The 50,886-nt window shown below is 65.9% G+C and carries 44 protein-coding genes, 1 tRNA gene, 1 pseudogene and 1 riboswitch; of the genes and pseudogenes, 29 read left to right on the forward strand and 17 right to left on the reverse strand.

The annotated features are described in order from the left end of the window. Nucleotides 1-205 precede the first annotated feature (205 nt). A complete protein-coding gene (locus DY467_RS21160; protein ID WP_164638753.1) occupies nt 206-1,246 on the forward strand; it encodes an Hsp33 family molecular chaperone in 1,041 nt (346 codons plus the stop codon). 105 nt (nt 1,247-1,351) lie between these two features. Here DY467_RS21160 and apaG read toward each other — a convergent pair whose 3' ends face one another. Then, nucleotides 1,352-1,744, reverse strand: coding sequence for a Co2+/Mg2+ efflux facilitator ApaG/CorD (gene apaG / locus DY467_RS21165; RefSeq protein ID WP_011160302.1), 393 nt, complete (start codon nt 1,742-1,744; stop codon nt 1,352-1,354). 250 nt (nt 1,745-1,994) lie between these two features. Here apaG and DY467_RS21170 point away from each other — a divergent pair, with 250 nt between their 5' ends. Genes DY467_RS21170 through DY467_RS21180 form a run of 3 tightly spaced genes read left to right on the forward strand, consistent with a single transcriptional unit; the run spans nt 1,995 to nt 5,013 of the window. Continuing rightward, nucleotides 1,995-3,260 (forward strand): OpgC domain-containing protein, encoded by a 1,266-nt coding sequence (locus DY467_RS21170; RefSeq protein WP_164638755.1) that lies wholly within the window; start codon nt 1,995-1,997, stop codon nt 3,258-3,260. Continuing rightward, nucleotides 3,257-4,036, forward strand: a complete 780-nt coding sequence (locus DY467_RS21175) for an SGNH/GDSL hydrolase family protein (RefSeq protein ID WP_107346303.1) — start codon at nt 3,257-3,259, stop codon at nt 4,034-4,036. The genes DY467_RS21170 and DY467_RS21175 overlap by 4 nt, the downstream gene beginning before the upstream one ends. Then, nucleotides 4,036-5,013, forward strand: a complete 978-nt coding sequence (locus tag DY467_RS21180; RefSeq protein WP_164638757.1) for an SGNH/GDSL hydrolase family protein — start codon at nt 4,036-4,038, stop codon at nt 5,011-5,013. Before DY467_RS21175 ends, DY467_RS21180 begins: the two co-directional genes overlap by 1 nt. 145 nt (nt 5,014-5,158) lie before the next feature. Here DY467_RS21180 and DY467_RS21185 read toward each other — a convergent pair whose 3' ends face one another. Next, a complete protein-coding gene (locus DY467_RS21185) occupies nt 5,159-6,370 on the reverse strand; it encodes an O-succinylhomoserine sulfhydrylase (protein WP_164638758.1) in 1,212 nt (403 codons plus the stop codon). Nucleotides 6,371-6,444: 74 nt separating this feature from the next. Next, a riboswitch (SAM riboswitch) is annotated at nt 6,445-6,524 on the reverse strand. A 110-nt stretch (nt 6,525-6,634) separates the two neighbouring features. On the opposite strand from DY467_RS21185, the gene DY467_RS21190 reads away from it, so the two are divergent. Further along, the gene (locus tag DY467_RS21190; RefSeq protein WP_107346300.1) at nt 6,635-7,741 is read left to right on the forward strand and encodes a 2'-deoxycytidine 5'-triphosphate deaminase; all 1,107 of its coding nucleotides are present in this window, start codon (nt 6,635-6,637) and stop codon (nt 7,739-7,741) included. A 308-nt stretch (nt 7,742-8,049) separates the two neighbouring features. On the opposite strand, the gene DY467_RS21195 is transcribed toward DY467_RS21190, so the two are convergent. After that, nucleotides 8,050-9,393 (reverse strand): PQQ-dependent sugar dehydrogenase, encoded by a 1,344-nt coding sequence (locus tag DY467_RS21195; RefSeq protein ID WP_164638760.1) that lies wholly within the window; start codon nt 9,391-9,393, stop codon nt 8,050-8,052. Nucleotides 9,394-9,540: 147 nt separating this feature from the next. Between DY467_RS21195 and DY467_RS21200 the strand changes: the two genes are divergently transcribed. Together DY467_RS21200 and DY467_RS21205 are read left to right on the forward strand one after the other, a co-directional pair. After that, nucleotides 9,541-10,590 (forward strand): hypothetical protein, encoded by a 1,050-nt coding sequence (locus tag DY467_RS21200; protein WP_164638762.1) that lies wholly within the window; start codon nt 9,541-9,543, stop codon nt 10,588-10,590. A gap of 110 nt (nt 10,591-10,700) precedes the next feature. Then, nucleotides 10,701-12,137, forward strand: a complete 1,437-nt coding sequence (locus DY467_RS21205) for an MATE family efflux transporter (RefSeq protein WP_164638763.1) — start codon at nt 10,701-10,703, stop codon at nt 12,135-12,137. Here DY467_RS21205 and DY467_RS21210 read toward each other — a convergent pair. After that, on the reverse strand, nt 12,134-12,712 hold the full coding sequence (locus tag DY467_RS21210) for a methylated-DNA--[protein]-cysteine S-methyltransferase (protein WP_164638765.1): 579 nt from the start codon (nt 12,710-12,712) through the stop codon (nt 12,134-12,136). The two genes, DY467_RS21205 and DY467_RS21210, sit on opposite strands and share 4 nt — an antisense overlap. Before the next feature lie 195 nt (nt 12,713-12,907). On the opposite strand from DY467_RS21210, the gene DY467_RS21215 reads away from it, so the two are divergent. Further along, nucleotides 12,908-12,981, forward strand: a tRNA-Gly gene (locus DY467_RS21215). 256 nt (nt 12,982-13,237) lie between these two features. Beyond that, on the forward strand, nt 13,238-13,387 hold the full coding sequence (locus DY467_RS21220; protein ID WP_159059388.1) for a hypothetical protein: 150 nt from the start codon (nt 13,238-13,240) through the stop codon (nt 13,385-13,387). Between the two features lie 833 nt (nt 13,388-14,220). Here DY467_RS21220 and DY467_RS21225 read toward each other — a convergent pair. Beyond that, nucleotides 14,221-14,754 (reverse strand): hypothetical protein, encoded by a 534-nt coding sequence (locus tag DY467_RS21225; RefSeq protein ID WP_107346292.1) that lies wholly within the window; start codon nt 14,752-14,754, stop codon nt 14,221-14,223. A gap of 511 nt (nt 14,755-15,265) precedes the next feature. On the opposite strand from DY467_RS21225, the gene DY467_RS21230 reads away from it, so the two are divergent. After that, nucleotides 15,266-16,882 (forward strand): alpha-amylase family glycosyl hydrolase, encoded by a 1,617-nt coding sequence (locus tag DY467_RS21230; RefSeq protein WP_164638766.1) that lies wholly within the window; start codon nt 15,266-15,268, stop codon nt 16,880-16,882. A gap of 163 nt (nt 16,883-17,045) precedes the next feature. On the opposite strand, the pseudogene DY467_RS21235 reads toward DY467_RS21230, so the two are convergent. From DY467_RS21235 to DY467_RS21245, 3 genes and pseudogenes are all read right to left on the reverse strand, one after another. Beyond that, nucleotides 17,046-18,707, reverse strand: a pseudogene (locus DY467_RS21235) (alpha-amylase family protein); the annotation flags it as partial. 142 nt (nt 18,708-18,849) lie between these two features. Continuing rightward, nucleotides 18,850-19,203 carry a PRC-barrel domain-containing protein gene (locus tag DY467_RS21240; protein WP_107346289.1) on the reverse strand — a complete coding sequence of 118 codons (354 nt, stop codon included), beginning with the start codon at nt 19,201-19,203 and terminating at the stop codon, nt 18,850-18,852. 480 nt (nt 19,204-19,683) lie between these two features. Continuing rightward, the gene (locus DY467_RS21245) at nt 19,684-21,855 is read right to left on the reverse strand and encodes a TonB-dependent receptor (RefSeq protein WP_164638800.1); all 2,172 of its coding nucleotides are present in this window, start codon (nt 21,853-21,855) and stop codon (nt 19,684-19,686) included. A 186-nt stretch (nt 21,856-22,041) separates the two neighbouring features. Between DY467_RS21245 and nikR the strand changes: the two genes are divergently transcribed. Beyond that, complete coding sequence (gene nikR, locus DY467_RS21250; RefSeq protein WP_164638770.1) at nt 22,042-22,488, forward strand: nickel-responsive transcriptional regulator NikR; 447 nt, start codon at nt 22,042-22,044, stop codon at nt 22,486-22,488. A gap of 137 nt (nt 22,489-22,625) precedes the next feature. On the opposite strand, the gene DY467_RS21255 is transcribed toward nikR, so the two are convergent. Continuing rightward, nucleotides 22,626-23,396: a DNA-3-methyladenine glycosylase family protein gene (locus DY467_RS21255; RefSeq protein ID WP_164638772.1), complete on the reverse strand. Its 771-nt coding sequence runs from the start codon at nt 23,394-23,396 to the stop codon at nt 22,626-22,628. A 68-nt stretch (nt 23,397-23,464) separates the two neighbouring features. Here DY467_RS21255 and gluQRS point away from each other — a divergent pair, with 68 nt between their 5' ends. Both gluQRS and DY467_RS21265 read left to right on the forward strand, forming a co-directional pair. Beyond that, the gene (gluQRS, locus tag DY467_RS21260; RefSeq protein WP_164638774.1) at nt 23,465-24,346 is read left to right on the forward strand and encodes a tRNA glutamyl-Q(34) synthetase GluQRS; all 882 of its coding nucleotides are present in this window, start codon (nt 23,465-23,467) and stop codon (nt 24,344-24,346) included. 99 nt (nt 24,347-24,445) lie between these two features. After that, nucleotides 24,446-25,663, forward strand: a complete 1,218-nt coding sequence (locus DY467_RS21265) for an ATP-binding protein (RefSeq protein WP_164638776.1) — start codon at nt 24,446-24,448, stop codon at nt 25,661-25,663. On the opposite strand, the gene DY467_RS21270 is transcribed toward DY467_RS21265, so the two are convergent. After that, nucleotides 25,590-26,483 (reverse strand): YihY/virulence factor BrkB family protein, encoded by an 894-nt coding sequence (locus tag DY467_RS21270; protein ID WP_107346284.1) that lies wholly within the window; start codon nt 26,481-26,483, stop codon nt 25,590-25,592. The genes DY467_RS21265 and DY467_RS21270 overlap by 74 nt on opposite strands. Before the next feature lie 138 nt (nt 26,484-26,621). Here DY467_RS21270 and DY467_RS21275 point away from each other — a divergent pair, with 138 nt between their 5' ends. From DY467_RS21275 to DY467_RS21295, 5 genes are all read left to right on the forward strand, one after another. After that, on the forward strand, nt 26,622-26,816 hold the full coding sequence (locus DY467_RS21275; RefSeq protein ID WP_107357205.1) for a twin transmembrane helix small protein: 195 nt from the start codon (nt 26,622-26,624) through the stop codon (nt 26,814-26,816). 52 nt (nt 26,817-26,868) lie between these two features. Then, nucleotides 26,869-27,441, forward strand: coding sequence for a cob(I)yrinic acid a,c-diamide adenosyltransferase (locus DY467_RS21280; protein ID WP_107357204.1), 573 nt, complete (start codon nt 26,869-26,871; stop codon nt 27,439-27,441). Between the two features lie 105 nt (nt 27,442-27,546). After that, on the forward strand, nt 27,547-28,296 hold the full coding sequence (locus tag DY467_RS21285) for an electron transfer flavoprotein subunit beta/FixA family protein (RefSeq protein WP_107346281.1): 750 nt from the start codon (nt 27,547-27,549) through the stop codon (nt 28,294-28,296). After that, entirely contained in the window at nt 28,296-29,240 is a 945-nt protein-coding gene (locus tag DY467_RS21290; protein ID WP_107346280.1) for an electron transfer flavoprotein subunit alpha/FixB family protein, read from the forward strand. The genes DY467_RS21285 and DY467_RS21290 overlap by 1 nt, the downstream gene beginning before the upstream one ends. 163 nt (nt 29,241-29,403) lie before the next feature. Next, nucleotides 29,404-30,285 (forward strand): 3-hydroxybutyryl-CoA dehydrogenase, encoded by an 882-nt coding sequence (locus DY467_RS21295; RefSeq protein ID WP_164638778.1) that lies wholly within the window; start codon nt 29,404-29,406, stop codon nt 30,283-30,285. A gap of 139 nt (nt 30,286-30,424) precedes the next feature. Here the strand turns inward: DY467_RS21295 and DY467_RS21300 are convergent, their stop codons facing one another. Then, on the reverse strand, nt 30,425-31,339 hold the full coding sequence (locus DY467_RS21300; RefSeq protein ID WP_164638780.1) for a LysR family transcriptional regulator: 915 nt from the start codon (nt 31,337-31,339) through the stop codon (nt 30,425-30,427). Nucleotides 31,340-31,434: 95 nt separating this feature from the next. Between DY467_RS21300 and DY467_RS21305 the strand changes: the two genes are divergently transcribed. Both DY467_RS21305 and DY467_RS21310 read left to right on the forward strand, forming a co-directional pair. Then, nucleotides 31,435-32,235 (forward strand): NAD(P)H-dependent oxidoreductase, encoded by an 801-nt coding sequence (locus DY467_RS21305; RefSeq protein WP_164638782.1) that lies wholly within the window; start codon nt 31,435-31,437, stop codon nt 32,233-32,235. Nucleotides 32,236-32,343: 108 nt separating this feature from the next. Beyond that, complete coding sequence (locus tag DY467_RS21310) at nt 32,344-32,532, forward strand: hypothetical protein (protein WP_012497859.1); 189 nt, start codon at nt 32,344-32,346, stop codon at nt 32,530-32,532. 153 nt (nt 32,533-32,685) lie between these two features. Here the strand turns inward: DY467_RS21310 and tlpA are convergent, their stop codons facing one another. Beyond that, complete coding sequence (gene tlpA / locus DY467_RS21315; protein WP_107346276.1) at nt 32,686-33,372, reverse strand: thiol:disulfide interchange protein TlpA; 687 nt, start codon at nt 33,370-33,372, stop codon at nt 32,686-32,688. Nucleotides 33,373-33,467: 95 nt separating this feature from the next. Here tlpA and argH point away from each other — a divergent pair, with 95 nt between their 5' ends. The 3 genes from argH to lysA are packed head-to-tail and all read left to right on the forward strand — an operon-like array spanning nt 33,468 to nt 36,475. After that, nucleotides 33,468-34,865, forward strand: a complete 1,398-nt coding sequence (argH, locus tag DY467_RS21320; protein WP_164638784.1) for an argininosuccinate lyase — start codon at nt 33,468-33,470, stop codon at nt 34,863-34,865. A 54-nt stretch (nt 34,866-34,919) separates the two neighbouring features. Beyond that, entirely contained in the window at nt 34,920-35,201 is a 282-nt protein-coding gene (gene lptM, locus DY467_RS21325; protein ID WP_107357198.1) for an LPS translocon maturation chaperone LptM, read from the forward strand. Between the two features lie 8 nt (nt 35,202-35,209). Next, nucleotides 35,210-36,475 (forward strand): diaminopimelate decarboxylase, encoded by a 1,266-nt coding sequence (gene lysA / locus DY467_RS21330; protein WP_164638786.1) that lies wholly within the window; start codon nt 35,210-35,212, stop codon nt 36,473-36,475. Nucleotides 36,476-36,717: 242 nt separating this feature from the next. Here the strand turns inward: lysA and DY467_RS21335 are convergent, their stop codons facing one another. Continuing rightward, the gene (locus tag DY467_RS21335) at nt 36,718-37,098 is read right to left on the reverse strand and encodes a carboxymuconolactone decarboxylase family protein (RefSeq protein WP_107346272.1); all 381 of its coding nucleotides are present in this window, start codon (nt 37,096-37,098) and stop codon (nt 36,718-36,720) included. 159 nt (nt 37,099-37,257) lie between these two features. Between DY467_RS21335 and DY467_RS21340 the strand changes: the two genes are divergently transcribed. Then, the gene (locus DY467_RS21340) at nt 37,258-39,819 is read left to right on the forward strand and encodes a TIGR02302 family protein (RefSeq protein WP_164638788.1); all 2,562 of its coding nucleotides are present in this window, start codon (nt 37,258-37,260) and stop codon (nt 39,817-39,819) included. A gap of 407 nt (nt 39,820-40,226) precedes the next feature. Here DY467_RS21340 and DY467_RS21345 read toward each other — a convergent pair whose 3' ends face one another. Continuing rightward, nucleotides 40,227-40,604, reverse strand: coding sequence for a response regulator (locus DY467_RS21345; protein ID WP_164638790.1), 378 nt, complete (start codon nt 40,602-40,604; stop codon nt 40,227-40,229). A gap of 59 nt (nt 40,605-40,663) precedes the next feature. After that, entirely contained in the window at nt 40,664-41,557 is an 894-nt protein-coding gene (locus DY467_RS21350) for an MJ0042-type zinc finger domain-containing protein (RefSeq protein ID WP_164638792.1), read from the reverse strand. A gap of 143 nt (nt 41,558-41,700) precedes the next feature. Between DY467_RS21350 and ftsE the strand changes: the two genes are divergently transcribed. The 4 genes from ftsE (at nt 41,701) to DY467_RS21370 (ending at nt 45,051) form a co-directional block, all read left to right on the forward strand. Further along, complete coding sequence (gene ftsE, locus DY467_RS21355) at nt 41,701-42,360, forward strand: cell division ATP-binding protein FtsE (RefSeq protein ID WP_011160268.1); 660 nt, start codon at nt 41,701-41,703, stop codon at nt 42,358-42,360. Beyond that, complete coding sequence (locus DY467_RS21360) at nt 42,353-43,339, forward strand: cell division protein FtsX (RefSeq protein WP_164638793.1); 987 nt, start codon at nt 42,353-42,355, stop codon at nt 43,337-43,339. The genes ftsE and DY467_RS21360 overlap by 8 nt, the downstream gene beginning before the upstream one ends. Nucleotides 43,340-43,496: 157 nt before the next feature. After that, nucleotides 43,497-44,222, forward strand: a complete 726-nt coding sequence (locus DY467_RS21365) for a YdcF family protein (RefSeq protein WP_107346267.1) — start codon at nt 43,497-43,499, stop codon at nt 44,220-44,222. Nucleotides 44,223-44,235: 13 nt separating this feature from the next. Next, nucleotides 44,236-45,051 carry a lysophospholipid acyltransferase family protein gene (locus DY467_RS21370; protein WP_107346266.1) on the forward strand — a complete coding sequence of 272 codons (816 nt, stop codon included), beginning with the start codon at nt 44,236-44,238 and terminating at the stop codon, nt 45,049-45,051. 78 nt (nt 45,052-45,129) lie between these two features. Here DY467_RS21370 and DY467_RS21375 read toward each other — a convergent pair whose 3' ends face one another. Both DY467_RS21375 and DY467_RS21380 read right to left on the reverse strand, forming a co-directional pair. Continuing rightward, entirely contained in the window at nt 45,130-48,651 is a 3,522-nt protein-coding gene (locus tag DY467_RS21375) for a leucine-rich repeat domain-containing protein (protein ID WP_164638795.1), read from the reverse strand. A gap of 96 nt (nt 48,652-48,747) precedes the next feature. Continuing rightward, entirely contained in the window at nt 48,748-49,332 is a 585-nt protein-coding gene (locus tag DY467_RS21380) for a gamma-glutamylcyclotransferase (RefSeq protein ID WP_164638797.1), read from the reverse strand. A gap of 160 nt (nt 49,333-49,492) precedes the next feature. On the opposite strand from DY467_RS21380, the gene DY467_RS21385 reads away from it, so the two are divergent. After that, nucleotides 49,493-50,686 (forward strand): DUF2125 domain-containing protein, encoded by a 1,194-nt coding sequence (locus tag DY467_RS21385; RefSeq protein WP_164638799.1) that lies wholly within the window; start codon nt 49,493-49,495, stop codon nt 50,684-50,686. Nucleotides 50,687-50,886 lie beyond the last annotated feature (200 nt).

Genomic DNA, 50,886 nt, shown 5'->3' on the forward strand with positions numbered 1-50,886 from the left:
GGGGAGGGGCGGCCGAGGGAAGCGGAGGCCGGGGTGGGGGTGCTCCGAGCACTGAGCGTGTGGCTACCCCCACCCGACCGGCCTTACGGCCGGCCACCCTCCCCGCAAGGGGGAGGGAGACTAAAGCCTGCCCCTTGGCATCGCTGCCATTCGCCTCCCAGTCCGGCCCTTCCGATCTCCGCCTCTCGCCCCCAGATAAGCGCCCATGACCTCACAAGCCCCCGATCCGACCACCCCCGAGATGCCCTCCGTGCGCGCGCCGTCTGCGGTGCCGATCGACGACAGCGTGCTGCCGTTCGAAGTCGGCCCGCTCGATCTGCGCGGCCGGCTGACCAAGCTCGGCCCGGCGCTCGATGAACTGCTCGCCAAGCACGCCTATCCGGTACCGGTCGCCAAGCTGCTCGGCGAAGCCATCGTGCTCGCAACGCTGCTCGGCTCGTCGCTGAAGTTCGACGGCCGCTTCATCTTGCAGACCCAGACCGACGGCCCGGTGTCGTTCCTGATCGTCGATTTCCAGGCGCCCGACCGGCTGCGCGCCTATGCGCGCTACGATGAGGCGAAGCTCGAGCCCGGCCTCAGCTCCGGCGCGCTGCTCGGCAACGGCCATCTGGCGATGACGATCGATCAGGGCCCCGACATGCGGCGCTATCAGGGCCTCGTCGCGCTGAACGGCGGCGGCCTGGAGGAAGCGGCGCACGAGTACTTCCTGCGCTCCGAACAGATCCCCACCAAGGTGCGGCTCGCGGTCGGCGAAGAGTGGCGCGGCGGCGAGGGCGGCCGGCATCACTGGCGCGCCGGCGGCATGCTGCTGCAATTCCTGCCGAAGTCCCCGGAGCGCGCGCGCCAGGCCGATCTGCATCCCGGCGACGCGCCGGCAGGCACCCAGGTTCACACTGTCGATGAGGACGATGCCTGGGTCGAAGGCCAGTCGCTGATCGCGACCGTCGAGGACGTCGAACTGATCGATCCGGATCTGTCCGGCGAGCGGCTGCTGTATCGGCTGTTTCACGAGCGCGGCGTGCGCGTGTTCTCGTCGCTGCCGATCAAGGCGGAATGCTCGTGCTCGCGCGACGCCGTCTCCCGCATGCTCGCCCGCTTCGCCCCGCAGGACCGCGCCGACATGGTCAAGGACGGCAAGGTCGTGGTGACCTGTGAGTTCTGCTCATCGGTGTACGAGTTCACGCCGCAAGAGGCGGGGGTGGAGTCGGACGCGGGTACGACGGACACAGAGGCGACGAACAAGTAGTGAGTAGGTCGTAGGATGCGTTGAGCCGAAGGCGAAACGCATCATCACGGCGTGCGGAGTCTCTCCTGGGTTTCGCTCCGCTCAACCCAGGCTACGAGCGCACGGTCAGTTCAACGTCCGCTTCCCTTCCGGGCTGTCCAGCGAAAACGGCGGGACGTCGATCTCGAACTTTTCGCCCGCCTCGGTTTCCATCTGATAGCGGCCGGCCATGAAGCCGGAGGCGGTTGGGAGGGGGACGCCGCTGGTATATTCGAACCTCTCGCCCGGCGCGAGCACCGGCTGTTCGCCGACCACGCCTTCGCCGCGCACTTCCTGGGTTCGGCCGGAGGCGTCGGTGATCACCCAGTGCCGGGTGCGCAGCTTGACGGTTTCCTCGCCCGAATTGGTGATCACCACGGTGTAGGACCAAAAATATTGCCGGTTCTCCGCCGAGGAACGCTCCGGCAGATAATTGGGTTCAACGGTCACTTCGATCCGGCGGGTGACGGCGCGGTACATGGCTCGATTTCCAGCTCTTGGCCCAAATATAGCGAAAATCAGCGTTGAAACCAGTCGTTCGGAACGACTTTCAGGTTGTGGTCGCCCGCCTCCGCGGTTTCAACATAGTTCCGCGCTAGCCAGCGGCCGCGCCGGAGCAGCGCCCTTTATGGCTGCGTCAGGGTGTCCGCTGAATGCCGTCAGACCTTCGCCGCCGGCAGCTCGGCTGCTATAGCAACGACAGGCGCATCGCGCGCCGCAATGGAGCCGCATGACTCCTCCCGTCACCACCGTTGCCGAGCCGATCACCGGCGCGCCGCCCGCAGGCGGTCCGCCGGCCGAGCCGGCTGCGCCGCCATCGCGGCCGGCGACCCCGCCGCCGCGCAAGCCGGCGCCGAAACGGGAATTGCGGCTCGATCTGTTTCGTGGCCTGGCGCTGTGGCTGATCTTCATCGATCACCTGCCGGCCAACGTGCTGACCTGGTTCACGCTGCGGAATTACGGTTTTTCCGACGCCACCGAGATCTTCATCTTCATCTCCGGCTACACCGCGGCCTTCGTGTACGGCAAGGCGATGACCGAACTCGGCTTCGTGGTCGCGGCGGCGCGCATTCTGAAGCGGGTCTGGCAGATCTACGTCGCGCACGTGTTCCTGTTCACGATCTTCCTGGCCGAGACCTCCTACGTCGCCACCAGCTTCCAGAACCCGCTGTATTCCGAGGAAATGGGCATCCTCGACTTCCTCAAGCAGCCCGATGTCACCATCGTGCAGGCGCTGCTGTTGCGGTTTCGCCCGGTCAATATGGACGTGCTGCCGCTGTACATCGTGCTGATGTTCTTCCTGCCGCCGATCCTGTGGCTGATGCGGCGATGGCCCGACGTCACGCTGGGGCTGGCGACCCTGCTGTACGCCGCGACCTGGCAGTTCGACCTGCATTTGACCGCATATCCGAGCGGTGCCTGGGTGTTCAATCCGTACGCCTGGCAGCTGCTGTTCGTGTTCGGCGCCTGGTGCGCGATGGGCGGCGCCAAGCGGCTATCGCGGGTATTGGCGTCGAAAGTCACGCTGTGGCTGGCGGCCGCCTATCTGGTGGCGGCGTTCTACGTCACGCTGACCTGGTACACGCCGCAATTGTTCCACACCCTGCCGAAATGGCTCGAGCAGTGGATGTACCCGATCGACAAGCCGAACCTCGATGTGCTGCGGTTCGCGCACTTCCTGGCGCTGGCGGCTCTGACGGTGCGGTTCATTCCGCGCGACTGGCCGGCCTTGAACTCGCCCTGGTTGCGGCCCTTGATCCTGTGCGGCCAGCACTCGCTCGAGATCTTCTGCATTGGCATCTTTCTCGCTTTCGCCGGCTATTTCATCCTGGCGGAAGTGTCCGGCGGCGCGGTGCTGCATTTCTTCGTCAGTGTGACAGGGATTTGCATCATGTCTGCCGCTGCGTGGCTGTTCTCGTGGTACAAGAATGTGGCGAGCAAGGCCGGGTCGCGGACCCCACCGGACGCCGACCTCGCGGGAGGCGATGCAGCATGAAGGCCGTGGCGATGGCCGGCTTGAAGTGGATGGTGGCCGTGGCGCTGCTCACGGCGGTCGGCTTGTCGCCCCGCGCAGCCGTCGCCGAGGATGCTCCGACCTGTGTTCCGCCAGCCTATCTGCTGGCCAGCGAAGCCAAGCTGAAGGGCGTTGCCGCTGCGCTGAAGACCACCCACAAGCTCGACATCCTGGTGGTCGGCAGCCGCTCCTCCACTATCCTGTCGGCCGAAAACAGCTCCTATCCCGGCCGGTTGCAGACCCTGCTGCGCGACCGTTTCCCGGGCGTGACGATCAACGTGATGGTCGAGATGCGGCCGAAGCGTACCGCCGCCGACATCGCCACCGGGCTGGCGGCGCTGGTCGCCGAACGCAAGCCGGTGCTGGTGATCTGGCAGACCGGCACGTTCGACGCGATCCGCTCGATCGATCCGGACGATTTCCGCACCGCGTTGGGGCAGGGCATCGATGCGGTGAAGCAGGCCGGCTCTGACATCATCTTGATGAATTTGCAGTATAGTCCCCGCACCGAGACCATGATCAATCCGGCGCCATATCTCGACGCGATGCGGGTGGTGGCGCAGGAACACGACGTCCCGCTGTTCGACCGCTTCTCTCTGATGCGCCACTGGAACGAGACGGGCGAATTCGATCTGTTCAGCCCGGCGCCGGGGATTGATCTGGCGCTGCGCGTGCACAACTGCCTGGCGCGCGCGCTGATGGCATTCGTCATCGAGGCTGCGCAGACCGATCCGGCGGAGGCAAGGACCCAGCGTTAATGAGAGTTTCCGGCCCCTTGAGATCGGCCGCCGTCGCGGCGTTTTTGGCGACGGCGTCCCTCCTGATCGCTCCTCCGCAAAGCTGCGCGCAGACCCCATCGGAGCCTGCCCCGCCAGCCGCCGAGGCGGCGCCGGTCGTGGCGCCCGGCGAGGGCGAGGTCGATGTTTCTACGCTCGAGCGCAAGAAAACCGTCGCGGGTGCCGCGCTCGACAAGATCAAAGATGTTGCCAAGCAGGCCGGTGACATCCTCGGCCGGGTGCCCTGCCTGCCGCCGAAAGGCGGCGCCAAGTCGATCGGGGCCTTGCCGCGGGTGGCGCGCAAGCTGGCCGATCACCGCCCGGTGGTGATCGTGGCATTCGGCTCGTCCTCCACCCAGGGCTACGGTTCGACGTCGCCGGCCTTCAATTATCCGAACCGGCTGGCGGCGCAGCTCCGCCGCCACTACCCGGCCTCCGACATCACCGTGGTGAACAGCGGCAAGGGCGGCGAAGACGCGCCCGAAATGATGCGGCGGCTGAAGTCGACGGTGCTGGATGCCAAGCCCGATCTGGTGATCTGGCAGGTCGGTACCAATGCGATCCTGCGCAATCTCGATCCGGCCGACACCGGCAAGCTGGTCGACGACGGCATCAAGGCGATCCAGTCCGCCGGTGCCGATATCGTGCTGGTCGATCCGCAATACGTGCCGCGGGTCAACGAGCGCGGCGAGAACGCCGGCAAGATGATCAAGGCGCTCGGTCGGCTCGCCGAGCTGCGCCGCGTCGGCATCTTCCCGCGGTTCGAAGTGATGAAGGAATGGCACGAGCAGCAGGCCATCCCGTTCGACAAGTTCGTCATCGCCGACGGGCTGCACATGAACGATTGGGGCTACGCCTGCTTCGCGCAGCTACTCGGCGACGGCATCATCCGCTCGGTCGATCAGGTCCGTCTCGGCACCGCCGGTCCGAGCGACGTCACGGCATTCCGGCCGATGTAACGAACGACGCGATGACTGCGGTCATCGCGCGCGCAATCACCTGATCGGTCTCACGTAACCGCTGGTCACGACGTTACCGAAACAGTCCCGGACGACGCTGTGCGTCGCCCGATACTTTACGCTCGCTGCCGATACGGCGGCTCGCTCACACCTTGTCGAGAGCGGCGAGCAGATCCTCGATCAGATCGTCTTTATGTTCGAGGCCGGCCGACAGCCGGATGAAGCCTTCGCTGATGCCGAGTTCGGCGCGCGCTTCCGGCTTGAGGCGCTGATGCGTCGTCGTCGCCGGATGGGTGACGAGGCTCTTGGCGTCGCCGAGATTGTTGCTGATCTTCACCAGCTTCAGCGCGTTGAGGAAGCGAAACGCCTCGGCCTTGCCGCCCTTCACTTCGAAGCCGACCAGGGTCGAGCCGGCGCCCATCTGCTTCTTGACCGTGGCGGCCTGCGGGTGATCATCGCGGCCCGGATACACCAGCCGCGGCACCTTCGGGTGGCCGGCCAGCGCATCGGCAATCGCGGCCGCATTGGTGGTCTGCTTCTCGACACGGACCGCCAGCGTTTCCAGGCCCTTCAGCAGCACCCAGGCGTTGAACGGCGACAGCGACGGGCCGGTCTGGCGCAGATACATCTGGATGTGTTCTTCGATGAACGCCTGCGACGACAGCACCACGCCGCCAAGACAGCGGCCCTGGCCGTCGATGTGCTTGGTGGCGGAGTAAACCACGACGTCGGCACCGAGTTGCAGCGGACTCTGCCAGATCGGCGTCGCGAACACGTTGTCGACCACGAGCCGTGCGCCCGCCGCATGCGCGATCTCGGCGATCGCGCCGATGTCGAGCACGTCGAGGGTCGGGTTGGTCGGGCTTTCCAGGAAGAATGTCTTGGTGTTCGGCCGGACCGCGCGCTGCCACTGGTCGAGATCGAGGCCATCGACCAACGTCGACTCGATGCCGTAGCGCGGCAGCAGGTCTTCGACGACGTAGCGGCACGAGCCGAACATCGCCTTGGAGGCGACGACGTGATCGCCCGCGCGCAGCGGCGCCAGCATCGCGGCGGTCACCGCAGCCATGCCGGTGGCGGTCGAGCGCGCCGCTTCGGCGCCTTCGAACTCCGCCATCCGCTGCTCGAAGCTGAACACGGTCGGGTTCGAGAACCGCGAATATTGGAAGCCGGCGTCGTCGCCGGTGAAGCGCGCTTCACACTGCTCGGCGCTGTCGTAGACGAAGCCCTGGGTCAGGAACAACGCCTCGGACGTCTCACCGAATTGCGAGCGCAAGCTGCCGGAATGCACCAGGCGGGTCTCGCGGCGGAAATGGGCCGTGGCGGGAACGGGAATGGTCGGTTTGGACTCGGACATGTGGTCTCCAGCGTGCCCACATCGGACGAAGCGGGCACAAAAAAACCGGCCTGGGGCTCAACCCTCGGGCCGGGACCACAACGTCCCCGGCCTGTTTAGCGACTTGTTTAACGTGGCTGCAAGCCGGCCGGCTCAAATCACCACGGGATAAGTCGGGCTCTTAATCCTCCGTACTCTTCCCGTCAAGCCGGGCTTCGGCTAGCGGTTGAGGCTCGTATCTGAGTTTCCCGGAGGGCATGGCTTGCGCTCCGAAGGACCGACATCGTGCCGTTCACCCTGCCGCCCGACGCCAACGGAATTCTGCCCGACCGCATGATCGCGGCGATGACGGAGTCGGGCCTGATCCTGCCGGACTATCCGTTCGTCGAGAGCCAGATCCAGCCGGCCAGCCTCGACCTGCGGCTCGGGCCGATCGCCTACCGGGTCCGCGCCAGCTTCCTGCCGGGCCCGGACTGCACCGTGGCGGAGCGGATCGACGAGCTGAAGTTGCACGAGATCGACCTGTCGGACGGCGCCGTGCTGGAAACCAACTGCGTCTATATCGTGCCGCTGCTCGAAAGCCTGGCGATGCCGCGCCACATCGTGGCGGCCGCCAATCCGAAAAGCTCGACCGGCCGACTCGACGTGTTCACCCGCGTGATCGCCGACGGCACCCGCCGCTTCGACATGATCGGCGCGGGCTATCACGGTCCGCTCTATGCCGAGATCAGTCCGAAGACCTTCCCGGTGCTGCTGCGCGAAGGCTCGCGGCTGTCGCAAGTCCGCTTCCGCGTCGGCCAGGCCACGCTGGAGCAGGACGAGCTCGATGCGCTGCACGATGCCGAGCGGCTGGTCGATGCCGACGATGCGGACCTTACCGGCGGCGTCGCGCTCAGCGTCGACCTCTCGGGCGAGAATTCCGACGGTTTCGTCGGCTATCGCGCCAAGCGTCACACCGGCGTGGTCGATATCGACCGGCGCGGCGGCTATGCGGTCGGCGAGTTCTGGGAGCCGATCGCGGCCCGTCCCGACGGCACGCTGATCCTCGATCCCGGCGAATTCTACATCCTGGCCTCGAAGGAAGCCGTGCAGGTGCCGCCGGACTACGCCGCCGAGATGGTGCCGTTCGATCCCCTGGTCGGCGAATTCCGCGTGCACTATGCGGGCTTCTTCGATCCCGGCTTCGGTTACGAAGGCGCCGGCGGCTCCGGTGCCCGCGCGGTGCTGGAAGTGCGCTCGCGCGAAGTGCCGTTTATTCTCGAGCACGGCCAGATCGTCGGCCGCCTGATCTACGAAAAGATGCTGTCGCGCCCCGACGCGATGTACGGCCAGCGCATCGGCTCGAACTACCAGGCCCAGGGCCTGAAGCTGAGCAAGCACTTCAAGGCGTGAGGCGGACTATCGACGTTGCCGTCAAGCTTGCGGCGTACCAATCACTTGCGTGCCTCGAGTATATTCTGCTGATCGACACCGAGATGGCGAGTGCGCATCTCTTATATCCGGGGCGAAGACCAGCAGTGGAGCAACGAGGTTTTGAAAGGCCTCGGCGCAGAATGTGAATTGCCGAGCTGCAAGTGCGGTTGTCCTTGGCCGAGGTGTATGACGGCCACCAGTTTCGGGAGCATCCACGATTGGTCGCGCAGGACTCCAGTTTCTCCGAATGACCGCGATCGAGCCCGCTCCAGTCGATTTGCGGCCGTTCAATTGGACGCTGCCTCAGTACCCGCCGGGGTCACCCGCCAGATTGCGTTGCCGACGTCGTCGGCGACCAGCAGCGCGCCGCGCTGGTCCAGCGCCACACCGACCGGGCGGCCCTGCGCCTGATCGTCGGCGTTGAGGAAGCCGGCCAGAACGTCGCGCGGCGGCCCGGACGGTTTGCCGCCTTCGAACGGGATGAAGATCACCTTGTAGCCGGAGTGCGGCTTGCGATTCCACGAGCCGTGCTGGCCGACGAAGGCACCGCCCTTCATCGCGTCGGGAAACAGATCGCTGGTGATGAAGGCGAGCCCGAGCGAGGCCGTGTGGTTGCCCAGCGCGTAGTCCGGCACGATTGCTTTCTCGACCAGATCCGGCCGCGGCGGCTTGACGCGGTCATCGACGTGCTGGCCGAAGTAGCTGTACGGCCAGCCGTAGAATCCGCCGTCCTTCACCGAAGTCATGTAATCGGGCACGAGGTCGCTGCCGATCTCGTCGCGCTCGTTGACGACGACCCACAATTCGCCGGTCTCGGGATGGAAAGCCGGACCGTTGGGGTTGCGCAGGCCGGATGCGAACAGCCGCGTCGCGCCGCTCTCCCGGTCGACCTCGATCACGGCGGCGCGGTTTTCCTCGACCGCCATGCCGTGTTCGGCGGCGTTGCTGTTGGAGCCGGAGGTCGCGTACAGCTTGCTGCCGTCCGGGCTGGCGACGAGATCCTTGGTCCAGTGATGATTGAGCGGGCCGGCCGGCAGATCGGCCAGCTTTTCGCCCGCTGCGGTGATCCGGGTGTCGCCCAGATTGTAGGGGAAACGCACGATCGCATCGGTGTTGGCGACGTAGAAGTCGTTACCGACCAGCGCCATGCCGAACGGCGAATTGAGGCCCTGGAGGAACGTCTCGCGGATCTCGGCGACGCCGTCGCCGTCGGCATCGCGCAGCAGGGTGATGCGGTTGGCGCTCGGTGTCCGGGCGCCGGCCTGCCCCATGACGTACTCGGCGACCCGGCGCTTGAGGCCCTTGCCCTCTTCGGGGCGTTCCGGTGCGTTGGTTTCGGCCACCAGCACGTCGCCGTTCGGCAGCACGTGGATCGTGCGCGGGTGATCGAGCCCCCTCGCGAACGCCGTCACCGCAAGTCCCTCGGCCGGTTTCGGCGTGGCGCCCTCCGCCCAGCCCACCGCCTTGGCGATATTGACCGTCGGCAACAGCGTGTTCGCCGGCTTCGGCAGCGTCGGCGAGGGGCCGAAATCCTCGCCCTGTGCCAGATTGGACTGATCGCCGCAGGCCGCGAGCGGCAGCACCAGGGCGAGGCACAGGGCGAGCCGGCTGGTCGGAAGCGATCGGCGCATCGACAATCTCCACGGGAGGAACTGAACAATGGCAATGTCGGAAGCGGGGTTGTGTTCAATTCCCACCCGTGAAAATCAGTGAGACGGCTGGTCGCAGGGCGGCCGCGGCAGAAACCACGAACAAGAACGACAACGGGAAGAGAGCCGATGGGAGAAACGTCCGAGACCGCGCAAGCGGCGCGGTCGCGCGGATGGCGCGGCGTCGCCGATCTGTATCATGCGGTGTTCACCGGCTTGGTCCTGACCCTCGTCAGCCGCCGCGGCACGGCGGATGCCGCCGAATTCGTATTCCGGGTGTTTCGCCGTCAGCAGCAGGAGCGCTTCGTCTCCGGCCTCGCCAAGCTCGGGCTCAGCGATCTGCCGCCGGCGGTCGCGGCGGCGCAGTATCACTATCTGTCGAACTGGATCGGCGGCGTGCATGTCGAATACATGTACGAAACCGATCGCAAGGCGTGGATCCGCTATCCGCCGCCGCGCTGGATCTGGCGCGGCACCGCGATCTGCGGCGTGCCTTCCGAGGTGTCGAAGGCGATGCTCCGCGGCTGGCACGCCAACAATGGCGTTGCGCTCGGTAATCTGAAGCTCGGCTTCGTTTGCACCAAGCAGAGCGTCGACGGCCAGGACGGATTGGAAGGCTATTACTACGAAGCCGACCATGCCCTCGAGCCGGATCAGCGGCTGCAATTCGCCCGCCATCTCGAAGCGCCGCTGTTCGATCCGGCCGCAGCGCCGGCGCTTCCGGTCGAGAGCTGGCCGAAGCCGCGGCTGGAGAAGGCCTATCGCAACTACGCGATGGAATATGTCCGCACCGCGGCGCCGACCCTGGTGCAGTTGTTCGGACCGCTCGACGGCGGCTATCTGCTGCATCTGACCGGCAAGCTGATCGGGATGCAGAGTTACGACGAGCTGGCGCCGGCGCTCGGCGTCACCGGCCGCGATGCCGCTGGCTTCGCCGCCATGCTGCGCGCGCTGCTCGATGCGCAGGGCGATGACGTCGAGCTGCGCGAGGTCGGTGGTGGCTTCGAATTGCGGCAGGGCGGATGGAAATTGATGGACGGCGTTGCTGACGCCGATCCGGCCTGCGTCCGGGTGCTCGAAGGTCTGGCCGAGGGGCTGGCCGCGGCGTGCGGCCGGCGCATTGCCATCAGCCTGGCCGACGATCACCGCACCGCCTCGCTGGTTTGGACGGTGCGCTGAGCCGTTCCGACCTATCTGCGGGTGGCCATGCGCGGCGCGACCATCGCGCTGGCCCGGAACGGTGATAGGAAGGCTGACGCCCGGCCGAAGATCGGGCTCGGGGGAAACGCATGTCCGATATTGCCGTGGCGGAGCTGCCACCGGTTGCGCAAGCCGCGCCGGCTCCGCCTGCGCCGTCGCCTCCGCCCCCCAAAAATCCGCTGCTCGACGACGGCATCCTGCGCACGCTGCTGCGGCTGTCGTGGCCGAACGTCGTGGCGCTGACGGCCGGCACCTGCGTGGCGATCGCCGAGACGTCGTATATCGGCCGGCTCGGCACCGAGGCGCTGGCAGCGATGGCGCTGGTGTTTCCGTTCGTGATCCTGACCATGACGATGTCCGGCGGCGCGATGGGCGGCGGCGTCGCGTCGGCGATCGCGCGGGCGCTCGGCTCCGGCGACGACGACCGCGCCGCGGTGCTGGCGATGCACGCGCTGCTGATCGGGCTGTGCTTCGGCCTGGTGTTCACGGTTGGGATGCTGACGTTCGGCGAACGGGCGCTGGCGCTGCTCGGCGGCCGCGGCGCGGTGCTGAGCCAGGCGGCCGGCTACGTGCACATCTTCTTCGCCGGCGCGGTGGTGCCGTGGCTGATGAACACGTTCGCGGCGATCCTGCGCGGCACCGGCAACATGAAGCTGCCGTCGTTGATGATCCTGAGCTCGGCGATGCTGCAGATCGTGCTCGGCGGCGCGCTCGGCCTCGGTTTCGGGCCGATCCCGCGGTTCGGCATGCCGGGCGTCGCTGCCGGCACGCTGACCGCGTTCTCGATCGGCGCTGCGGTGATGGCCTGGGTGATCTTCTCCGGCCGTGCCGGGGTGAAGCCGCGGCTGACGGGTTTCCGGATCGAGCGCGGCATGTTCTTCGACATCCTGAAGGTCGGCGCGGTGTCGTGCTTCTCGCCGCTGCAGTCGGTGCTGACGATCACGATCTTCACCCACATGCTGGCGCATTTCGGCACGGCGGTGCTGGCAGGCTACGGCATCGGTGGCCGGCTCGAATTCATGCTGACCTCGATCGCGTTCGCGGTCGGCATCGCGTCGGTGCCGATGATCGGCATGGCGATCGGCGCTGGCCGGGTGAAACGGGCGCGGCAGATCGCCTGGACGGCGGGGCTGGTGTCGTTCCTGTTCGTCGGCGTGGTCGGCACCGGGATCGCGATCTTCCCGCACCTCTGGATCGACCTGTTCACCGACGACGCAGCGGTGCGGCTCGCCGGCGAGCAGTATCTGCGCGCGGCCGCGCCGATGTACGCGTTCATCGGGTTGGCGATCTCGATGTATTTTTCCGCGCAGGGCGCCGCCAGGGTGCTGGGACCAGTGCTGGCGCAGACCGGGCGGCTGCTGTTCGTCGTGGTCGGCGGCTGGCTGCTAATCAAACACCACGGCAGCACCGGCAGCTTCTATCTGCTTGCCGCCGGATCGATGGTGCTGCTCGGGCTGACGTCGGCGCTGAGCGTGCTGGTGACGCGCTGGGGGCCAAAGCCGGCGGCCGTGCCGATCGTTCGCTAGCGGTCGGCCTGCCGCGGGGCAAACGGCAGCAGCACGTCGAACAGGCTTGGGCCACTGGTGGCGAGCGCGCCTTCGAGCGACAGCAGGCGTCGCCGGGTGATGGCGCCGCCATTGGCGCAGATGCCGCTGGTGTCGCCCGCGGCTGCGAGCGCGCGGTGGCACGGCACGATCAGGGCGAACGGGTTGCGCCGGATCGCCTGGCCCACCGCATGCACGGCGCCGGAGGCGCGGAGCTGCTTGGCAATCTCCGCAAAGGTCAACGTCTCGCCGCGCGGGATTGCGCGGACCGCCGCATAGACGCGGCAATCGAACACCGGAATCCCGCCGAGATCGAGCCCAACGTCGGAAAAGTCCCACGGCTCACCGCGCAGCGCCGCCGCAATGCCGTCGATCGCCGGTTCGATCCAGGCCTCGGCACGGCTCTCGCGGGCATCCGGGCAGAGCCGCAGCAGCCGGCGGCGGGTGTCGATCTCGCGGTTTTCGGCCAGCTGCACGGCAAGCACGCTACCGCGATCCCATGCGATCGCGCATCGGCCCATCATGGTGTCGAAGATCGTGTAGGCAGCCCCCGCCATAGTCAGAACCGTACCAGCGAAAAGCGGGGACGCATCTAGAAAGTGAACAAATTATTAACAACTTTAACGAGCCGGCAGTGCGGTGCGGGAGGGGCTGCGGCGTCGCGCGCCGGCCCCCCTCAATGATCGCCCCTTGGCGGCGCGCCCGGTCTCGGCTAGATCAGAGTCCGTCGCCGCGTCAGCGCGGCGCCCGGCGCGGGCGTAGTTCAATGGTAGAACGGCAGCTTCCCAAGCTGCATACGAGGGTTCGATTCCCTTCGCCCGCTCCAACCACCCAAACCCTTTCCTTGATCTCGATCGGCTGTTGTTGCGGGTTACCGCGAAGGGGTTGCGGCTTCCGTCAAACCAGCGCTGCTCGGTACGCTATCGCGCGCCGATCCCGGAGTTGGAGCCGTTGTGGTCGCTTGCTCTGCGCTGCGCGCACGGCAGCCTGCATCCGGAGTGTGCTGCGGTTGATCGGCGTCAACGCCGCCGTCGCCGATCAGCAGGAAGCTTAGTTACTGCTTCATTGCAGGGGGTACGGCGATGACGACCACCATGATGACGTTCGACATCTTGCTGTTGGCTGCGGCCGCGGTGTCGACGGTGCTGATTTTGTTCGGCGTAGTAATCGCGAGCGGTCATGAAGGCGAGCATCAGCACGCCAACGCGCGCGTAATGTCCCGTCACGACTGATCGTCAGACGGCCTTTTGCGGTCGGCGTCAGGACTTGCCGACCGCGTTGTTCAGGTCGTGCTTGATCGTCTCCAGCAGCGAATTCAGCACATCATTGTGCGCAGGCGCTTCGCTGCGCGCAGGTGCCGGGATCGGCCTGCTGGGCGAGCGATGCTGAGCAGAAGGTGTGACCGGCGGAAGTGGTGCCGGTAATAGCGGTTTCGCCGTGGTAAGCCGATTTCCGGCAGGCTGAGACGAGATGGTTGGGGCCGGTGGTGCCGGGCGCTGCGGCACAGCGGATGCCCGAGACGGTGGACGAACGCTAGTTTGAACCGGTGGGACTGCGGCACGCGCCGCCTCTGGCCGATGAGGCGTAGCTTCCCGGGAATGATGGGTCGCAGGCAAGGTCGGTTGCTGCCGCAAAGGAGTCGGTTCTGCTGACGTGAGTGTCGCAGCACCTTCCGGGCTGACGAAATCGCCGTACAGCACGTCGTCGTGACGACCCATCCACCACAGCGCGGTGCCATATGCCGCTGCTAGCCCTATAATCCCCAGAAGGCTGAGCTCCAGCATCAGCGGCACCTCGCTGCCGCGACACGAGCTGAGCTCTCCGTGGATGCCGCCACGCGGAAAAAATGCATCCCGTCAGGCGTGATCGCCGACGTTGTTACTTGGATGCTCCATCTCGTGCGCGGCGACCGCATGCGTACTCCCGAAACTAATCAATTCATTTCGGAACCCGTCTGGCCGTGCAAGTCATTTTTAATCTAATTCAAAAATGTTCCGGGGCAAAAAAGAAGCGCCGGCCAAGGCCGGCGCTTCCAGTAACTCAATAAGTGATCGGCGATCGCCGATTAGCGACCGGCCAGCACCGGCAGGCCGAGCATCGACGAGAACGGCGCCGGGTTGTTGATCAGCTGAGCCGAGGCTTTCTGATTGCTGGCGAGCGACGACCAGGCGTCTTGATTCTTGGTCAGCGACGACCACGGCTTCTGGCTCGAAGCCAGCGACGACCACGGCTTCTGCGACGCCGACAGCAGCGGACCGAACATCGAGGACAGGAAGAAGTTCGGGCTGGTCAGCTCGGGGAAGATGCCGCCGAGGGTGGTGCGGGAGTCGGTCAGCCGCGGCGCGCCTGTCAAGCGGGCGGACGAATCCACCAGCGAAGCGCTGCTGCCGTGGCGGGAGGAGACGTCGCGGATCGCGCCGTGGCGGTTGAGGATCGCGTCGGCCTGGCCACCCTTGCCGAACGGCGGGTCGACCGTGACCACGGTACCGTCCTTGTCGCTGGAGACGATCGCGGCGTTGCTGAACGAAGCGGCCTTGAGCTCCGCAACAGCGGCCTGCGCCTTGGCTGCGTCCTGATACACCTTGAAGATCTGCGTCATTACTACCTTCCTCTAGAGTGATGCGTTGGTTGGAATTTCAGTCTTTGACCGACAATTCGTTGGCAACCCACCCAGTTCCCAACTTGGCATAGTTTCGCGGCGCGGCAAGCCCTGCAAGCACCAGGTTACCGGCGGCATCGCGCCGCAGCAGAACCTGCTTGCTTGCAGTAAATAATCACTTGCGATCAAGACGGTTCGATCAACTCCAGCCGGATCGTCAGTTCACGAATGCGTGGACCGGTAGCCCGGTATAGTCTTCCCCCGGCATCGACGGCCCGGCCGTCGAGTCACCGTGCCTCCGATTCTTGCCGGGCTGATCCTGCCGCTCATCTCCGACATACGGATGACTCTGGCGTCGCCCGGCGCCGCGGCCCCGTCCTGGGACGTCAGACGCAAGACATCCGTTCACGGCCCTGACGCACGACTGTGCAACCACAGCGATCCGGATTCGGCCGCGCTCGGAACAAAGCCGCGCCCTGTCGCGTCTGAGACCGACAGGGGAGAGAGTTGAATGGAAACGGTTGCGAGCGCGTCGTGGTGGACGGCGGGTGTGCTGTATCAGATCTATCCGCGCTCGTTTCAGGACAGCAACAGCGACGGCATCGGCGATCTGCGCGGCATCATCGATCGGCTCGGCTATCTGTCCGACCTAGGCGTCGATGCGATCTGGCTGTCGCCGATCTTCCCGTCACCGATGGCCGACTTCGGCTACGATGTCGCCGACTATGTCGGCATCGATCCGATCTTCGGCACCATGGACGATTTCGACGCGCTGGTGCTCACCGCGCATGCCCGCGGTCTGAAGGTCATTCTCGATCTGGTGCCGAACCATTCGTCCGACCAGCACCCGTGGTTTGTCGAGAGCCGGTCGTCTCGCCACAATCCCAAGCGCGATTGGTACATCTGGCGCGATCCGGCGCCGGATGGCGGGCCGCCGACCAATTGGCTGTCGGAATTCGGCGGCAGCGGTTGGGAATACGACGACGCCACCGGCCAATATTACTATCACGCCTTCCTGAAGCAGCAGCCCGATCTCAACTGGCGCAATCCGGAGGTGCGGGCCGCGATCTTCGAGGCGATGCGGTTCTGGCTGCGCAAGGGCGTCGACGGCTTTCGGGTCGACGTGATCTGGCATCTGATCAAGGACGATCAATTCCGCAACAACCCGCCCAATCCGGATTTCCGCACCGGCATGCCGCCGCACGCCGCGCTGCTCCCGGTATATTCGGCCGACCGGCCGGAGACGCTCGCGGTGGTGGCCGAGCTGCGCAGCGTGATCGAGGAGTTCGATCATCGCCTGCTGATCGGCGAGATCTATCTGCCAGTCGAGCGGCTGGTGGCGTATTACGGCGCCGGGCTGAATGGCGCGCAGTTGCCGTTCAACTTCGCGCTGCTGTCGACGCCATGGCGTGCCCGCGAGATCGCGGGGCTGATCGAGCGGTACGAGCTGGCGCTGCCGTCGGGCGCATGGCCCAACTGGGTGCTGGGCAACCACGACCGGCCGCGGGTGGCGAGCCGTGTGGGGCCGGCGCAGGCGCGCGTCGCCGCGATGCTGCTCCTGACGCTGCGCGGCACCCCGACGATGTATTACGGCGACGAGCTCGGCATGGAGCAGGTCGAGATCGCGCCCGAGGACGTGCAGGACCCATTCGAGAAGAACGTGCCGGGAATCGGTGTCGGTCGCGACGGCTGCCGCACGCCAATGCAGTGGGACGCCTCAGCGAATGCCGGCTTCTCCGATGCCCGGCCGTGGCTGCCGCTGGCGCCCGACGCCACCCAGGATAACGTTGCCAATCTGCGGGCGGACGCGCAGTCGATCCTCAATCTGTATCGCGCGTTGCTGCGGCTGCGGCGGCAACTGCCCCAGCTCGCGCTCGGTGATTATCAGCCGCTCGCCGCGGAGGGTGATCTGTTGCTGTATCGCCGGCATCATCAGGGGCAGTCGGTGCTGGTCGCGCTCAATCTCGGACCGGATCCGATTTCTGCCGCGTCGGACGCCATCGGGCTCGATGGCGAGGTGCTGTTGTCGACGATGCTCGACCGTGCCGGCGAACGCATCGGCGCCACGCTCGATCTCCGCGGCAGCGAAGGCATCATCGTCGGCCGCGCGCCGGAGGAGGTGGTGTGACCGGCTAAGCAGCGCCCGACCTCGTCCAACAGCTTCTCTGTCATTGCGAGCGAAGCGAAGCAATCCAGCTCAGTACATCGAGCTGGATTGCTTCGGCGCTGCGCTCCTCACAATGATGATTTGAAAGGCCGCCGATGGTTCGGGCCCGTGCGCGTCCGCCGCCGTCGACTTCGGTCCGGCGCAGCAGATAGTCCAGGCCGCCGACCCTGAACCAGCGATAGCCGTAGCCTTCGATCAGCAGCTTGTGCCGGCCGCGGTCGGCGTGGCTGTGGTTGGGACCAAGCAGGTCGATCAAGGTGGCGCCGGCGTCATCGGGCAGCCCAACCGCGAACGACACCTCGCGCGGCTGCTCGTCGAGATTGTGCACGAACAGCACGGAGTTGTTGCGCCAGTCGTAGCGCAGGATCAGCACCGCGGGATCGCGTGCGGCGATCACCTTGAAGTCGCCCCAGCCGATTTCCGGCACTTCCTTGCGCATCCGGATGATGCGCTCGGTCCAGTTCAGCATCGAATCCGGATCGCGCCGCTGCTGGGCGACATTGACGTGCTCGAAGCCGTAGGCGCCGTGGTCGATCACCGGGATCTCCGGCTTGTCGCTCTTGGTGAAACCGCCGTGCGGCTCGGTCGACCATTGCATCGGTGTGCGGGCGCAGCGCCGCTCTGGCAGCGCCAGATTGTCCCCCATCGCGATCTCATCGCCATAACGGATCACTGGCGTGCCCGGCAGCGTCATCATCAGGCTGTAGGCGAGCTCGAGCCGGCGCTGATCGCCGCCGAGCATCGGCGCCAGCCGCCGCCGGATGCCGCGATCGTAGAGCTGCATGGTTTTGTCCGGACCGAACTTCTCGAACACGATCCGCTGCTGTGCCTTGGTCAGGCGGCCGAGATCGAGCTCGTCGTGGTTGCGCAGGAACAGTCCCCATTGCGCGGTCGCCGGTCGCGGCTTGGTCGCTGCGAGCGCTTTAGCCAGCGGTCCGGTGTCGGCGGCGGCGAGCGCGTAAAACAGATGCTGGTTCACATGAAAATTGAACATCATCTGCATACGTTCGCCGTCGTCGCCGAAATAATGCAGATCGTCCTCGGGGCAGACGTTGGCTTCGGCCAGGATGATCGAGTCGCCTTTGCGCCATTGCAGGAATTCGCGGAAGGTCCGCAGCATATCGAACTGTTCGACAGGCTTCTTGACCTTCGGACCTTTGGTGGCGATCACGAACGGCACCGCGTCCATCCGGAAGCCGGACACGCCGAGCTGAATCCAGAACCCCATGATCTTCAGGATCTCTTCCTGCACATAGGGATTGGCGGTGTTGAGGTCGGGCTGGAATTCGTAGAAGCGGTGAAAGTACCAGGCCTTCGCCTGCTTGTCGTGAGTCCAGGTCGATTTCTGCACGCCCGGAAACACCATGCCCTGATCGGCGTGGGCGGGCTTCTTATCCGACCACACATACCAGTCGCGATACGGCGAGTTGGGATCGGCGCGAGCCTGTTTGAACCAGGGATGCTGGTCGGAGGTGTGATTGACCACGAGGTCGATGATCACCCGCATGCCGCGCTGTTTGCAGCCGTGGGTGAATTCGACGAAGTCGCCGAGCGTGCCGTAGCGCGGGTCGACGCCGTAATAGTCGGAAATATCGTAGCCATCGTCGCGATAGGGCGAGGGCTGAAACGGCATCAGCCAGATCGCCGTGACGCCGAGCCCGTGCAGATAATCAAGCCGCCTGGTCAGGCCCTTGAAGTCGCCGATGCCGTCGCCATTGGCGTCCATATAGGTCGCGACCGACAGGCAATAGATCACGCCGTTCTTGTACCAAAGGTCGTCGATCATCGGCGCTCGGCGGCTTGGGATGTGGGAGTGTTGAGCGGATCATTGCGAGGAGCGAAGCGAGGAACCAATCCAGTGCCCCTGCTCGGCGCTCCTGGATTGCTTCGCTTCGCTCGCAATGACGGACAGATTGACGGCGTTGCGGTCAGGTCAGCGCCACGCCATAGTAATCGTCGACCTGGCGCGCGCCGCGCCAATCCCATTCCGAGCCGCGACCGTATTTCGGCGCGCGTTCGAGTTGGTCGACGGTGACCATCACCTGATAGCCGCCGAGCTCGACGTTGTATTTCAGTGCCGGCCAGGGCAGCGGGTAGTGATCGTCGCCGATGCCGAGGAAGCCGCCGAACGACAGCACCGCGTAGGACACGCGGCCGCTGACCTTTTCGATCATCAACCGCTCGATCGAGCCGATCTTCTCGCCGTCCGGTCCGTACACCGCGGTTCCCTGCACCTTGTCGCTGCCGATCAGCTTGAGGGTTTCGTTGGCTTCTGGGTTCATGTTGGTCTCCCTGTGAGCGAAACCAACGAGCGGATCGAAAACCTGTTCCGCGCCCGAGCCTGCGTCATCGCCTCTTCACAAACCGGAGAATCGTACTTATCCTCTCTGCATCGGAAACAACGGAAGGAGGTGGTCCAGTGTCTCTCTCGAAACGCTGTCACCTCGCTGGGGACGCCCGCTGAGGTTGGCTGACTGAGCATCGTTGCGGCGGGCACGAGACCCGCTCGCCGGAAGTGATGCACGAGCAGTGAGCCGCTCGGCCGAGGCGTCTCGCAGCGCCTGGGAACCAGCGAGTTACGAGGCGCGCGTCGGCGTTCACACGCCGGCGCGCGTTTGTCGTTTTGGGGCACTTAGTCACTTCAGTGACTGTCGCTTTAGCCACTGTGCCCGGATGCAGCGAAGCGAAATCCGGGTCTTTGTCTGCGGCTGCCCGCATTCCGCTGCGCTGCATGCAGGCTACGGCGCATGCGGGCGACCGCGTCAGAACGAACCTGCCAGAGTCAGCCGCACTGCGGTTGGTTCGGCCGGATGAACATGGCGGTCGTTGATGCCGCCCAGCGGCTCGCCGGGCAGTCGTGACAGATAGTAATATTCGATCTGGTTGGTCTTGGCGTTGAACAGGTTCAGCACGTCGAGCTGCAGCCGCACGCCGTTGTCGAAGCGATAGCCGGCGCGGGCGTTGAAGATCAGCGACGACAGCGAATGCACGTTGTCGTCCTCGATCAGCGGCCGCGGTCCGAAATAGCGGCCCTTCAGTGCGCCGAACCAGCCGCGTTGCTCGCCGAGCGTGATGCCGGCGCTCGCCACCCAGGCCGGCGCGCCGGGGATGAAGTCGCCCGCCGGGTCGAAATCCGTGAACCGCGCTTTGGTATAGGCAACGTCGAGATCGACGCCGAGCCAGGACAGCGGCCGATACTGGCTGGTCCACTCGACGCCGACGCGGCGGCTCGGGCGGCTCGGCTCGGTGGTGCCGGCATCGCCGACGAATAACAGCTCGGAGTCGAAATCGAGCACGAACACCGCGAGCGAGGTCGTCAGCCCCGGGATCGATTTGTTGCGGATGCCGAGTTCGGCGCCCTTGGAGCGCACCAGCAGCGGCACGCGGTTCACCGGATCGCCCGAGTTGGGATCGACCGTGATGGTGGCGCCGCGGATGTCGTTGCTGTGCAGCCCGGTGCCGGCGTTGCCGTAGAACTCGGTGCTGGCCCAGGGACCGAGCACGATGCCGGCTTTCGGGCTGGTCATCGCCGCCGAGGCATTGCCGGAGTTGGCCGGATTGTCGCTGATCACCCGGCCGGTGAAGAAATCCTGCCGCACGCCGGCGGTGGTGCGCAGCCAATCGGTCCAGCGCAGGGTGGTGTCGGTCCACAGCCCGAGCGACTGCTCGGAGACGTCGTCGGCGCGCACGGTCGACAGCCAGTCGCGCTGATAGGTCTTGTTGAGGCCGACATTGATGGTGTCGGAGCGCGTCTGCAGCCCGACCCGGGTTTCCACCGGCAGTCCGGCGAACCGGTAGTCGAAGCGCTGGGTGCCGTTCAGCCCGAGCACGGTGCGGCGGTCGTGCTGGTTGAACTGGTCGCCGTTCACCGGGTCGTCGAGGAAGTAGGTGAAGTTGTTATAGAGCTGCAGCGACGAGCGGATCACATAGGCGTTGATGTCGGTCTGGCCGATGTCGCTGGATTTCGCGAACCGGCCCGACAGGCTGTAGCGGCTGGCGATGCCGCCGTCGGTCGGATCGAGCGATCCGTAGCGGCCGATCAGGCCCTGGTCGATCGCGCGCTGCGCCACCTGATCGGTCGAGGTCCAGCGGTTGGAATAGGCCATGCCGGTCAGCGAGAAACCGTCGGTCGCGGTGCCCTGGCTGTAGCGCAGCACACCGTTCAGCTTGCGGACGTTGTCCGGCACGTCCCACGGGCCGTTGTAGGTGTTGGCTTCGAACGCGGCGAGCCAGGTGCCGTCGCCGACACGGGTCGAGCCGGCGCCGAGCAGCCGGCGATAGCCGAAGCTGCCGACCGTCACCTCGGCGAGGGTCTTGGGCATCGCCCGCAGATATTCGATGCCGAGCGCGCCGGCCGAGCCGAAGTCGCCGACATCGGCGAAATACGGCCCCTTGCGCACCGTCATGGTGCTGATCAGCTCGGGGATCAGGAAATTGACGTCGGCATAGCCCTGGCCGTGGCCATGGGTCGGCATGTTCACCGGCATGCCGTCGATGGTGATGGCGAGATCGGTGCCGTGGTCGAGGTTGAAGCCGCGCAGGAAGTACTGGTTGGCTTTGCCTTCGCCCGAATGCTGGGTGACCACCAGCCCGGGCGCGGCTTCCAGCGCTTCGCCCGGCCGCATGAACGGCAGCGCGTTGATCTCCGCGCCGGTGATGACGCGGCTGCTCGCGGCCTGATTCTGCGGCGCGCTCATGGCACCCGTTGCAGCGTTGCCGCTCGGCGCGGTCGATGACGAAGAGGTGGACGGTGATGGCGCCGGAACTGCGCGGCCCGTGCGCGCAGCGGTCGCGGATGTGTGCCGCCGCGGCGGCTTCGGCTTGGTGTCGGCCGGGGCGTCGATGGTGACTTGCGGCAGCGCCTGCTCGGCCCGCGCCGTGCCGGCCGTGAGTGCAACACTCGTCACGATGCAGCCGACCGCGCAGCCGCGCATCATCTCTCGCCGGAGACTCGCCACGCGCACCCCCTCGTGTCCTGCATCGTTGCAAGACGCGCCCGCCCCAAATCTGTTATCGCAGGCGGTCCCGGCAGAGCGCCCACGGTCGCAGCGTGCCCGGCGAGTATGACAAAGTCAATCAAACTTCATACTGACAACCTGGTAACCAGCAAGAGGCACTCGATGCACCGCGTCACCATCACGCTCGACGACGACCTGATGGAGAAGCTCGACGCCATCATCGCGGCGCGCGGCTACCAGAACCGCTCCGAGGCGATCCGCGATCTGGCGCGGATCGGCATCCAGCAGACCGCGACGGAGACCACCGGCGGGCATTGCGTCGGCGCGATGGTCTATACCTACGACCACTCCAAGCGCGATCTGCCGCGCAAGCTGACGCAGAGCTTCCACCATCACCACGATCTGTCGCGCGCCACGATGCACGTGCATCTCGATCATGATCAGTGCCTGGAAGTGACGATCCTCGACGGCAACGCCAGCGAACTGCAGCATTTCGCCGACCACATCTTCGCCGAACGCGGCGTCCGCTACGGCCGGCTGGTGACGATCCCGGCGGAGCCGCCGTCAGAGGATCACGACCATCATCACGAGCAGGACTCGTCATCCTGAGAGGCACGCCAAAAGTCCGCTCCTGGCAGGAAGACCCTCAACGTCATTGCGAGCCGAAGGCGAAGCAATCCAGGGGCTCCGTGCACCCAACCCCTGGATTGCTTCGTCGCTTCGCTCCTCGCAATGACGGAACGCTTTCAGCGTGACGGGGACTTCCGAGCGCGAGACGTCTTTGCCGGGGCTTTCTTCGCCGCCACTTTCGCGGCCTTGTCGTCGCCGATCACGCCCTCGCGCCGCTTCACGGCGTGGTAATAGGCCCACCACAGATGCGCGGCGGCGCCGCGCAGCGGGCGCCAGGGTTCGGCGAGCGGCGCCATCTGTTTCACGGTCGGGCGCGCTTTCAGGCTGAGGCCGATCCGCATCGCTTCCTGCACCGCGAGATCGCCGGCCGGCCAGGCGTCGCCGTGGCCGAGGCAGAACAACAGATAGATGTCGGCGGTCCACGGCCCGATGCCGTGCAACGCCGTCAGCGTGGCGTGGGCGGCGTCGGCGTCTTCTTCGGCCAGCACATCGAGATTGAGCCGTTCGGCGGCGAGCTCCTTGGCGAGCGCTTTCAGCGTCTTGATCTTCGCGGTTGAAAGACCGAGCCGCGCCAGCCGGTCGGCCCGCGCCCGCTTGATCGCGCCGTGCTCGAACGGCTCGAACGCCGCCGAGACCCGGCCCCAGATCGCCGCGGCCGACGCGGTCGAAAGCTGCTGGCCGCAGACGATCGCGGCAAGGCCGGCAAAGCCCGGCTCGCGACGGCGCAGCGCCGGCATGCCCGCAACCTGAAGCACGGGCTTGAGCCGCGGGTCCCGCTTCACCAGCGCGGTGATGGCGTCCTCGAGGTCGGCCTGGCTGTCGAGATGGATGGTCATCAGGTGGTTCGGCTTTCCGGCGTCATGCGCGGGCTTGACCCGCGCATCCATCCGCTATCGTAAAAGAGTGTCATCCGATGGATTACCGGATCAAGTCCGGCAATGACGTCAGGGGTTCAATGCCGCCACCCGTTTTCCGATTTGCCCCGAGCCCGAACGGCTACCTGCATCTCGGCCACGCTTTTTCGGCGTTGCTGAATGCCGATCTGGCGCGGGCGAGCGGCGGCCGGCTGTTGCTGCGGATCGAGGACATCGACCGCACCCGTTGCCGGCCGGAATTCGAGCAGGCGATCTATCAGGACCTGTCCTGGCTCGGCATCGGCTGGGACGGCGAGGTGCGGCGGCAATCGGATCATCTCGCCCTGTACCGCGACGCGGTGACGCAACTCTCCGCCATGGGGCTGATCTATCCGGCGTTCGAAACCCGCGCCGAGATCGCCCGGCTGGTCGCCGATCAGGAAGCGGCCTCGCCCTGGCCGCGCGATCCCGACGGCGCGCCGCTGTATCCGGGGAACGGCAAGCAGCTTTCGCCCGCGCAACGCGACGAGCTGATTGCCGCCGGCGTGCCGTACGCGCTGCGGCTGGACATGTCGGCTGCGATCGCGTTGGCCGGCGAACTGAGCTGGCAGGACCTTGGCGAAGGACCGGACGGCGAAACCGGCACCATCGCGGCGCGGCCGGAGGCGTGGGGCGACGTCATCATCGCGCGCAAGGAAACGCCGACCAGCTATCACCTGTCGGTGGTGATCGACGACGCGCTGCAAGGCATCACCGAGGTGGTGCGCGGCGCCGATTTGTTCTGGTCGACCTCGGTGCACCGGCTGCTGCAGCATCTGCTCGGCCTGCCGGCGCCGGTGTATCGGCACCATGCGCTGCTGCGTGATGCCGAGGGCCGCAAGCTGTCGAAATCCACCGGGTCGACCGGCCTGCGCGAGCTGCGCGCCGCTGGTGTCACGCCGGCCGAGATCCGAACCTTGGTCGGGCTTGCGGCGCCCATCTGAACGCCGCCTGATGCCGCCTGCATCGATCCCGGCGCACACGCGCGGCGTGACTCCACAGCGGCGAGCGTGGCATTGTAGCCGGGACGGCTCGGGGGACTCATGGCGGTGAAATCGCGCGCGTTGCGCAGCGGGCGGACGCAGGTCAAGCGGACGCCGCCGAAACGCGTCCGTCGCAAGAAGCCCGCCTCGTCCGGCATGATCGAGACCGTGCTGGCGACCTTCGCGCACGAGGTCCGCACCCCGCTCACCGGTATTCTGGCCGTCAGCGAATTGCTGGCGACCTCCGATCTCAACGAGCGCGAGCGACGCTGGGTCGACACCATCAAGGCCGGCGCCGAGCATCTGTCCGGTCTCGCCACGCTGTTCGTCGACGCCGCCCGGCTCGGCACCACCGGGCTCGGGCTGCGGTCGGAGTTCTTCGATCTGCGGGCGCTCGCCCGCCATGCCGGGGACTCGTTGTCGGGCCGCGCCGCCGCCAAGGGGCTGCGCGCCACGGTGACGATTTCGCAGCGGCTGCCGGGCTTTGCGATCGGCGACGCGGTCCGGCTGCGCGCCGCGCTGGAAAACCTGATCGACAACGCGGTGAAATTCACCGAGCACGGCGACGTGGCGCTGAAGGTCACCGCCGCAGCCGCCGGCCGCGGCAAGGCGCAGGTGTCGTTCGCAGTGTCCGACAGCGGCATCGGGCTGTCGCTCACCGAGATCAAGCGGCTGTTTCGCCCGTTCTCGCAGGCCAATGTCAGCATCGCGTCGCGGTTCGGCGGCGCCGGCCTCGGTCTGTCGTCGGTGCGGCAAATTGCCCGGGCCCTCGGCGGCGACGTCACGGTGGCGCAGCGGCCGCGCGGCGGCACGGTCTTCACCCTGATGGTGACGCTGGAGCGGGCCAAGCCGCCGCAGATGGCGACGCCGGACGGCGCGATCCGCGCCACCGGCGGCGGGCGGCTGCGCATCCTCAGCGTCGAGGACAATCCGTTCGGGCGCGTGGTGCTGAACGCCATCCTCACCGAGCTCGGTCATTGCTGCGAATTCGTCGGCAGCGGCGAGGCGGTTCCGGAGCGGCTGGCGAAAGCCGAGTTCGATGCGGTGCTGATGGATATGGTGCTGCCGGGCATCAGCGGCGTCGAGGCGATCCGGCTGATCAGGGCGCTGCCACCGCCGCTGCGCGCGGTGCCGATCATCGGCGTGTCGGGACGCGACCAGGACGAAGCCGCGGCCCGTCAGGCCGGCGCCGATGCGTTCCTGCTCAAGCCGGTTTCGCCCCGGGCGCTCGCAACTGCGCTTCTTGCAGCGTCATCCCCTCGGGCAGCCGCGACTTGATGATCGCGGCATTGAGTTCGCCGCCGTAAACGAAAATCGCGGCGATGAAATACAAAAACACCAGCGCGATGATGACCGAGGCCAGCCCCGCATACATCGACACGTAGTTGTTGGCGAACCGCGCCAGATACATGCCGAAGGTGATGCCCGAGATCAGCGAGGCCGCGATGGTGAAGACGATCCCGGGCAGGATCTGCCGGAACGACCGCCGCCCCGCCGGCAGATAGGCGTGCAGCAGGAACAGCGCCACCGTCAGCGCCGTGATCGCAATGCCATAGCGGCCGATCGTCAGCAGCGGCTCGTTATTGTGCACCAGCAGCGGCACGTAGTGCCGGGCGGTGGCGAGGATCAGCGGGCCGAGCACGATCAGAAACCCCATCGCCAGTGCGGTAAAAGCCGCCACCAGGGTGTAGCCGATCGACTCCAGCCGCAGCAGATACCACGGCCGTGGCTCGATCACCGCATAGGCCCGGTTGAGCCCGACCCGCAGGCTCTCGACGCCGTTGGAGGCGAAGTACAGCGCCAGCAAGAGGCCGATGGTCAGCACCCCGCCGCGGGTAGTGGTCAGCACGTCGTGGATCTCGCCCGACAGCGTGCTGGCGACCTGCGCAGGCCAGACGTCGAGCAGCAGCTCGGCGGCGCGGTCGGCGAGTTCGCGCGAGCCGACAAAGCCGGCCAGCGAGGTGAGCACGATCAGGAAGGGAAACAGCGCCATCAGGGTCGACAGCGCGATATGGCTGGCGATCGCCCATCCGTCGTCGGCCAGGAACGTATAGAGCGCATCGACTGCGACCGCATAGGCGTAGCGGATCTGCCTCACGGGTCACCTTGTCACGAGTTGCGGCCGGCGGGATGGCAGAACCTTAGCATTCGATACTAACCGCCTCCACCCGGGATCGTTGCGCCCGACCATGCGGCAGGGATAGCGCGCGATCAGTAGCGGTGTTATGAAACCTAGATGGCATCCTTCCTGAGTTCAATCGCCCTGCCGGTCGCGCTCTGCGCCGTGGCCTTGGTGCTCATGCTCGGTCTGATCAACATGATGCGGGGCGGTTCACCGAACCGATCGCAGACCCTCATGCGCTGGCGGGTCTTGCTGCAATTCGTCGCCATCGTCATCACCATGCTTGCGATCTGGGCGATGGGCCGTTAGCTGCCCTCCAACTCCCGGATCACTTGGTTTCCCGCAGCAGGATCCCCGCGCGATGGTCGTTCTCAATCGAATCTACACCCGCACCGGTGACGACGGCACCACCGCCCTCGGCTCCGGTGAGCGGCGGCCGAAGTCCGATCCGCGGATCGCGGCATACGGCACGGTGGATGAGACCAATGCGGCGCTCGGCGTGGTGCGGCTGCATTTGTCGGAGCTGCCGGAACTCGACGCCATGATCGGGCGTATTCAGAACGATCTGTTCGATCTCGGCGCCGACTTGGCGGTTCCGGAACGGGAAGGTAAGGCCGAACGGCTGCGGGTGTTGTCGAGCCAGGTCGAACGCCTGGAGCGCGATATCGATCAGCTCAACGAAGGCTTGGCGCCGCTCACATCTTTCGTGCTGCCGGGCGGCAAGCCGGCAGCCGCTTACCTGCATGTGGCCCGGACAATATGCCGCCGTGCGGAACGGGCCATGGTGGAACTCTCGGCCCGGCCGAATGAGAAAATCACCCCGGCGGCCGTCCAGTACGTCAACCGGTTGTCCGACTTTCTGTTTGTCGCCGCCCGCACGGTGAACGACGGTGGCGCCCGCGACGTGCTCTGGGTGCCGGGCCAGAACCGCTAGGGAACAAGGCGGTTTTTGGCTTTGCCGCGTTGACCGCGGTTAGGAGGGGCTTTAGGTTCCGCCGCCACAACAAACAATTACCCACCGCAACACGAAAGAGGATCGATGAAGGTTCTGGTGCCGGTCAAGCGCGTGGTCGACTACAACGTCAAGATCCGCGTCAAGAGCGACGGGTCGGGCGTTGAACTCGCCAACGTCAAGATGTCGATGAATCCGTTCGACGAGATCGCCGTCGAAGAAGCGCTGCGCCTCAAAGAGGCCGGCAAGGCGACCGAAGTCGTCGTGGTCTCGATCGGACCGGCGCAGGCGTCGGAAACCCTTCGCACCGGCCTTGCCATGGGCGCGGACCGCGGCATCCTGGTCAAGGCCGACGGCGTCGTCGAACCGCTGGCGGTCGCCAAGATCCTCAAGGGCGTTGCCGACGAAGAGAAGCCGGGACTGATCATTCTCGGCAAGCAGGCGATCGACGACGACAGCAACCAGACCGGCCAGATGCTGGCCGCGCTGCTCGGCTGGGCGCAGGCGACCTTCGCCTCCAAGCTCGACGTCGACGGCTCCGACTTCACCGTCGCACGTGAAGTCGACGGTGGCTCGCAGACCGTCAAGCTCAAGGGCCCGGCGATCGTCACCACCGATCTGCGGCTGAACGAGCCGCGCTACGCCTCGCTGCCGAACATCATGAAGGCCAAGAAGAAGCCGATCGCGGAGAAGACCGCGGCCGACTACGGCGTCGACGTTTCGCCGCGCCTGGAAGTTCTGAAGACCGTCGAGCCGGGTGGCCGCAAGGCCGGCGTCAAGGTCAAGGACGTCGCCGAACTGGTTTCGAAGCTCAAGAACGAAGCGGGTGTACTCTGATGGCCACGCTGCTGATTGCCGAACACGACAACGCACACCTCAAGGACGCCACCAACAAGGCGATGACCGCCGCGGCCGCGCTCGGCGGCGAGGTCCACATCCTCGTTGCCGGCCAGGGCTGCAAGGCCGTGGCCGATGCGGCTGCCAAGCTGCAGGGCGCCGCCAAGGTGCTGCTCGCCGAAGCGCCCGCCTATGAGCACGATCTCGCCGAGCCGCTGGCCGCGCTGATCGTCTCGCTCGCCGGCAGCTACGACGCGATCGTCGCCCCGGCGACCTCGCGGTTCAAGAACGTGATGCCACGCGTCGCCGCTCTGCTCGACGTGATGCAGGTGTCGGAGATCATCAAGGTTGTCGCGCCCGACACCTTCGAGCGTCCGATCTACGCCGGCAACGCGATCCAGACCGTGAAGTCGAAGGACGCCAAGAAGGTCATCACCGTCCGCACCTCGACCTTCCAGGCGACGGGTGAGGGTGGCAGCGCGGCGATCGAGACCGTCGCGGCGGCGGCCGATCCGGGCCTGTCGAGCTTCGTCGGCGAGGAAGTCGCCAAGAGCGATCGTCCGGAACTGTCGTCGGCCAAGATCATCGTGTCGGGTGGCCGCGCGATGCAGAGCCGCGAGAACTTCACCAAGTACATCGAGCCGCTCGCCGACAAGCTCGGCGCCGGTGTCGGCGCCTCGCGCGCCGCGGTCGATGCCGGCTACGCGCCGAACGACTGGCAGGTCGGTCAGACCGGCAAGGTTGTGGCGCCGGAGCTTTACATCGCGGTCGGCATCTCGGGCGCGATCCAGCATCTCGCCGGCATGAAGGACTCCAAGGTGATCGTCGCGATCAACAAGGACGAAGACGCGCCGATCTTCCAGGTCGCCGACTACGGCCTGGTCGCCGACCTCTACCAGGCGGTTCCGGAGCTGACCGAAGAGCTCGGCAAGCTCGGCAAGTAAACGCCTTCGCGGCGGACGAACCCGGCCCTGGGGCCGGGTTCGTTGCAGAAGCTTTAAGCGTTCACCGGCTAACTGTCCGGGCGCCGAACCACGGACAGCGGCGCGGGAATGTGCGAAGATGCACCGGCCGCGCGACGCGGCTGTGCTCCGAACGAGATGAGAGATGGCGGCAACAATCAAAAAAGTCGGCGTAATCGGCGCGGGGCAGATGGGCAACGGGATCGCCCACGTGGCCGCTCTCGGCGGGTTCGACGTGATCCTGAACGATGTCTCCGCCGACCGGCTGAAATCGGCGATGGCCACCATCAACGGCAACCTGTCGCGCCAGATCGCCAAGAAGCTCATCACCGAAGACGCCCGCAAGCAGGCCCTGGCGCGGATCACCGCGACGGAGAAGCTGGATGGGCTGTCCGACTGCGACCTCGTGATCGAGACCGCGGTCGAGAAGGAAGAGACCAAGCGCAAGATCTTCAACGAGCTGTGCGCGGTGCTGAAGCCGGAGGCGATCGTCGCTTCCAACACCTCGTCGATCTCGATCACCCGTCTGGCCGCCTCGACCGATCGGCCGGAGCGCTTCATCGGCATTCACTTCATGAATCCGGTGCCGGTGATGGAGCTGGTCGAGCTGATCCGCGGCATCGCCACCGACGACGCCACCTTCGAGACCGCGAAGGCGTTCGTCACCAAGCTCGGCAAGCAGATCGCCGTGTCCGAGGATTTCCCGGCGTTCATCGTCAACCGCATCCTGCTGCCGATGATCAACGAGGCGATCTACACGCTGTACGAAGGCGTCGGCAACGTCGAAGCCATCGACATGGCGATGAAGCTCGGCGCGCATCATCCGATGGGTCCGCTGGAACTGGCCGACTTCATCGGCCTCGACACCTGTCTGTCGATCATGCAGGTGCTGCACGAGGGCCTCGCCGATTCCAAGTATCGGCCGTGCCCGCTGCTGGTGAAGTACGTCGAAGCCGGCTGGCTCGGCCGCAAGACCCAGCGCGGTTTCTACGATTACCGCGGCGACAAGCCGGTCCCGACCCGCTGAGCGTTGCGATAGCGGCATCGTAGTTACTTCCGTCATGGCCGGGCTCGTCCCGACCATCCACGCCTTTTCCCGCGTTTCCGTCAGCAAGGCGTGAATGCCCGGGATACGCCCGGGCATGGCGAACTATCAGGGGCATCGCTCATTCGATCCCCGGCACGCTCCGGATCTGCTCGGCCAGGAAGTCGATCAGCAGCCGCACGCGGGCGATGCCGGTGCGCTCCGGCACGATCAACAGATTGAGCGGCACCGGCGGCAGCCGATACTCCGGCAGGATGACTTCAAGGCGGCCGGCGGCGAGTAGGTCGTCGACCAGCCAGCGGTGCGACGCCGCAATGCCGCGCCCTGCGATCAGCGCTTCGCGCGCCGCGAGCCCATGGTCGACCCTGAGCCGGCCGCCGAACGGCACCCGGTGAGTCTCCTGATCCGGCCCCTGCAAGATCAGCATGTCGCTGCCGGCGACATTCACCATGCGCACCCCTTGATGGCGCGACAGCTCATGCGGCGATGTCGGCCTGCCGTGCGCGTCCAGATAGTTCGGCGACGCCACCAGCAGGCGATGGCTGTGGCCGAGCGTGCGCAGCTTCAGTGAACTGTCGGCGAGCGGAGCCAGCCGGATCGCCAGGTCGACGCCTTCGCGCACCAGATCGACCCGATGATCGGTGAGGCCGAAGTCGATCCCGATCTCCGGATAGCGATCCTGGAACGCGAAGATCAGCCGGCTGGCATGCAGCACGCCGAACGAGGCCGTGCAGGAGATCCGGATGCTGCCGGCGGGCGCCCCCGACGCGCCAAGCGCTTCGTCGCTGGCCTGGTCGAGCAGACGCAGGATCTGAAGGCAGCGCGCGTAATAGCGGCTGCCTTCCTCGGTCAGCGTCACCCGGCGGGTGGTGCGGCTCAGCAGCGGGGCGCCGACCGCGGCCTCGAGTTCCTGCAACTGCCGGGTGACGGTGGATTGGCCGACATTGAGGTCGCGGGCGACCGCCGACAGGCTGCCCCGCTCGGCAATGCGAACGAAGGTGCGGATGCGCTCAATCGTGACGGCTGATCTATCCATTTTTCGGAATAATCATATCGATACTCCACGGCTACTGGAATAGTCGCCGCGGGGGTACCTGCAGGGTCTTGATCATCACTGCAGGGAGCCTGGCCGTGAAAGTCCTTCTGGTATTCGCCCACCCCGAACCGCGCTCGTTGAACGGAGCGCTGCGCGACGTCGCGGTCGCGGAGCTGCAACGCCTCGGCCACGAGGTGCAGGTCTCCGATCTCTATGCCCAGGGCTGGAAGCCGGCGGTCGACCGAGAAGATTTCCCAACATTGGCGCCCGGCGAGCGGCTGCTGCCGACCGTTGCGTCGAAGGCGGCGTTCGACGCCGGAGAGCTGACCCAGGACGTCCGCGACGAGATCGACAAGCTGCTGTGGGCCGACGCCGTGATCCTGCAATTCCCGCTGTGGTGGTTCACCATGCCGGCAATCCTGAAAGGCTGGGTCGAGCGGGTGTTCGCCTGCGGGTTCGCCTATGGGGTCGGCGAGCACAGCGACAAGCGCTGGGGCAATCGCTACGGCGAGGGCGTTCTGGCCGGCAAGCGCGCGATGCTGATCGTCACCACCGGCGGCTGGGAGCAGCATTACGGCCCGCGCGGCATCAACGGGCCGATCGACGACCTGCTGTTTCCGATCCATCACGGCATTCTGTTCTATCCGGGCTGCGAGGTGCTGCCGCCCTACGTGCTGTATCAGGCCGGCCGGCTCGATTCGGCCGGGTTCGAAGCCGCGGCCGAGCGGTTGCGGCAGCGGATGCGCACGCTGGCCGAGACGCCGCCGATTCCGTACCGGCGCCAGAATGGCGGCGACTACCTGATCCCGACCATGGAGCTGCGGCCGGAGCTGGGCGCGCCCGGTGCCGAAGGCTTCGCGGTCCACCTGAGCGACGGGGCCGGCCCCACGGCCTGATCGCAGCCGTGCAGGCCGCGGCGCGCTCGATGCAATTTCATCGAATGCGCGCCGCCGCGCTTCGGATTGTTAACGGTTTGCTGCCAGACTGCAGCGATGGACATGAGCATGATCAGCGCGGCGCTCGCCATGCAGGCCAGCAGCACGCAGATGCAGATCTCGACGACGATTCAAGCGTCAGCCGCCCGCACCGAGCGTGAAACGGTGCAGACGCTGCTCGGCATCGGGCAGGGCGGCTCGCCCTCGCTCGCCAATGTCGGCCCCGGCGTCGGCGGCAACCTGAATATCAGCGCGTAATCCGAGCTCTTTAAGCAGTCATTGCCATTGAGCAGTCATTCCGGGGCGCCGTCAGGCGCGAATCCGGAAGCTCTTTTTGCAACAACCTCTGGATTCCGGGTTCGGGCGCAGCTTCGCTGCTCCCGCCCCGGAATGACCGCTGGTGGCTGTCAGTTACTTGCTGCCCGCCGTCGCCGGCTTCAGGGCGGCCTTGATCAGCGTGGTGGCGTCGTTGCTGTCCCACTCGGCCGGGCCATTGATGGTGGCGACCTCGCAGCCCTCGCGGTCGATCAGCACCGAGGTCGGCATCCCGAGCGCACGGCCGACCGCTTTCAGATCCTGAAACACCTTGGCGGAGGCGTCGGTGAACACCGACAAATGCGTCAGCTTCTCGTCGTCGAGGAATTTCTTCGGCTTGGCCGGATCGCGGGTGTCGATGTTGATCGCCACCACTTCGAAATCCGAGCTGCCGAGCTTGGCCTGCAGGTTGTCGAGCGCCGGCATCTCCTTGCGGCACGGCACGCACCAGGTCGCCCACAGGTTGACCAGCACGGTCCGGCCGCGGAAGTCCGACAGCTTCTTGGCCTGGCCGGCATCGTCGGTGAACGTCAGGTCCGGCAGCCGCAGCGGCGCCGCTGCGGGCGTCAGCGCCGCGACTTCGCCGCGCACCAGCGGCTTGAGCTGCTGTGCCAGCGCCACCGCCGGCCGGCACACGGGATCGCCACCTGCATTGCGCTGCAGCCCGCCAATCCCGTATATCCCGGCGGCGCCGGCGACGACGAGCACGGCCATCGTGGCCAACAGGATGGTCAGGCGGCCGGCACGGCGCGGCGGGACGGGATTCGGCTGGGATTCGGTCATCGAACAATCAGAAGACGGCAGGCCGCGCAGGTTCGCGGGCGGCAGCCGATGATGAGATGTGATTGGGACGCGAGCATGATCGTGAGCGGCAACAGATGAGCAACAAGATGTGGGGCGGCCGATTCACCGATCGCCCCGACGCGATCATGGAAGAGATCAACGTCTCGATCGACGTCGATCGCCATCTCTACGCCCAGGACATCACGGCGTCCAAGGCGCATGCAGCCATGCTGGCCGCTCAGGGCATCATCACCGCGAACGATGCGAAAAATATCGGCAAGGGTCTAGACACGATTCTGTCAGAGATCGCCGCCGGCAAATTCACGTTCAAGCGTGCGCTCGAAGACATCCATATGAATGTCGAGAGTCGGCTGGCCGAACTGATCGGCCCCGCCGCCGGGCGCCTGCACACCGCGCGCTCGCGCAACGATCAGGTCGCGACCGATTTCCGGCTGTACGTCCGCGACGTGCTGGACGAGACCGACGCGGCGCTGGCGGCGTTGCAGCTGGCGCTCGCCGAACGCGCGCTCGAGCAGGCCGAGACGGTGATGCCCGGCTTCACCCATCTGCAGACCGCGCAGCCGGTGACCTTCGGCCATCATCTGATGGCCTATGTCGAGATGGTGGCGCGCGATCGCGGCCGGTTCCAGGATGCCCGCAAGCGGCTCAATGAAAGCCCGCTCGGCGCTGCGGCGCTGGCCGGCACCTCGTTCCCGATCGACCGCCACGCCACCGCCGCCAAGCTCGGTTTCGACCGGCCGATGGCGAACTCGCTGGATGCGGTGTCGGACCGCGATTTCGTGCTGGAGACGCTGTCGGCGGCGTCGATCTGCGCCGTGCATCTGTCGCGCTTCGCCGAAGAGATCGTGATCTGGACCTCGCCGCTGGTCGGCCTGATCCGGCTGTCGGACAAGTTCACCACCGGCTCGTCGATCATGCCGCAGAAGCGCAATCCCGACGCGGCCGAGCTGGTCCGCGCCAAGACCGGTCGGGTGATCGGCGCGCTGAACGGCCTGTTGATCGTGATGAAGGGCCTGCCGCTCGCCTATCAAAAGGACATGCAGGAAGACAAACAGGGCGCGATGGAAGGCTTCGCGGCGCTGTCGCTGGCGATCCGCGCGATCACCGGCATGGTTCGCGACCTCGAGCCGGAGCCGGAGCGGATGAAGGCGGCGGCGGGCGAGGGCTACGCCACCGCCACCGACCTGGCCGACTGGCTGGTGCGGACGCTGAAGATGCCGTTCCGCGAGGCGCATCACGTCACCGGCCGGATCGTCGGGCTCGCCGCCAAGAAGGGCGTGGCGCTGCACGAACTGCCGCTCGCCGAGATGCAGTCGGTCGAAAAGCGCATCACCAAGGACGTGCTGGCGGTGCTCAGCGTCGAATCCTCGGTGAAGAGCCGCACCTCGTACGGCGGCACCGCGCCGAAGAACGTTCGCAGTCAGGCCAAGGCCTGGCTCAAGCGGCTCGCCAAGGATAGCAAAACGCGCTGAGGGCGGCCGCCGTCCGGCGGTTTCGGGGGCTCGCCAGCGCGGCGCAATCTCGGTATGGTGCCGCGCCAATTGGGGATATTCGACGTGAATCGCGTGACCAACCCATCGCGATGGGCGCTTCTGGTGATTGTGGCGGCGACGCTGGCGCTGGCGGGCTGCGGCCGTAAAGCCGGCCTCGATCTGCCGCCGGGGGCTGCCGACACGCCGTCGGCGGCGCCGGCGACCAAACCGGAGGCCAAGGGCGACGTGTTCGACTCGTCCTACGGCACCAACGCCCCGCCCTCCGCCGCCAAGGGGCGGAAGCGAAGCATCATTCTCGATCCGCTGCTGGACTAAGCGCCAAGATGCGTCATTTTGACTATCGCAACGGCGTGCTGCACGCCGAAGGCGTCAGCCTTGCCTCGATCGCGCAGGACGTCGGTACGCCGTTCTACTGCTATTCGACCGCCACGCTGGAGCGGCACTACCGGGTGTTCACCGAGGCCTTCGCCGGCACCGATGCGCTGGTGTGCTACGCCATGAAGGCCAATTCCAACCAGTCGGTGCTGCGCACCCTGGCCAAGCTCGGCGCCGGCGCCGACGTGGTGTCGGGCGGCGAATTGCAGCGCGCGCTGGCGGCCGGGATTCCGCCGAGCAAGATCGTGTTCTCCGGCGTCGGCAAGACCGAGACTGAGCTGCGCGCCGCGCTCGCCCACGACATCAAGTGCCTCAACGTCGAATCCGAGCCCGAGCTCGAATTGCTGTCGCGGCTCGCGGTCGAGACCGGCCGCACCGCGCGGATATCGCTGCGGGTCAATCCCGACGTCGATTCCGGCACCCACGCCAAGATCTCGACCGGCAAGTCCGAGAACAAGTTCGGAATTCCGATCCGCCACGCCCGCGATGTCTATGCCCGCGCCGCCAAGCTGCCGGGCATCCAGGTCACCGGCGTCGACGTCCATATCGGCAGCCAGATCATCGACTTGGCGCCGATGGAAGCGGCGTTCCGCATCGTCGCCGAATTCATTCACGTGCTGCGCGGCGATGGTCACACCGTCAGCCACGTCGATTTCGGCGGCGGCCTCGGCATCCCGTACTACGAGGATCGTGACGCACCGCCGGAGCCGTTCGCCTATGCGGAGATGGTCAAGCGCGTCACCCACAATCTCGGCTGCACGCTGCTGTTCGAACCGGGGCGGATGATCGTCGGCAATGCCGGCATCCTGGTCGCCAAGGTGATCTACGTGAAGCACGGCGACGGCAAGACCTTCGTGATCATCGATGCGGCGATGAACGATCTGATCCGGCCGACGCTGTACGAGGCGTATCACGAGATCCTGCCGGTGGCGGAGCCGGCGCCCAGTGCCAAGATGATGGTGGCCGACGTCGTCGGCCCGGTGTGCGAGACCGGCGATTACCTCGCGCTCGACCGCAAGCTGCCCGAGCTGAAGGCCGGCGATCTGATCGCGATCATGACGTCGGGTGCGTATGGCGCTGTCCAGGCGTGTACTTACAACACCCGTGCGCTGGTGCCCGAAGTGCTGGTGAAGGACGATCAGGTCGCGGTGGTGCGTCCGCGCATCGAGGTCGAGCAACTGATCGCGATGGACAAAGCGGCGCCCTGGCTGTGACCCGGTCTCTCTCCTGAAACAAAGGGGTGGGACCGCCAGACGCGGCGTACAAAAATAACTGGCGGTCCCGATCGCGCTTAAAATCCGCAGCGGTGAACATGCGGCTTCACTGCCACGCGCGCGACGGCCGACCGTAGCGATCCGGCAATTCCGAGCAATTTGAAGTGTTTTTTAACCTAACCGCTCAACCTTAACGCGGCGATCGGAACCGCCGCGCCGGTTGACTGGTACCAATTGTCGCCTCAGCCCTTGTCGATCTCTGCGAACACTTCGCGGGCGATCCGGAAACTGTCGACGCCGGCCGGGATGCCGGCGTAGCAGGCGACCTGCATGAAGATCTCGCGGATCTCGTCCTTGGTGACGCCGTTGGTCAGCGCGCCCTTGATGTGCGCGCGCAGCTCGTGCGGCCGGTTAAGGATCGCGATCATCGCCAAGTTGAGCATGCTGCGGGTCTTCTTCGGCAGCCCGTCGCGTCCCCAGATCGCGCCCCAGCAATACTCGGTGACGAGTTCCTGGAACGGCTTGTTGAAGTCGTCGGCATTCTTCAGCGCGTTCTCGACATAGGCCTCGCCCAGCACCGCCTTGCGGATCTCCAGCCCCTTGTCGTGCGTCGTCTTGTCCATTGCGCGTCCTCTGGTGGGAAGTTCGCCGAAACACTACGGGGCACCGGCTGTGCCGTCACGCGTTCGTGTCGCTGTGTGATGCGCGCAGTGGTGGCGCAGGGCGGTGCCTCATTGCCGCCGTTGTGCTACGCTCGTGTGAGCAGCAACCCGGAGAGATGGTTGAGCGGCAGCATTCCCGATCCGTCGCAGGCCCCGCACGATGAAGAGGCGGTCGCGCGGCTGCACCTGGACAAGGCGATCGGGCGCGCCACGCTGGCGATTGCCTGGGAGCGCGCGTGGCCGCATCTGGCGCGGCTGATGAGCGTCGTCGGCCTGTTCCTGGCGCTGTCCTGGGCCGGATTGTGGCTAGTGCTGCCGTTCTCGGCTCGCATCGCCGGCTTGGTGCTGCTCGCTGCCCTGGCGCTCGGCGCGCTGATCCCTGCCATCAGGTTCCGTTGGCCGAGCCGCGACGAGGCGCTAGCGCGGCTCGACCGCAATACCGGCCTGAAGCACCGCCCGGCGACGGCGCTTGGCGACACGCTGGCGTCCGGCGATCCGGTGGCGCGCGCGCTGTGGCAGGCGCAGCGCGACCGCACCCTGGCGACGATCCGCGGCCTCAAGCCCGGCCTGCCGTCGCCGCGGCTGCCGATCCACGATCCTTGGGGCCTCCGCGCCCTGGTGGTGATCCTGCTGGTCGCGACCTTCTTCGCCGCCGGCGAGGAGCGCACCCCGCGGGTGATGGCGGCGTTCGACTGGAAGGGCGCGATGGCGCCCTCGACCGTCCGGGTCGATGCCTGGGTGACGCCGCCGGTCTATACCAACAAGCCGCCGATCATTCTCACCGCCGCCTCCAACAAGGACCTTGGCACCCCGGGCAGCGGCCCGCTGCCGGTGCCGGTCGGCTCGACCCTGCTGGTGCGCTCCAGCGGCGGCGATCTCGACATCGCGGTCGGTGGCGGCGTGGTCGAGGTCAAGCCGGACAGCGAAGCTCCCAAGGGCACCAGCGAACGGCATTTCCGCATCACCGGCGACGGCACCGCGCGGGTCCGGGCGCCGTCGAGCGAAGCGCCGTGGAGCTTCACCGCCACTCCAGACAAGCCGCCGGCGATCGCGCTCGCCAAGGAGCCGCAGCGCCAGGCGCGCGGTTCGCTGCAGCTGTCCTACAAGCTCGAAGACGATTACGGGGTGACCGAGGCCGAGGCGCAGTTCGCCGCAGCCCCGCCGACCAAGGCTCCGGGCACGAAGCCCGCGGATGCGCCGCGGCCGCTGTTCGAAGCGCCGCAGTTCAAGCTGGTGCTGCCCAATGCCCGCACCCGCGCCGGCGTCGGTCAGACCGTGAAGGACTTCAGCGAAGATCCCTATGCGGGCGCCGAGGTCACCCTGACGCTCACCGCCAAGGACGAGGCCGGCAACCAGGGCCACAGCGAGCCGTTCACGATGCGGCTGCCGGAGCGGCTGTTCACCAAGCCGCTGGCGCGGGCGCTGATCGAGCAGCGCCGCATCCTGGCGCTCGACGCCAATGCCAATAGCCAAGTGTACGCCGCACTCGATGCGCTGCTGATCGCGCCGGAAGTATTCACGCCGGATGCCGGCCAGTATCTCGGGCTCTACACCATTGCGGATCAGCTCGAACGCGCCCGCACCGACGACGCGCTGCGCGAGGTGGTGAGCAATCTGTGGTCGCTGGCGGTATTGATCGAAGACGGCGATGCGTCGGATGCCGAGAAGGCGCTGCGTGCCGCACAGGACGCGCTGAAAGACGCGCTGGAGCGCGGGGCGCCCGACGACGAGATCAAGCAGCTGACCGACAAGCTGCGCGCCGCGCTCGACGCCTATATGCGTCAGCTCGCCCAGCAGCTTCGCAACAATCCGCAGCAGCTCGCCCGCCCGCTCGATCCCAACACCAAGGTGATGCGGCAGCAGGATCTCGAGAACATGCTCCAGCGGATGGAGCGGCTGTCGCGCTCCGGCGACAAGGAAGCCGCCAAGCAGTTGCTCGATCAGCTCGCGCAGATGCTGGAGAACCTGCAGATGGCGCAGCCCGGCCAGGGCGGCGACAGCGGCGACATGGAGCAGGCGCTCAACGAGCTCGGCGACATGATCCGCAAGCAGCAGCAGCTCCGCGACAAGACCTACAAGCAGGGCCAGGATCAGCGCCGCGACCGGATGCGCGGTCAGGACGGCGAGCAGAATCTTGGCGATCTGCAGCAGGATCAGCAGAACCTGCACGACCGGCTGCGCAAGCTGCAGCAGGAGCTCGCCAAGCGCGGCCTCGGCCAGAGCCCGCGCGGTGACAAGGGCGAGCAGGGTCAGCAAGGGCAGCAGGGCCAGCAAGGCGAGGGTGGTCTCGATCAGGCCGACTCGGCGATGGGCGACGCCGAAGGCCGGCTCGGCGACGGCAATGCCGATGGCGCGGTGGACTCACAAGGCCGCGCCTTGGAAGCGCTGCGCCAGGGTGCGCAGAAGCTCGCCGAAGCGATGCAGCAGGGCGACGGCGACGGTCAGGGCGATGGCCAGGGCAACCGCCCCGGCCGGCAGCAGAGCGGCGCCAATCAAACCGATCCACTCGGCCGCCCGCTGCGCGGCCGCGACCTCGGCGATGATCTCACCGTGAAGATCCCCGGCGAAATCGATGTCCAGCGTGTCCGCCGTATCCTCGAAGAACTCCGCCGCCGCCTCGGCGACTCCGGCCGCCCGCAGATCGAACTCGACTACATCGAGCGGCTGCTGAAGGATTACTAAGCGATCAGCCCACCCCGAGCACGGCGCAACCTCTCCCGCTTGCGGGAGAGGTCGACGCGCGTAGCGCGGCGGGTGAGGGCACTCCTCTCCGCGAGGAACTAGAGTATTTCTGGCTTCGACAGAATCAGGACCGCACTTCCTAGCGGTCGCAACTTGCAGAGCCTCATGGTGAGGAGGCGCGAAGCGCCGTCTCGAACCATGCGCCGCAGGCGATGTGGCTCCTTATCCTTCGAGACGCCCGGCTTTGCCGGGCTCCTCAGGATGAGGACTTCGGACGCTTGGCAAGGGCCAATCCGCTTCGATCAATCGATGAAGCGCTCTAACTCACTACCCGCGTCGCCCTCACCCCAGCCCTCTCCCGCAAGCGGGAGAGGGGGCGCGCTGCGAAGCGGGGATGGCGTTGGTGATTAGTTTCTCTTCTTCGCCGTCAGCGCATCCGCCACTGCAGTGCGGATGTCGGCCACCGAGAACGGCTTGGTGACGACGTCGTGCACGATGGCGTCGAGGCCGGAGGCGCGTTCGCGCTGATCGGCGAAGCCGGTCATCAGCAGGATCGTCAGCTCGGGGAAGTCGCGCGCCGCGGCGAGCGCCAGCGCGATGCCGTCCATGATCGGCATCTTGATGTCGGTCAGCAGCAGGTCGAACTTGCCGTTCTGGCTGGTGAGAATTTCCAGCGCTTCGCTGCCGTCTTCGGCCGTGACGGTTTCGTGGCCGTCCATGCCGATCGCGCGGGCGACCAGCAGGCGCATCGATTCTTCGTCGTCGGCGATCAGGATGCGCGCCATCGTGTTATTCCCTCGTCGCGGCCGGCGCCGGGCCGCGTGCAACTACACTGATCATGACCTCAGGCCCCGCCGGCGGCAATGTCGCGCCGGTTGAAGAAGCGCACGTCGATCGCGCGCGCTTCCGCCGGCGGCGAGGCGAGGCGCGTTCTGAACCAGGCAATCTCGCCCGGCCGCAGCGCTTGTTGTTCGAGAACCGCGTTCCAGGCGTAGATTTCGGTGCCCTTGGCGTCCCGCACCGAGAACCGCAGCCGCGGCACGTCGACGGGCTTCTTGGCCTGGCCGATGATCACGCCTTCGATCACCAGCACCGGCTTCGACTCCACCGTCTCGCGGCTGATCCGCACGTCCTTGATCGCCAGCCCGCGCAGGTTCACCTCGAAGCCGATCATCCGATAGAACGCCGCGGTCTGCGGCATCAGCCGGACGATATCGGCGCGCCAGATCAACAGACCGAGCGCTACCGAACCGAACACCGCGATCGCCAGCGGCGCGGTGAACAGTCCCTTGGCGGCTTTCAGCGGCTCCTTGCGGAATTCCGCCAGCCGCTCCTTCATGCTGCGCGGCCGGCGCTTGGTGCCGAACGAGGGCTTGCGCTTGCGCCGCGGCGGCAGCTCCTCTTCGTCGCCCGGCGCAGGCTCGTTGGCCAGCGCGCGCGTGAAAGGATCCTGGTCGCTTTGACCCGGCAGGTCGGCGGTAATTGGCGGGCTCTCGACGACCGGGGTGTCCTGCTCGTCCTCGGCCACGCCCCATCCGGGATCATTGGCGAGGTCGTCGGTGGCCGGCTGCTGTTCTTCGACCGTCATGGCGGCGACACGGACGTCGCTCTGCACGTCTTCGGGCCGAGCCAGCCAGACTTCCTTGCACCGGGAACAACGCACCGTCCGGCCGGCATCTCCCAGTTTGGCCGGATCGATCGCATAGGATGTCGTACAATGCGGGCAGACGATATGCATGGCGAATCGCTGGCTATAAGGTTCGTCCGATCGTACCGGCCGTCCGTTAACGAATCGGAAACCATAACCGCCTCACAACGGCGGCACGGGCAGATGGCGTGGCGTGCCCTTTCTCCCCGCGCCGATCGAAATCGGAGCTGAACGTGGTCCGCTTCGAAAATGTCGGCCTGCGCTATGGGCTTGGTCCGGAGATCCTCCGCGACCTCAATTTTGCAATTCCGGCGCACTCGTTTCAGTTCCTGACCGGACCGTCCGGCGCGGGCAAGACCTCGCTGCTCAGGCTGCTGTTTCTGTCGCTGCGGCCGACCCGCGGTCTGGTCAATTTGTTCGGCAACGACGTGTCGCTGCTCGGCAAGGACGAAGTCGCGGCGCTGCGCCAGCGCATCGGCATCGTGCTGCAGGACTTCCGCCTGCTCGACCACATGACCACCTATGAGAACGTGGCGCTGCCGTTCCGGGTCACCGGGCGCGACGAGTCGAGCTATCGCAAAGAGGTCATCGACCTGTTGAAGTGGGTCGGGCTCGGCGACCGGATGGACGCGCTGCCGCCGGTGCTGTCGGGCGGCGAGAAGCAGCGGGCCGCGATCGCCCGGGCGGTGATCGGCCGGCCGCATCTGCTGCTCGCCGACGAGCCGACCGGCAACGTCGACCCGACGCTGGGGCGCCGGCTGCTGCGGCTGTTCGTGGAGTTGAACAAGACCGGGACCGCGGTGGTGATCGCGACCCATGACATCAATCTGATGGACCAATACGAAGCGCGCCGCCTGGTGCTGCACCAGGGCCGGCTGCACGTTTATGAATAGGCAGGGGCCGTTGCGCAGAGCCGACGAACGCGACGTCATGGTGGACCTCGGGCACGAACGCCCGCAGGTGCCGCCGAAGGCGCGCAATGCGTCGCCGATCGTGCCGCGCGCTTCGATCTCCGGCCGTGCGCTGGTCGCCGTGGTGGCGATCATGACGTTCCTGGCCTCGATGACCACCGGCGTGGTGCTGCTGATCAGCGCCTCGGCGGCGGAGTGGCAGTCCGAAGTGTCGAGCGAGCTGACCGTGCAGGTGCGCTCGCTGCGCGGCCGCGATCTCGACCGCGACGCCGACCGCGTCGCCGAGGTGGTGCGCAGCCAGCCCGGCGTGGTCGAGGTGCGGATCTTCACCAAGGACGAATCCGCCAAGCTGCTGGAGCCGTGGCTCGGCACCGGGCTGTCGCTCGACGAGCTGCCGGTGCCGCGGGTGATCGTGGCGCGTGCCGCCCCGGGCAGCGGGCTCGATCTGGCCGAATTGCGCCGCCGCGTCACCGAGGCCGCACCCAGCGCGACGGTCGACGACCATCGTGCCTGGATCGAGCGGATGCGGTCGATGACCGGCGCCACCGTATTCGCCGGCATCGGCGTGCTCGGCCTCGTCATCGTCGCCACCGTGATCTCGGTGTCGTTCGCCACCCGCGGCGCGATGGCGGCCAATCGGCCGATCGTCGAAGTGCTGCACTTCGTCGGCGCCAGCGACAGCTACATCGCCAATCGTTTCTTCCGCCACTTCCTGCTGCTCGGCCTGCAGGGCGGGCTGATCGGCGGCGGCGCGGCGATCTTCGTGTTCGGCTTTTCGGAGTCGGTGGCGACGTGGTTTTCCGGCACGCCGGTCGGCGACCAGTTCGCGGCGCTGCTCGGCACCTTCTCGCTGCGCCCCACCGGCTATCTGGCGCTGGCCGGCATGGCGGTGCTGATCGCCGGCATCACCGCCTTGGCCTCGCGCCGTACGCTGTTCAGCACGCTGAACTCGATCGAATGAGCCGGCGATCGATCCGCGCGCTACCGCCGCACCGCTCCGGCCGTTCAACCATCCGGCGGACTCCCTTTCGCCCGAAATCGCATTAGAGTCCGGGCAGCTTCCGCAACCGCCGCCAGCGGTGCACAAGGCTCGTGAAACGAGGTCTATCGCACGTCCCATGTCGTCGTCGTCCGATCGCAGTGAGCTGTCTTCGTCGCCCGGCCGTCCGGCCGGACGCGGCGGGCGGCTGCGCGCCACCATCGTGGCGGTGCTGGCGCTCGGCTTCCTGGTTGGGGCTGGCGGGTTCGTGGCCTTTTTGGCGCAGCTGCATGGCGCCGAACGGCAGCCGCAGCACAATGCCGACGGCATCGTGGTGTTGACCGGCGGTTCGTCCCGGGTGTCGGACGCGGTCGAATTGCTGGCGGCCGGCTACGGTAAGCGGCTGCTGATCTCCGGCGTCCACCGCACCAACGGCGCCCGCGACATCTCGCGCTCGGTGCCGGAAAGCCGCGACTGGTTCACTTGCTGCGTCGATCTCGACCGCTCGGCGGTCGACACCCGCAGCAATGCCTCCGAAACCCGGCGCTGGGTGCAGGAACGCGGCTTCCGCTCGCTGATCGTGGTGACGTCGAATTACCACATGCCGCGGGCGATCGCCGAAATGTCCCACGCCATGCCGGACGTCGAATTGATTCCGTTCGCAGTGATCGGCGACAAGTGGCGCGACGAGCCGTGGTGGACCAGTGGCGGAACGCTGCGGCTCTTGCTATCGGAATACGCCAAATATCTCGCGGTCGAGCTGCGGGTGCGCCTGTCCAAGCTCGGCATCGAGGTGATGCCCGAACCGGCCGATCAGGCCGAACCGACCGGCGCCCGCAAGCCAGCGACCGCTGCCGCCAACTGATCGGACCGTTCCGATGTTCGTGATCTTCCTGCGTTCGTTGATCTTCAACGTGCTGTTCTACGTCGTGCTGGTGGGCTGGGTATTGGCCGCGACCGTGGCGGCGCTGTTTTCCGGCCGCGCGGTTGTGAAGGTCGCCAAGATGTGGGGCCAGAACAGCATCTGGCTGATGCGCCTGATCTGCGGCACCAAGGTCGAATTCCGCGGCCTCGAGAAGATCCCGCAAGGGCCGCTGATCGTCGCGCCGAAGCATCAGTCGATGTGGGAAACCTTCGCGCTGCTGCAGTTCTTCGACGAGCCGCTGTACATCCTCAAGCGCGAGCTGACCTGGCTTCCGGTGTTCGGCCAGCTCCTGCTGCGCGGCGGCATGATCGCCATCAACCGCGCCGCCGGCGTCAAGACCCTGGTGGAGATGGCGCGCCGCGCCCGCGAGGAAGTACGCCGCGGCCGGCAGCTGATCATCTTTCCGGAAGGCACCCGCCGGCCGGTCGACGCGCCGCCGAACTACAAGAGTGGCGTCGGCCAGATCTATGTCGATTGCGGCGTGCCGTGCTTGCCGGTGGCGCTGAACGCCGGGCTGTTCTGGCCGCGGCGCCAGTTCATGCGCTACCCGGGCACGATCGTGGTCGAATTCCTCGATCCGCTTCCTGCCGGCCTCGACCGCCGCGAGTTCCTCAGGCAGCTCAGCGACGTGGTCGAAACCGCCACCAACCGCCTGGTCGCCGAAGCGCGCCAAGAGCAGGCACAGCTGTTCGGCCGCGTCCCCAGCGCGGTGCCGCCACAGGCCGAGCCGGCGCCGAAGCCGGAGAGCGAACAGGTCGGCAATCCTTGAGCGCCGCTGGTCGATTTCGCTATCGACCGCTGTGGATCTCAAGACCCTTGAGGACCTAGGATAATCCTTGGCCGCAACTCAGTGTTGCGCCAAGGATGGCTGCTCGTCTGGAAGATCTGCCAAGCCATACTGCTTTAACTCTTCAAACGTTCGTGGCTGCAGAATGTCGGTGATTGTTGAGAGTATGTCGCCGATCTGATGTGCAAATTCTTTCATCAGTCGATAACGGTCGAAGTCTCGGTCACCGAGGACGTCCGGACCGTGGTCCTTTAAGATTTGTTCAAGCTCATTGCTCTGCTTGCGCCAAAAGACGGCGCATTGCGCGCGGTCGGTTGGGGTCCAAATCTTGGCGTCGTCCAACGCGTACACTCGAATCCTCTTGAGGAATTCGTCGTCGTCCTGGCGACTGTTTCGCCAAACTGCGGCAAGCTCATACATGCAATAGGGAGATTGCAGGTACTTCTGGCTCAACACAATGAAGACCCGGTTGCCGCGGCCGAGCCGTGTCATGAATTTTGTGATACGGTCACCGACCGTGAGCATTTTCTTGTCGCGAAGTATCGTAATTCCGCGCGCCTCCGCAGCTGCGCAGAGGTCGTCCACGACTGTTTCTCGGTTGCGGCCGTCGGCTGTGTTGTCTCCCCAGGCGTAGGATACGAAGTATTCTGGCTGCTTGGTTGGCTCCTGGGTGAAATTCAGCGGTTCCGCGCGGATAGTTTGGGTATGTTTTGTGGGGTCATCCGGGCATTCTTCCGCATGAATCGGCCGTTGCCCCGTTGTGGTCGAGGAGATCCCCAGACGCTGCTGCTCCAGTTCCACCAGCTTCGTTAGCCGAGCAAGTAGTGCGCTGGCACGGCCGCGTTGCGTCTGGATAATGATGCTGCCGCCAAAGCCGGAGGCGTCCCGGCGTTGAGCGACCAGCGCCCGACTGCCGGTATCTGCTTCATAGACATAAACCCCGTCGCGCCAATAGTCGGCGGAGAGTCCGGCGTCGCGGCCGATGCGTGAAATGATCGCCCGCGTCAGGAACGTCGGCAACAGGTCGTAGCGGAATTCAACCGACTCGGACGGCCAACCAGCATCCCATTTCTGGTCGATCTCGGTTTCGGTTCGATCAGGCAGAAGGTCTGGAGCGATGTATTCTGCTTCAATTCTTTTTTCCGGAACGGCCTCACGGTGCACGAAGCAGATGCCGCAGGACTCCATCATGCTGATAAAAAGCTGCTGCTCTTTCTCCCCGTAGCCGGCTTCATTCCAGATCCAATCCGCGAGGTCGGATCGCGTGAACCGGCCGTGAAGTCGCCTGATCTTGACGAAGCATTTTTCACGATGGAAGACCGCGTAGATCGCTTCCAGCGCCCAGTTTTGGTCGATGATGATATGATCGTGAAATAGACCTTTGCGGTAGAACAAAGTGCCCGCGTTGTGCAGATAAGCCAGCAAGGGGTCGGGATTATCGATTCCTGCCTCTTTGCAGAAATTTTCGAACACCACGTGACTAATCGTTCGATTTTGGCGCTCGAGAATTGGGAGCTTTGCATCTTTGTCTCGCAACACTTCGATTTGTCGCTTGACCTTGGCGCGTCCTGCCCCGATGACGGTTGTCCCAGATTGTTCTTTTAAGTACGAAACAACTTGTTTCAAAGATTCGTCGAGGCTCGCGCGCCCGTAATCGGTCCGCGAACTGTATCGAACAATACGCGGTGGAAAGACGAATCGATTGAGGATCGAGTCCGAAGCCGGTGGCCGGAGCTTCTCCTCTTTCCAGGAGTCGCACCGCGCCTGAGTAATGACGACAGGAGAGTCGTCGCCGCCGAACTTGCGGATGTAGTCCAGCCAATAAACCAGCGGCTGATTGCGAAAAACGAGTCCGCCATGCGCATGCTCGGCCGTGTCCTCAAACCCGGGTGTCCAGACGAGCAGAAAGGCTGAGTGGCTTCGCATGAACAGCGCATGCGTGCCGTGATAGATGTCCTGGCCGCCGAAGTCCCAGATGTTCAGTCGAACCGTCGAACGATCATCGTAGGTTAGCTCGGCGGTGTTGACGAAGATGCCATGAGTGGAGTCGACTTTGGCATCGTATGGTTCTCCGCGCAAACGGCGGCAGATTTGGGTCTTGCCGATCCGGCCATTGCCGAGCACCATCAGCTTGATGTCGGAGATCGGTTCTTCCCCAGCTTCGAGGTCGCGGAGGTGGGCGCGCAGGGATTCGAGGCAGTTGTCATTGGAGGCCTGAGAAAGCACCTCTGGAGGAACTCCTGGAAGGGCCGTTTCATGTAGATGTAGTGTGTTTAGAGACGCTGCGAACCAGATGCTCTCGGGAGCCCGCTTGAGCCGGCAGCGAGAGCAAGTAAGAGTCTGCAGGTTGGTGAGCTTGGTAAGGGGGGCGAGATCGCTAACCTTGGTGTCGGAGCAATGGAGCGTCTGCAGGTTGGCGAGCGCGGCGAGGGGGGCGAGATCGCTTACCTGGGTGTTGGAGCAGAAAAGCGTCTTTAGGTTGGCGAGCGCGGCGAGCGGTGCGAGATCGCTAACCTGGGTGTTGTAGCAATGGAGCGTCTGCAGGTTAGTGAGCGCCGCGAGGGGGGCGAGGTCGTTGACCTGGGTCCCGGAGCAATCGAGCGTCTGCAGGTGGACGAGCGCGGTGAGAGGTGCGAGGTCTTTGACCTGGGTGTCGAAAAAATCGAGCGTCTGCAGGTTGTCGAGCTCGGCGATGGGGGCGAGATTGCTCACCTGTGTGTTCGAGCAATCGAGAATCTGCAGGTTGGCGAGTGCGGAGAGAGGTTCGAGATCGCTCACCTGGGTGTCAAAGCAAAAGAGCCGCTGCAGGTTAGCGAGCGCGGCAAGGGGTGCGAGATCGCTCACCTGTGTGTTGGAGCAGAAGAGCGTGTCCAGGTTGGCGAGCGTGGCCAGGGGGGCGAGATCGTTCACCTGCGTGCTGGAGCAGAAGAGCGTCTCCAAGTTGGCGAGCGTGGCAAGGGGGGTAAGATCGCGCACCTGTGTGATAGAGCAATGGAGCGTCTTTAGGTTGGCGAGCGCGGCGAGGGGGGCGAGATCGCTTACCTCTGTGTTGGAGCAGAAAAGTGTCTCTAGGTTGGCGAGCGCCGCGAGCGGTTCGAGATCGCTCACCTGGGTGTCGGAGCAGTCGAACGTCTGCAGCGTGGTGAGCCCGCCAACGTCGGCAAGATCGCTGACCTCGGTCCTGGCGCAATTGAGTGTCTGCAGGTTAGTGAGCGCCGAGAGGGGGGCGAGATTGCTCAGCTGGGTGTTGGAGCAATCGAGTGTATGCAGGTTGGGGAGGCCCTCGATTCCAGCAAGACTCTCCTTGTCGGTCCACTCAAGGTCGAGTTCTTCGAGCGAGGTGAGCTCGAAGAGGCGATTGGCTTGTCTTCCGAGTCTGTTAGCCTCAGCGGGCTTGCGCCAAGAAATGCGGTGATCGCGGGCTTGCCTGCTGGTCGAACCCAGATTGAGGCTGCGTAAATGCTTCAGCGCGAATAATTCCTCGGGGAGCTCCGAAAGTCCAAGCCCTCCGAGATCCAGGACACCCGTCTGAGCTTCCGCTTCCCGGGCGATGCGTTCTCGGGCGATCGCTAATCCGTCCATTTGCCAAGCCTGAAGAAAAGAATGAATGAATCGAAATGTAGCCCCTGGCAGGCTGTCGTCACAACTCTAGGATGCGCGCGCTGGCCCTTCCACGGCTCACCGGCCAGAATGTACCGGTGCCTCGTCGCGCAGCGCTTCTGCGAGTTGGTGCAGCGGCACGTCGCGGCAGCCCTGGGTTTCCAGCGCCTTCACGGTGGCGATCACGTAATCGCGGTTCGGGCCGGAGCGGCCGTGGCCCTGGCGGACGTGGCGAAGCTGCTCGGCGTAAGACAGCCGGCCGGCATATTGCGCGTGGCCGCGGTCGACCACGTAAGTCAGCGCGCTGATCCGGCGCCGGGCGTCGTCCTCCAGCCACACCGAGCGCTTGACCTCGCGGTACACGCTGGTGACCTGCTCGCGCTCGCGCAGGTAGGCCACCGTCGCCATGCGGTGCGCGTCGGCGACGCGGAACGCGATGCCGCGGCAGGCGCCCCCGCGGTCGAGCCCGAGCACCAGGCCGGGCTGTTCCGGCGTGCCGCGGTGAACGAACGAATACACGCACAGCGCCCGGTGCTCGCCGATCAGCCGCGCCGGCACCCGCTCGACGAAGTCGAAGCCGGGATTCCACATCAGCGAGCCATAGCCGAACACCCAGAGGTCGCCCTCGGACAGTTCGGATTCGGTGAGCGTTTTGGCGGACATGCGTGCAGGCGGGCTATCGTGCAAATGACAAATTCAGTCCTTACCCCATCGGGCCATGAAGCGTGAGCGGTTTGCCGCGCGGGTCGGCCGCGTTCGCGGCATGGCGTGCGGCAGCCGGTCGCGGATTCCCTTTTCGGGCTTCTCCCCTTAAGTAGGCGCGATGGCAGATTCCACGATTTCCCCCCGTCGCCCGCTGTGGCCGGTGCTGTTGCTCCCCGGCGTGGTGGTGCTGGCGGCGCTCGCCTGGAGCGCATTCTGGCTGTTCTCGGCAAGCCAGGTCGACCGCATCGTCGACCAGTGGCGCGCGCGCGAGGCGGCGGCCGGCCGCAGCTATGATTGCGGCCAGCGCTCGGTGGCGGGCTTTCCGTTCCGCCTCGAAGTTCGCTGCGAGAACGCCAGCGTCGCGCTGACCTCACAGACCGCGCAGCAGGCCGCGACCCAGACCCCGGTGACCGCCAAGCTCGGCGAGATCCTCGTGGTGTCGTCGCTGTATCAGCCCAGCCTGCTGATCGCCGAATTCAAAGGTCCGGCGAGCTTCGCCGACCGCGGCCAGCCGGTGTCGATGGAGCTGAACTGGAAGACCGCGCGCAGCAGCGTGGCCGGACTGCCGGGCACGCCGGAGCGGGTCGCCCTGGTGTTCGACGAGCCGGCGCTCGACGGCTTCCGCGGCGACACCCGCGTGCCGCTGGCGCGCGCCCGCCACGCCGAGCTGCACGGCCGGCAGCGTGAGGCCACTGGCGCCGAGCCGCGCCAGCTCGAAGTCGATCTCAGCCTCGACGGCACGTCGGTGCAGGATCTGCATCCGCTGCTCGCCGATCCGTTCGATGCGCATCTGCGTCTGTTGATCAGCGGCCTGAAGGACTTCCGCCCCAAGCCGTGGCCGCAGCGCTTCCGCGAGATCCAGGCCGCCGGCGGCCGGATCCAGTTCGAGCAGGCGCGGATCCAGCAGGGCGACATGATGGCGGTCGCGACCGGTTCGCTCGGGCTGACCGCGCAGGGTTATGTCGACGGCGAATTGCAGATGGTGGCGACCGGGCTCGACCAGGTGATCCCCAAGCTCGGCATCGACAAGATGCTGGAGCAGGGCGTGTCGCAATCGACGCTCGACCGGCTGGCGCCCGGCGTCCGCGCCAAGGACGTCAACAACGTGCTCGGCGCGCTCGACCGCGCCATTCCGGGGCTCGGCCAAGTGGTGCGCAAAAATGCCAATGTCGCGGCCGTCGCCGGCATCGACGCGCTCGGCCAGGAGACCACGCTGGAAGGCCGCCCCGCCCGCGCCTTCCCGCTGCGCTTCGTCGAAGGCGCCGTGATGCTCGGCCCGCTGAAGGTGGGGCAGACCAAGCCGCTGTTCTGAGGCAACGCTTAGTAAGCGGCGCCCCGCGGGCCGTTTGAAGTAAGCGTTCCCGCGATCCGCAGCGCGCTCCCTCTCCCGCTTGCGGGAGAGGGTTGGGGTGAGGGCGCCTCAGGCAGTGAGTCGGTTAATCGCGGAGAGGAGTGCCCTCACCCGGATCGCTACGCGATCCGACCTCTCCCGCAAGCGGGAGAGGTGACAGA

The sequence above is a fragment of the Rhodopseudomonas sp. BR0G17 genome, assembly GCF_010907025.1.
Classification (GTDB): domain Bacteria; phylum Pseudomonadota; class Alphaproteobacteria; order Rhizobiales; family Xanthobacteraceae; genus Rhodopseudomonas; species Rhodopseudomonas palustris_H.

Excerpts from the sequence above, each read along its gene's own strand:
- DY467_RS21160 (WP_164638753.1), top strand. The coding sequence starts at position 206 with ATGACCTCACAAGCCCCCGATCCGACCACCCCCGAGATGCCCTCCGTG.
- apaG (WP_011160302.1), bottom strand. The coding sequence starts at position 1,744 with ATGTACCGCGCCGTCACCCGCCGGATCGAAGTGACCGTTGAACCCAAT.
- DY467_RS21170 (WP_164638755.1), top strand. The coding sequence starts at position 1,995 with ATGACTCCTCCCGTCACCACCGTTGCCGAGCCGATCACCGGCGCGCCG.
- DY467_RS21175 (WP_107346303.1), top strand. The coding sequence starts at position 3,257 with ATGAAGGCCGTGGCGATGGCCGGCTTGAAGTGGATGGTGGCCGTGGCG.
- DY467_RS21180 (WP_164638757.1), top strand. The coding sequence starts at position 4,036 with ATGAGAGTTTCCGGCCCCTTGAGATCGGCCGCCGTCGCGGCGTTTTTG.
- DY467_RS21185 (WP_164638758.1), bottom strand. The coding sequence starts at position 6,370 with ATGTCCGAGTCCAAACCGACCATTCCCGTTCCCGCCACGGCCCATTTC.
- DY467_RS21195 (WP_164638760.1), bottom strand. The coding sequence starts at position 9,393 with ATGCGCCGATCGCTTCCGACCAGCCGGCTCGCCCTGTGCCTCGCCCTG.
- DY467_RS21200 (WP_164638762.1), top strand. The coding sequence starts at position 9,541 with ATGGGAGAAACGTCCGAGACCGCGCAAGCGGCGCGGTCGCGCGGATGG.
- DY467_RS21205 (WP_164638763.1), top strand. The coding sequence starts at position 10,701 with ATGTCCGATATTGCCGTGGCGGAGCTGCCACCGGTTGCGCAAGCCGCG.
- DY467_RS21210 (WP_164638765.1), bottom strand. The coding sequence starts at position 12,712 with ATGGCGGGGGCTGCCTACACGATCTTCGACACCATGATGGGCCGATGC.
- DY467_RS21220 (WP_159059388.1), top strand. The coding sequence starts at position 13,238 with ATGACGACCACCATGATGACGTTCGACATCTTGCTGTTGGCTGCGGCC.
- DY467_RS21225 (WP_107346292.1), bottom strand. The coding sequence starts at position 14,754 with ATGACGCAGATCTTCAAGGTGTATCAGGACGCAGCCAAGGCGCAGGCC.
- DY467_RS21230 (WP_164638766.1), top strand. The coding sequence starts at position 15,266 with ATGGAAACGGTTGCGAGCGCGTCGTGGTGGACGGCGGGTGTGCTGTAT.
- DY467_RS21240 (WP_107346289.1), bottom strand. The coding sequence starts at position 19,203 with ATGAACCCAGAAGCCAACGAAACCCTCAAGCTGATCGGCAGCGACAAG.
- DY467_RS21245 (WP_164638800.1), bottom strand. The coding sequence starts at position 21,855 with ATGCGCGGCTGCGCGGTCGGCTGCATCGTGACGAGTGTTGCACTCACG.
- nikR (WP_164638770.1), top strand. The coding sequence starts at position 22,042 with ATGCACCGCGTCACCATCACGCTCGACGACGACCTGATGGAGAAGCTC.
- DY467_RS21255 (WP_164638772.1), bottom strand. The coding sequence starts at position 23,396 with ATGGATGCGCGGGTCAAGCCCGCGCATGACGCCGGAAAGCCGAACCAC.
- gluQRS (WP_164638774.1), top strand. The coding sequence starts at position 23,465 with ATGCCGCCACCCGTTTTCCGATTTGCCCCGAGCCCGAACGGCTACCTG.
- DY467_RS21265 (WP_164638776.1), top strand. The coding sequence starts at position 24,446 with ATGGCGGTGAAATCGCGCGCGTTGCGCAGCGGGCGGACGCAGGTCAAG.
- DY467_RS21275 (WP_107357205.1), top strand. The coding sequence starts at position 26,622 with ATGGCATCCTTCCTGAGTTCAATCGCCCTGCCGGTCGCGCTCTGCGCC.
- DY467_RS21280 (WP_107357204.1), top strand. The coding sequence starts at position 26,869 with ATGGTCGTTCTCAATCGAATCTACACCCGCACCGGTGACGACGGCACC.
- DY467_RS21285 (WP_107346281.1), top strand. The coding sequence starts at position 27,547 with ATGAAGGTTCTGGTGCCGGTCAAGCGCGTGGTCGACTACAACGTCAAG.
- DY467_RS21290 (WP_107346280.1), top strand. The coding sequence starts at position 28,296 with ATGGCCACGCTGCTGATTGCCGAACACGACAACGCACACCTCAAGGAC.
- DY467_RS21295 (WP_164638778.1), top strand. The coding sequence starts at position 29,404 with ATGGCGGCAACAATCAAAAAAGTCGGCGTAATCGGCGCGGGGCAGATG.
- DY467_RS21300 (WP_164638780.1), bottom strand. The coding sequence starts at position 31,339 with ATGGATAGATCAGCCGTCACGATTGAGCGCATCCGCACCTTCGTTCGC.
- DY467_RS21310 (WP_012497859.1), top strand. The coding sequence starts at position 32,344 with ATGATCAGCGCGGCGCTCGCCATGCAGGCCAGCAGCACGCAGATGCAG.
- tlpA (WP_107346276.1), bottom strand. The coding sequence starts at position 33,372 with ATGACCGAATCCCAGCCGAATCCCGTCCCGCCGCGCCGTGCCGGCCGC.
- argH (WP_164638784.1), top strand. The coding sequence starts at position 33,468 with ATGAGCAACAAGATGTGGGGCGGCCGATTCACCGATCGCCCCGACGCG.
- lptM (WP_107357198.1), top strand. The coding sequence starts at position 34,920 with ATGGTGCCGCGCCAATTGGGGATATTCGACGTGAATCGCGTGACCAAC.
- lysA (WP_164638786.1), top strand. The coding sequence starts at position 35,210 with ATGCGTCATTTTGACTATCGCAACGGCGTGCTGCACGCCGAAGGCGTC.
- DY467_RS21335 (WP_107346272.1), bottom strand. The coding sequence starts at position 37,098 with ATGGACAAGACGACGCACGACAAGGGGCTGGAGATCCGCAAGGCGGTG.
- DY467_RS21345 (WP_164638790.1), bottom strand. The coding sequence starts at position 40,604 with ATGGCGCGCATCCTGATCGCCGACGACGAAGAATCGATGCGCCTGCTG.
- DY467_RS21350 (WP_164638792.1), bottom strand. The coding sequence starts at position 41,557 with ATGCATATCGTCTGCCCGCATTGTACGACATCCTATGCGATCGATCCG.
- DY467_RS21360 (WP_164638793.1), top strand. The coding sequence starts at position 42,353 with ATGAATAGGCAGGGGCCGTTGCGCAGAGCCGACGAACGCGACGTCATG.
- DY467_RS21365 (WP_107346267.1), top strand. The coding sequence starts at position 43,497 with ATGTCGTCGTCGTCCGATCGCAGTGAGCTGTCTTCGTCGCCCGGCCGT.
- DY467_RS21370 (WP_107346266.1), top strand. The coding sequence starts at position 44,236 with ATGTTCGTGATCTTCCTGCGTTCGTTGATCTTCAACGTGCTGTTCTAC.
- DY467_RS21375 (WP_164638795.1), bottom strand. The coding sequence starts at position 48,651 with ATGGACGGATTAGCGATCGCCCGAGAACGCATCGCCCGGGAAGCGGAA.
- DY467_RS21380 (WP_164638797.1), bottom strand. The coding sequence starts at position 49,332 with ATGTCCGCCAAAACGCTCACCGAATCCGAACTGTCCGAGGGCGACCTC.
- DY467_RS21385 (WP_164638799.1), top strand. The coding sequence starts at position 49,493 with ATGGCAGATTCCACGATTTCCCCCCGTCGCCCGCTGTGGCCGGTGCTG.